Here is a 57,671-nt window from a genome sequence, read left to right as displayed (position 1 = left end):
TTCAACTTTGAGTCACTTGGCCGCCGCCACAAGAAGACCCGCGATTACAGCGACTATCACACCGCAAGCAGTCAGAAGGACGATCATCAGTAGGCGCTCGCGCAGTATGTTTTTCCGGAATCGAATACACTTGCCCCATGCCGCGCGGCTTTTTTATTACCTTTGAGGGCCTGGACGGCTCCGGAAAAACAACGCAGCTCAGGCTGTTACATAAATGGATGGCCGAGCAGGACCGTACTGTCACAACCCTGCGCCAGCCTGGGGGGACGAAACTCGGCGAAGGCATCCGCGAGCTGATCGTCAGTTCAAAGGGAGAGGCCGCAGTAGGCCCCATCGCCCCCTTCACCGAGCTCGCACTGATGTTTGCGGATCGCGCACAGTCCATCGCTGAGATTATCCGCCCGGCTCTTGACCGCGGCGAAATTGTGCTCTGCGACCGTTACACCGATTCCTCCGAGGCGTACCAGGGTGGCGGACGCGGCCTTGGCAGCGAGACCATCCTCGGTCTGCACCGTCTGCTCTGCGGCAACCTGCAGCCGGATCTTACGGTTCTGCTGTTACCGGATTTCAACGCTTCCCTTGCCCGGGCTCGACGCCGCGACGGCGATGAGTCCCGCTTCGAGCAGGAGCACAACGACTTCTTCCAGCGTGTCTGGGATGCCTATAAGGTCATCGCCGCCCGAGAGCCCGGGCGTGTCGTCCTGATCGAAGAGAATGCCTCCATCGATGAGGTACATGCGACCATCCTTGAGGAAGTCACGACCCGGCTCTTTTCCTGATCCAGATGAACGGTCCGGCCACATTCCCGATCGTCGAACGCGGAGCGTATCGCTTCCCTCCGGGCCTGCGTCATAATCTGCCCTTTTACATGGGCCGCAAGCCGTGGGCGAGGATTGGGCGCCCCATTCTGCTCTTCGAGCATCTGGCGAAGACCTACGGCCCTGCGACCCACTATCGCATGATGGGCACTGACATCCTCTTCCTCAATCATCCGGACTTCGTCCAGGAGGTGCTCGTCACCCAGAGCGGCAATTTCATCCGCGAGCGCACGCTGCGCCGCATGAAGATCCTGCTGGGTGAGGGCCTGCTTACGAGCAACGATCCGGTTCACATGCAACACCGCCGCATCGTCGCACCTGCTTTCCATCGCCAGCGGATTGCGGCCTATGCCGATGAGATCGTACGTTCGGCCGCTGCGATGGCTGAGCGATGGAAATCAGGTCAGGTGATCGATATCGGGGCAGCCATGATGGAGCTTTCGCTTTCAATCGTTGCCCGAACGCTGTTCGCCAGCGAGGTCACAGAAGATGTCCGAGCCATCAATCATGAGACCCATGCCATCATGCGTCTCTACAACCTGCTGGTAATTCTGCCCAGGCTCGAAAGCTACCTGCATTGGCCTCTTCCCGGCGTGACCCGGTTCCGCAAGGCGCGGGCGCACCTTGATTCGGTTGCTTATCGCATCATCCGTGAACGCCGTGAAGATCCCGAAGATCGTCACGATCTTCTTTCCATGCTGCTGCTTTCACGGGATGAGGATGGCAATTCCCTCTCCGATGAACAGGTGCGCGATGAGATGCTGACGATCTTCCTCGCCGGCTACGAGACCACAGCGAACGCACTCACGTGGACCTGGTATCTGCTCTCACAGAATCCGGATGCTCGCGAGCAGATGCATGCTGAACTGGACCGAGTTCTGGCAGGCCGCACGCCAACCCTGGCTGATTACGCGAATCTCACCTACACGCAGCAGGTCTTCTCCGAATCCATGCGCCTCTATCCGCCGGCCTGGGCTATGGGACGCGAAGCCTCTATCGATGTCGAACTCGGGCCTTATCGTATTCCCGCGGGATCACATGTCTTCTTCTCCCAGTGGATCATCCACCGCAGCCCGGAGTTCTTTCCCGATCCATTGCGGTTTGATCCGTCGCGACACACGGACGCAGCCAAAGCAGCACGTCCCCGGTTTGCCTACTTCCCGTTCGGAGGAGGCTCCCGTCAGTGCATCGGTGAAAGTTTCGCGTGGATGGAAGGAATCCTTGCCCTGGCGACCATCGCACAACAATGGAAGCTAAATCTCGTGCCGAATCAGCGGATCGACGTGCAGGAGAAGATCACACTGCGGCCGCGGTATCCCATTCTGATGACTCCGCAGAGGTAAAACTTTTCCGTCGCTAAGGACGGTAAAATCTGACAGTGGACTTCTCCAGCTTTATTGGAAACGCACCCGCTGTCGACCAGCTTCGCTCTGCTATCGCCGCAGGCCGCCTTCCACATTCCATGATCCTCGCCGGGCCGAAAGGCGCCGGGAAGTATACGCTTGCCATGCTGTTGACGCAGGCATTGCTCTGCCGGAACCAGCCCCGCGAAACTCTTGCCAACGGTCGGGAGGCGGCGCTCGCTTGCGGAACCTGTGCCAACTGCACCCGCATCGCGGCAGCAATGCCGCTCGATACTCTGGTCGACGAAGCCGTAGCGGCCCGGGAAGAGCTGCGCGAGACAGATAAGAAAGAGACGCGCGTTCTGATTCAGACGCATCCCGACGTGCTGATCATTCCTCCGGACCCTCCTCAGTTACTGATTAAGGTCGGTCAGATCCGCACACTGATCCACTCCGCCTATCGCGCTCCCTCGGAAGCCAAACGTAAGGTCTTTATCCTCACGGCCTCCAGTTTTATGAAAGAGGCGGCGAATTCCCTTCTGAAGGTTCTGGAGGAGCCGCCCGCCTACGCGCATTTGATCCTGCTGGCCGATAACCCGGGCGAACTTCTGCCTACGATCCGGTCTCGCTGCGCCATGGTGCGCCTCGGAGCCCTGCCTCCCCACGAGATCGAAGGTCTGCTGGCCGCGGAGCATCCGGATTGGAAGCCTGCGCAGCGTCAGCTTGTCGCTCGTCTGGCACAGGGAGCCGCCGGCCGTGCCCTCAACTTTGATCTTGGCGCCTTCACTGCCGCACGCCAGGATGCGCTCGTCATTCTACGGAACGCCGTAAACGATCCCGACCATACGGCTCTGTTCAAAATGACGGAAACCTATCGCGCCGGTGCAGAGGGTCAGCAAAAGACACAGGATCTGCTCGGCGCCCTATCTTCGCTGCTGGAAGACTTGTTGTTGCTCCAGGCAGGAACGCCGGAGATGATTCGCAATATCGATCTGATCGCCGAGTTGGAACGAACTGCCGCAGCCGTTCCCTTCGAATGGATCGAAGCAGCCTCCCGCGCGCTTGATCAGGTGCAGTCAGGCATGCGGCGCAACCTGCTGCGTTCTCTCTCCCTCGACTCTTTTGCGACACAACTTGTGGTACGGTAACGTACAAAAAAATCGCCAAGCCATGCGACCTTCGTTAGACTGGACGCATCCCTATCTTTAAGAGCTCCAGTTAGTCGTTTCTTCTTGTACGCGGACGCGCTGAGCCGTGGGGTTCGCTTTGCTGTATTGGAATCTGCTGCTTTATGAGTGATCAAACCACCATCCCGACCGTCGATCAGACCTTCAATGGCAATCGCAAGCTAATACGCCCTTCCCTGGTAGGCCGTATGCTGCGTCGCGGCAACGTGCGTCATGAAGAACCGCTCTCGAATGCGGCACTGCAGGAGAATCATCATCCCGGCGAAAGCAGTCACGCCGAAGCCTTCTACTTCCAGAAGCAGATTCAGCAGAAGACCGAGATGGTCGTCGTACTCGAAGACGGCGAACGGCTGGATGGGCAGATTGAGTGGTACGACCGTGGCGTCATCAAGCTCTGCACCACATCGCGGCAGCGGGTGCTGATCTACAAGTCATCGGTCAAGTACATCTATAAAGCCAGCGAAGTTCCTACGTCGACCCTTCTTTAACTCACTCGGGCTGCCTTCCGCAGTCTGTCCAGAAGAGCTGCTCCGACTCCCTGTTCCGGCGGCAGTGGACAGACGATGGAGGTCACTCCGCGGGCATCCAGGTCGCGCAGGCCGGCAAAGAGCCGGTGCGCCATCTCCTCCGGTGTGCTTCCCCAATCAAATGTCTGTCCCCCGGATGTCCACCCTGTGGGTAACAACACACCGGTCTGCTCTGGTTTCAGCGAGGCCACTATCTCCTGCAGTTCCGCTTGATCCCTGACCAGCACGACCCGGGCCCGAGGAGCATAGTGACGGATTCCCACTCCCGGGGAGGGTAGACTCTCCGGGCTTTGCGTCATCGCCGGCGGCTCATACCGTACGGCAGGCCCCGCAGTCTCCTCAAGCATCTGCAGCGTCACAGCGCCTGGCCTGTAGACCACCATCGGAGTCTGGCACGGGTCGACGACCGTCGACTCCACCCCAACTTCGGTTGCGCCACCGTCGAGAACGGCGTCGATACGGCCTTCCAGGTCCTCCAGGACGTGCGCGGCGCTCGTCGGGCTGGTTCTTCCGAAGCGATTGGCGCTGGGAGCGGCTACGGGGACGCCTGCCTCTCGAATCACCTGCAACATCACGGGATGACGCGGCATCCGGACCCCCACCAGAGACCGACCGGCTGTCACCAGGTCCGGAACGGCATCGGACTTCGGCAGCAGCAGCGTTAGCGGGCCTGGCCAGAAAGCCTTCATCAACCGAAGGGCCGCGGGAGGAATCTCCCGAACGACAAGCCGCAGCATCGCCTCATCGGCCACATGGACGATCAGGGGATCCCATCCCGGACGTTCCTTGGCCGTAAAAATCTTAGCGACCGCCTTTGGATCGAGAGCGTTCGCACCCAGCCCGTAGACCGTCTCAGTCGGTAAAGCAACCGTCCCGCCTCGTCGCAGGATCTCCGCTGCCCGGGAGATACCGCCGGCGGTTTCCTGAAGCCGTTCTGTTGTTCCCACAAAATCCACCTCCTCATCGTAGCTTCCAGCGGACAAACAGGCCTATACTTCCACCATGTCCTCAGCCGAGATCGAGCTGAAGTTCGCTGTCCGTTCTTCGGATAAGCTCCGTGCCCAACTTCCTTCTCTCGGCCTTACGCTGCTTACTCCTCGCACGTTCGAGCAGAACACGCTTTACGACACGCCAGGTCGTTCCCTGCGTGAGCAAAAGCAGATTCTCCGTATTCGCAGCTATGACGGCCGATGGACGCTGACCTACAAACGCCCTCCAACCGACGACAACCTGCTCGACCTGCGCTTCAAACTGCGCTATGAGACGGAAACCGAGGTGGCCAATGGCCCCGCTCTCGGTGAAGTCTTTGAGCATCTGGGATATCTGCCCGCCTTCCGGTACGAGAAATACCGAGAAGAATGGCTGCATGCGGAGAGCGGAAGCCATGTGGTGATTGATGAGACTCCGATCGGCACATGGGCGGAGCTCGAGGGCTCTCCCGCTTGGATCGATGCCATGCTCGCCGGCCTGGGGATTCCCTCAGAGGACTCGACTACTGAGAGCTACGGCAGGCTGTTTCTCTCATGGAAAGAACAGACCGGGCATCCAGCGGAAAACCTCACCTTTGAAGAGATTGCCCTCGATACAGTCCCGGGCCGCTAACCTCCTCGTCCACAGCATCGAACTTTGGCAGCTAAAATAGGCATTGTGTCAGGTAACAGGGGCCATTCGCCGAAAACGCCGTTTCTACAGCAGCAGAGCGTTGCATTCCAACTGGCGGTGGCGTGTTGTGCCTGGCCGCTTGATATGCCGCGTGTAGAGCGGCTTGCGGACGCTCAGGCGGAGTGGTCTGAATTCCTTGCTCTGGTTAAACGCCATCGCATCCCTGGTTTAGCGCACCGCGCGCTGAAGCCGGTGACCAGAATACCGGAACAGGTGCATCAGACACTTTCTGCCCGGGCCCGCGCCAGCATCCTCGGAAACCTTAGCTGCATTGCCCTTCTGTCGCAGTTGGACAAGCAGTTCAGTAATAGCGATATACGGTATGCCGTCCTCAAAGGAATCCCGCTGAGCCAGCAGCTTTACGGCGACAACTCAGTTCGCCAGACTCGCGATATTGACCTTCTGGTCGCTCCTGATGATTTCGAAACCGCGGAGAGCATCTTGCTGCAAGCGGGCCTGAAACGCGTGGAGCCGGATAGAGAGCTAACGCCACAGTTACGGAAGGCGTGGTTTAACCTGCGACATCACTTCTCTTACGTCTACCCCAAACATGGAATTACGGTAGAGCTTCACTGGCGTTTGTTTGACAATTCCGACATCGACCCGGGCCCTCGCGTCCTTCAAGAACTGGAGCAGGTGGAAATTTCGCCAGGTATCTCTTTCCCGGTATTGCGTCGCGAATCGCTTCTGCCACATCTGATGATGCATGGCGCCAGCCATGCGTGGTGCCGGCTCAAATGGCTCTCCGATGTTGCGGCCCTGCTCGCCGATTTTTCCATAGATGATCGCAAGCACCTTCTTCAGCAGGCCAGTGACCAGGGAGTAGAACCGGCTTTCCGCCAGGCGATAGGGGTATGTGAAGCCCTGGAGCTACTACCGTCCTACGATACGGCCCCAGCAAGCGCCACTGAACGATGGTTAACCTCGGTCGCTCTTCACGGCCTGCTACAGGATGAACCTTCTCGTGGCAATTTCCAGGTCCGCCATCTGATGCTTTCAAGATATCTATTAAGTCCGCGTCGATCGTATCGTCTGCAGGAACTTAGAGTGCACGCATTTTCCGCCGATGACTGGATGATGTTTCCTTTGCCCCAGTGGCTTACCTTTGCTTATCCCCTATTTCGGGCACCATTCTGGCTCATCCGCCGTTCTCTTTACGCACTCCGATAACGGCAAGAGGCTGCACCTCGTACGCGTTGTCTTATCGCGCAAATCATGAGTGAGACCAAGCGCACCGCCCCGGCTACGTTTGCGTCCGATATGATGAACGCATCGCACCATAGACATTTTTTTCAAGAGGTACCGCCGCCCGCATGCGAGCTGCGCTCGAACGCTACTTTCAGTTTCATGAGCTGGGGACCGACTGGCGCACGGAGATTCTGGCCGGTGTGACGACCTTCGTCACCATGGCCTATATCATCTTCGTGAACCCGTCCATTCTGTCGCAGACCGGCATGCCTATCGCGGCGGTCACTATCGCCACCTGCCTTTGCGCGTCCTTTGGTTCCATCCTGATGGGGGCACTGGCCCGCTATCCGCTGGCGCTGGCGCCCGGTATGGGGTTGAATGCCTATTTCACCTATACCGTCTGCCTGAAGATGCATGTGCCATGGCAGACGGCCCTTGGCGCTGTCTTTCTTTCCGGCATCATCTTCCTTCTGCTCACCCTTGGCGGCATTCGCCAGTTGCTCATCACCGCGATTCCCCGCGAGCTGCACGCAGCTGTCGCTGGAGGGATCGGGCTGTTTATCGCTTTTATCGGGCTGCGTAATGCCGGCATTATCGTGAGCGATCCTGCAACGGCAGTCACGCTCGGCAATCTGCGCTCTCCGCAAACAGCACTCTCGCTCTTCGGTCTGATTCTGATTGCGGTGCTGCAGGTACTGCGCGTACGTGCATCGATCCTCATCGGCATCGCCGGAACCATGCTCACCGGCTTCATCTTCCACCAGGTGCACTGGCAACCCGGTCACGCAAGCCTTTCCGCTATTCGTCAGACGGCCCTTCATCTCGATATTGCTGGAGCATTGAAGCTCAGCGGCGTCGAGATCGTCTTTGTATTTCTCTTCGTCGATCTCTTTGACAACATCGGCACCCTGCTTGCCGTTACGCAGAAGACAGGCCTGATTCCTGCTTCCGGTGTAATTCCGCGGGTGCAGCGTATCTTCTTCGCCGATGCCATTTCCACAGTGGCGGGTTCACTGGCTGGAACCTCCACCGTCTGTTCCTACATCGAATCCAGCGCGGGTGTCGCCGCCGGGGGGCGTACCGGCATCACTGCGATTACGACCGGCCTGCTGTTTTTCGCATCCATCTTCGTCGCTCCACTAGTCGGGGCAATCCCGGTTTCCGCCACCTCTCCGGCGCTCATCATCGTCGGGGCGCTTATGCTCGGCAGCATCGGGGAGCTCGACTGGCATGATCCGCTAGTTGCAATTCCAGCATTTCTCACGCTCATTACCATCCCGCTGACCTATTCCATCGCCACCGGACTTGGATTCGGCGTGATTGCTTTTGCCGCACTACGATTGTTTAGCGGCCGCGCGAAGAAGTCGGATTGGTTACTTTACCTGCTGGCGACCGTCTTTCTGGTCAGGTTTATTTATCTCGCCGCGGGTTGAGATGTTGACAAGCGGTCTATACTGACCATAATCATGCGCTTAACTTCTCATCGAGCAGCGTCGAACGCCGGGAAACCTGCATTACGGGTTTCATGGGCCTTCGCATTGCTTTGCCTCGTTGTGATCGTGGCGGTATTTGCATGGGGAACGGCTTATAAGATTTCGCTCTACCGCAGCCTTGACGGTCCCACATTTCCGCATGTGAAGATGGGCACCACCTCCGACGGCCCGATGAAACGGGCTATTGGCACGGCTGTTCTTGCCCTTGCTCTTCTTCCCTGGCTGGCAGCGTTGAAACCTCCCAGACAGATGCAGCGCGTGGCCCGTAGTTGGATTACTCCACCGCGTCCAGCTACCATCGCGGAACAGCCTCAGCTTTTCCTTCGACCTCCTCCTCGCATCCGCTAGCTCATCCTCGCTCATGCCTTATGAGCGCTTCCATGGCTGCGATGCCCTCGGCGTCGCCTTCACTGGAGAAGCTAGATGGATCAGCATCATACTCCCTGTCCAACGGGGCGCATCGTCGCACTCACGGAACTGTTTCTCAACCGCCGCTCGCTTTTAAAGGGCATCGCCCACTCGATTCTGAGGAACGAAGCAGACGCTGAAGACGCGCTGCAGGAGGCCTACTACAAGGCCATGAACCGCATCGAGCAGTTGGCAGATGAGCACGCACTGCTCGGCTGGCTCTGCATGATCGTCCGTAACCACTCCCTGCAGATGCTCCGTAGCCGCCGGGTTCGCCAGGCCGGCTCGATCGACACCGAACCGGAGATGCGTTTTGCCGTCGAATCGCTTACCACCACCGAGGATGAATCTCCGGAACACATCTGCATTGAACGCGAGATGTTCCAGCGCACCATGGCCCGGCTCGACCTTCTGCCAGCCAATATGAAGGCAACGGTTACGATGCACTATCTCTCGGAGATGAGTCTGAGCGAAATCGCCGAGCGCCAGGGACATACCATCCCGGCACTCAAAAGCTATCTCTACCGGGGCCGGAAAATACTTCGGGGAGGGCCACTGCCCTCCCCGCGTGAAGGAACCGTCTGCGCCTAGAGCATTTTCCCTGTAGGTGTCGTGTAGGGCTTCCGCATTTATGGGCGTTTTCCGCGATGAAAACGCCGCTGCACGCTCTTTCGAGAAACCCAGCAACAGGGAAAATACTATAAGGCTTACTTGGACGGTGTTCCTGCCGGAACGCCGTCCTGCAGCGCCTGAAATGCGACGATCTGCTTCAGGACCTCATACGGGACGTTCCCGAGGGGAATCAGATGTCCATTAACCGAGATCATCGGTGTCTGGTCGACCCCGGAATCTTCCGCCAGTTTGATCTGTGCATCCACCTTCGCCTTCGTCGCCGGCGTTGACGCACAGGCAGCGATCGCCGCAGGATCCTGCCCGGCGGCGGTTGCCGCGGCAGCCAGGGTCTGGTCACCGGCCTCGGGGGTCAGAGCCTCCTGCTTTGCGAAGACCTCATGCAGGAAGGTAAAGAAGGCGTCATTGCTTTTCTGCGCCACGCAGACCCCGTAGGACGCTGCTTTATAGGCGTACGGATGAATTTCCGTCAGAGGATAGTTCTGAAACACGACTCGCGCATTCGGGAAGTCTGTCACCAGTTGATCGAAGATCTTCTCGGACTCTTTGCAGTGTGGGCACTGCATGTCGGCGAACTCGACCAGCAAAAGATCTTTCCCTGCCACACCCTTAGCCGGCCCATCGGCCCTCTGCTGCAGCGTTGACCGCAGCGCCGCGAACGGCTTCTCGCCGAAGGGCATCACCTGGTCACCAGCCAGAGCAAACTTGCCATCAGGCGTCGTCAGGAACTGCAGGGACTGCGGCTGCTGATTTGTTGCCTGCCCCTTCTGCGCAATAAAGACGACCACGCGGCTTATGCCCGGCGCCATGGTCTTCTGGATTGCCATGACACGCCAGATACGATTCACGTCATAACCCCACTGCGCCTTCAAAAACGCATTCACAGTCGCAACCGTTGGCGTCTCAGCGGTAAAGAACCTCGGATTAGGCTGCGGCAACGGATCAGCCTGTGCCGCGGAAGGAGCGTCCGCAGTCTGCGCCATGGCGGCTGCGCCGCCAGTAAGCGCCGCCGCAAGAACGAAACCAAGCATTTTCTTATTCAATGAGTGACCTTTCTAAACTTGAACCTTTACTGCAATGGGGAACCTGCGTCCGTTGCCGAAAGATTTGCGCGTCACCTTCAGCACCGGCGCGGCCTGTTGCCGCTTGTATTCACTGCGCTCGACTAATCGTAAAACCTGTTCCACCAAAGAACGGTCAACGCCCTGTGTCTTTGCTATCTGCTCAGCACTTTCGTATCGCTCCACATAGGCTTCAAGGATCGGATCGAGAATATCGTACGGCGGCAGCGAGTCCGTATCCAGTTGTCCCGGCCGCAACTCCGCTGAGGGTGGTTTCTCAATCGTTGCCACAGGAATGATCTCGCGCTCGCGATTGACGTAGCGGCTCAACGCATAGACGCTTGTCTTGGCCACATCCCCTATCACCGCCAGACCGCCGACCATATCGCCGTACAGCGTGCAGTAGCCGACCGCCATCTCGCTCTTATTGCCGGTTGTGAGCACCAGCGCGCCGAACTTATTCGAAAGCGCCATCAGCAGCGTTCCACGGATGCGTGGCTGAATGTTCTCCTCGGCAAGTCCGAACGATGTTCCCTGGAAGAGCGGATGCAGCACCTGGGTGAACTGGTCGTAGATCTCGCGGATGGCCAGGAGCTCGAAGCGAATCCCCAGGTTCTGAGCCAGAGCTCGTGCATCCTCCACCGAGTGAGATGACGAGAATTCGCTGGGCATGCCAATGCCGATCACATTGTCCGCGCCAAATGCTTCCCTAGCAATTGCTGCAACCAGCGCTGAATCGATCCCTCCGCTCAAGCCAACCAGGACCTTTGAAAATCCGCATTTACGCACGTAGTCGCGCGTGCCCATCACCAGTGCCTGCCAGGCTCCAGCCACCTCATCGTCCTGCACGACGGGGACGCAGGGAGTACTGCGATCGGCGGTATCGAAGATCACCAGATCTTCTTCGAACGATTTTGCCCGGGCGATCACACAGCCTTCCGGGTCGAAGGCGATCGAAGTTCCGTCGAACAGAAGGCTGTCATTCCCGCCGACCTGATTGCACATGGCAACCACCGCATGGTGACGGCGTGCCAGTGCAGCCAGCATCTCGCTACGCACCTGCCGCTTCTCTTTCCAATAGGGAGATGCTGAGATGTTCAGAATGATGGGTGGTGCATCGCTCTGCTGCGGCCATTTCTTCATCAGCTCTTCGACCGGGTCTACCGGATAAAACCGGCGCGGCCAGTACAGCTTGTCATTCCACGCATCCTCGCAGATGGTGATAGCGATGGGCTGCCCCTTCAACGTGACGATGGTCTGCTGCTGCGCCGGCTCGAAGTAGCGCTGTTCGTCGAAGACGTCGTAGAACGGCAGCAGCATCTTCTGCTGTAGAAAGCTCACACGTCCTTCGGTTAACAACGCAGCAACATTGCGTACATGCTTGCCCGTAATCACTCCGGACGGCAGCACTGCGCCACACAGAACAGAGGTATAGGCGGTCTGTTCCGCGATCTTTGCCAGGGTCTCGCTCGCGCGGGCGATAAAGACGTCTTTTTCCAGGAAGTCAGCGGGCAGGTAGCCGCAGACTGCGAGCTCCGGAAAGACGGTCAGGTCAGCCCCGGCGTCGACAGCTTGCCGGGTGAAGTCCAGAATTTTCTTGAGGTTGCCGGAGAAGTCCCCGATCGTAGGGTTGATCTGCGCCAGAGCAATCTTCACATATCCAGTGTACCGCCGACCGGAGCTGAAGGGCGTGTCCCAGGGCGTGTCCTAAGTCCCGGTGCCGGTGAAGACCACGCTGATGGTGCGGATCAGAATCTTAAGATCCAGACCAAAGGTCCAATTCTCCACGTATGCCGTATCGAGGGAGATGTAGTTGTCGAACGATGGATCCTGGCGCGCTTCCACCTGCCAAAGCCCCGTAATTCCCGGCAATACATCAAGACGGCGGAGATGGGAGATATCGTAACGCTCGACCTCGGCAGCAAGCGGTGGCCGCGGGCCAACCAGGCTCATATCGCCTCGAAGTACGTTCCACAACTGCGGCAGCTCATCCAGGGAGTACTTCCGCAGGATGCGGCCCACACGCGTGATACGGGGATCCTGCTTGATCTTGAAGAGAATGCCATCACGCTCATTCATATGAGCCAGCTTCTTCTTCAGCTCGTCGGCGTTCGGCACCATCGTGCGGAACTTGAAGCACCCAAACTTACGCCCCTTGCGACCGATACGTTCCGCGCGATAGAAGATAGGCCCCTTCGAGTCCAGCCGCACCATGATGGCAATCAGGAGCATCAGTGGCGACAGCAAGGTCAGAGCCAGCGACGAAATAGCCAGATCCAGGATTCTCTTCGCCATAAAAGCCCCGACCGGGAACTCACGACGATGCAGGGGGATGGTTGGGAACTGACCGATATACTCTACCGGCGCATTCCAGGCCAGGCCGTCATACAGGTCGGGCACGACACGCACATCGATGCCCGCAGATCGCGCTTCTTCTACGACGCCGATGACAATACTCCGTTCTGCCGGTACCGAAAAGAAAACCTCGTCGACAAACAAGCTGCGCGCCAGCGGAACAATATTGCGGAGATCGCCCACGACCTCCTGGTTCGAATTCAGCGCATCCTGCGGTGTCAACGAGACAAAGCCTTTGAAACGGAATCCGAAATGTTGCAGCGTCTCCAGGTGGTTACGTAGTGCCTGGGCCACACGGCCTGTTCCGATAATGAGAATGTTGCGGACCTCAAGCCCCTCGCGAAAACGCGAATACACCATCCTGCGCCACGCCGCACGGCGAATGGAAAGCGCTACCTGGGTAAAGGCTACGGTCAAAAGCACCACAACCCGCGAGATGCTCTCGCCGTGCGTCAGGTACAGGAATCCGCAAAACAGAAGCCCGGCTGTCAGCACAGACTCGAATGTCACTCGCTGTTCATGCAGACCGCTATGATGCTGGATCGGAGCATACAGCCCGTGAAGCCGCGAAAAGAAGACCACGCAAAATGCGAATGAGAACAGGTACCAGAGAAACTGCTGCTGCATCGCCTGGACCAACATCTCGCGATAGAGAGTGGTGCTGGGAATGCCGGTTCCCTGGAATCGCATCCGGAATGCGATCACGCCGCACAAAACAGCGGTCAAACAATCAACAGATGCCCACATCAGCGCAGGCGCGGAACTACTCAGCACAGCGCCCCGGCCGGTCCGGCGCGCAGCAGAACGCCCGCGCTTACCAGCCACTACCGCCTGTTGCAGATATTCAGGTGCTGCCATCGAAAACTCGCCTAATCCCTGGCTAAACAAAAAGTTTTGTGAGCCTTCAGTGCATCGATACCATCTGCACAATATCGCCCTATGAAGGTGAAGTGACTACTACATCTGGATCTTGGTCCGTTGTTGACAGAATAACCTTGCGGCATCTCTGAGAACAACCCCTAAGATGCTTCCACGTACCATTACTAAGTCCAGTTTTCTCCGTTAGATAACACAAATCAGCGACGGAAGTTGCCTTAGACGGGCAAAACTAGTTCGTCGAGCGCCAGGAACTCCCGCAGGACTGGATCGTTGGTTCGCTCCATCTCCTCAATCGTTCCAAAGAACTGCGCTTTTCCTTCGTGCAGGAATACCACGCGATCTGCCAGTTTTTTGGCAAACCTCATGTCGTGTGTCACAACGATACTGGTTAAGTGAAGTTGACGCTTTAGGCGTTCGATCAGGTTGCCCAACAGTTGTCCCATCAATGGGTCCACCATGGTTGTGGGCTCATCATACAAAATTGCCTCCGGCTGCGATGCCAATGCCCGGGCAATCGCCACGGATCGCTTCATCCCGGTAGACAGGTCCGACGGAAGAAGGTCTTCCATCCCTGCTACTCCAACCATCTCAAGCAATCCTTTGACCACTTGGCTGATCTGTTCTTCTCCAAGATCACCGCGCTCACGTAACGGAAAGGCAACATTCTCGCCCACGGTAATCGAATCAAACAGAGCCCCATTCTGAAAGACCATCGTGACCTTACGCCGGATCCCCTGCATCTCGCGCTCCGTGAACCCACAGATGTCCTCCCCGGCCACGCGTACCATGCCGGAGTCAGGCTTCAGAAATCCCATCAAAATCTGCAGGGAAACCGACTTCCCGACGCCACTTCGGCCAAGAATACAAAGGGTCTCGCCTGGCAGCACGCAGAAGCTGACCTGCTGCAGAACATGAGCATCTCCAAATGACTTTGAGACCTTCTCAAATGAGATATAGGGCAAGGGCTTGCCCGGAACAACAGCCGATTCCTTTGCCGCCTCGTTCTGCTCAGCGGCTTCCGTCATGAACTCTTCCACGACATCGGCCACTTCCCGGGACACATCCGCCGTCAAAGGCGAGTCTTCTCCAGGAATCTGCTCAGGTACGGCTGGTTCCCTTTCATGCATCATCTCTCCGCCTCCCACGAGATGTCGAAGCCTAGCCGGAGAAGGTCAGAAAGTTCCTGAGGAGTATTCAAATTGCGAAACTGCCCGGAAAATTCTTCCCCAGCTTCGACCCACTGCACCGGCGACACAAGCGCAGCCATCACCTTGTATTGTGCCATCTCGAGCGCACGCCGCAACTCAGGCAGCACGCTTCGACGATATGCCGCAACTAACGGCTGTGGGCGTTCCACGGTCCTGGTCACGATCGCTATTGCATTGGACGTGACCGTCATCTGAGCCAGGTTACGCATCCATGCCTCCGGGACCAGCGGCATATCCACCGGAAGAAACAACATCCACTCCGCTTCGGATGCTTCGAGAGCCGTCACGATGCCACCCACCGGGCCACATGAATACGGATCCTTCAATACGATAGAGCGCCGTTCTTCCGGATCGACATGTTCCCCGGAGGTGTACAGCAGGGTTGTACATGCCGCCAGCTTATCCAACGCGAGAGCATGCAGCGTTCTGCCATTGATTCGAAGTAGGGCCTTGTCGCGCCCCATCCGCGTGCTGCGGCCGCCGGCCAGCACACATCCTGCAAGCCCTTCCACGCGCTATGCTCCGCAGCTCTCCAGAAACAGAATGATGGAATCGATTCCTCGATAGAAGTTCGCGATATGGAACTTCTCATTTGGCGCATGCAGATTGTCATCTGGCAGACCGAAGCCCATCAGGATCACCGGCACCTTCAAGTAGCGTTCGAACTCCCCGACAATCGGAATCGAACCGCCGCCGCGAATAAAGACAGTGTCCTTCTTCCAGATCTCGTGCATCGCATTGACGGCTTTCTGCACGAAGGGATTCTCCGTACCGATCACCACCGGCTCCCCCGAGTGGATCAGGCGCGTCTCCACCGTTACGCCTCTGGGAGCAATCTTCTGGACATAAGCGGCGTACTTCTCATACGCGCCGGCCGACGTCATATTCGGCACGAGCCGCATACTGACCTTGGCCAAGGCCTTGGCCGGAATGACGGTCTTCGCTCCGGCTCCTGTAAATCCTCCCGGCATTCCGTGCACATCTAACGTCGGTCTGGCTGAGACGCGTTCAATGACGGAATACCCTTTCTCCCCGATCAACGCCGGAGACCCTACCTCGGTCTGACGGTAATGTTCTTCGTCAAACGGAAGACGCTTCCATGCGGCGAGCTCATCCTCTGTAGGCGGCTGGATATCGTCATAAAAGCCGGGAATGCGAATATGGTCATCGGCATCCTTCAAGCCGGCAATGATCTGCGCCAGCGCCACAAATGGATTCGGCGCCGCGCCGCCATAGATTCCCGAATGCAGGTCTGTTTTGGCTCCGCGGACTTCGATCTCGGTATAGATCATGCCGCGCAGGCCAACGCAGAGAGTGGGCAGTTCCGGCTCGAACATTTCGGTGTCGCACACCAGGGCCACATCCGCCTTCAACGCCTCAGGATGCTGCTGTACGTACTCGGCAATTCCCTCGCCTCCGACCTCTTCTTCCCCTTCGCAGAGAACCCTTACATTCACCGGCAGCTTGCCGCTGTACTCCTGGAAGAGAGCCTCCAGGGCCTTTACCTGCATCCAGAGCTGTCCTTTGTCATCCACGGCTCCGCGCGCATAGAGGTTGCCATTACGCTCTACCGGTTCAAAGGGAGGCGATAGCCACTCATCCAGAGGATCTGGCGGCTGAACATCATAGTGCCCATAGCACAGGACTGTGGGTTTTCCTGGAGCTCCCAGCCAGTCACCGTAGACCAGCGGATGGCCCGAGGTCTCAATCAGACGCACATTCTCCAACCCGATGCGCTTCAACTCCTCTGCAAGAAATGCGGCGGCCTTGCGTACATCCCCGGCATGGTCCGGCAAGGTAGAGATGGAAGGAATGCGCAGGAACTCCTTGAGTTCCGCCAATGCTTTCCCTTGGTTTTTCGCTGCAAACTCTAACGCTTTCTTCGACATACGCGTGACCGTCCTGATTCTTCCCGATCCTGGGGGCTCACTTGGGGTCTTCCCGAAAGGTCAATCATATACACGGCCGAAGGTTGGCGTTGACATAAGTGAACTAAACCGTTCAGTATTACAAAATCGAAGGGAGTGACCTGCATGATCAGTGTCCGTAACCTCGTCCGGCGATTTGGAGATTTCACTGCAGTCAAAGAGATCTCCTTCGATGTCGCTCAGGGCGAGATTTTTGCCTTCCTTGGCCCGAATGGGGCAGGTAAATCCACCACCATCAAAATGCTGACTACGCTGCTGCGGCCAACCAGCGGCTCCATTCAGCTCGACGGCATGGACCCCAATGTCCATCAGAAGGAAGCTCGACAGCGCTTTGGCATCGTTTTCCAGGACCCCAGCCTCGACCAGGAGCAGACCGCCTGGGAAAACATGGAGCTCCACGGCATCCTTTACCACGTGCCTCGCAAGGTACGGGCAACGCGCATTGAGTTTCTGCTGAAGACCTTTGAACTCTGGGACCGTAAGGACTCACTGGTTAAGACCTTTTCCGGCGGCATGAAGCGGCGGCTTGAGATCGCACGCGGACTGCTGCATACGCCAAAGATTCTCTTCCTGGATGAACCCACACTCGGCCTTGACCCACAGAGCCGCAACCAGCTCTGGACACACGTGAAGGCGTTGAACGAAACCGAAAAGACAACTGTCTTCCTGACGACACACTACATGGACGAGGCCGAAAAAATAGCCCATCGCATCGCCATCATGGATCACGGCGCCATCATCGCGCAGGGCACCTCGGCTGAACTGAAACAGCAGACATCCACGGACTCACTTGAAGCCGCATTCCTCGCGCTGACGGGCTCGTCTCTGCGTGACGAAAGCGCCGATGCAAAAGCAGGGCTGCGCCAGATGGCGCAGATGTGGAGGCGATAGCATGGGAGCAATCTACATTCTCTGGCTACGCGAACTGAAGCGGTATGTCCGCTCCCGGGTACAGATTGCCGCTTCGCTGGCGCAACCATGTCTGTACCTGTTCGCGTTCGGCTTTGGTTTTGGCGCTGTTTTCCGGCAGGCAGGCCACGGCAGTTACCTGCAATTCATGGCTCCGGGCGTCGTCGCCATGACAGTGCTTTTCTCTGCAGTCTTTTCAGGAATCGCCATGTTGTGGGACCGGCAGTTTGGCTTCCTGAAAGAGACGCTCGTGGCTCCTGTCTCACGGCTACAGATCATGATCGGCCGCACGCTTGGAGGTGCGACCGTGGCGATCATTCAGGGCACCATCGTTCTTGGCGTCTGCCTTCTGGCCGGCTTCCGCCCGCAAAGCTGGCTGGCACTGCCAGGTGCATTTCTCTTCCTCTTTCTCATCGCCCTGGTCTTTGCCGCGCTGGGCACAGCGCTCGGCTCGGCGATCAAAGATATGCAGGGGTTCCAGATCGTAATGAACTTTCTAGTCATGCCTATCTACTTTCTGTCGGGAGCATTGTTTCCACTCGACAATCAGAAGATCGGCATGAGGATAGCCAATCAGATCGATCCCTTGTCATACGGAGTGGACGGGCTGAGAGGAACGCTCACCAATGTGTGGCACTTCACGCCATCGACGAATCTCACGGTTCTGACGGTGGTCGCGGGGGCCTTCCTGTTACTGGGCGCCTACTTGTTTTCTAAGATCGAGGTCTAAAGCAATTCTCCTAATGCTGCAGCTCTGGACAAATCTGCAAATGCCGTTTTCTTCGAAGGAAAACGGCGCAAACAGCCAACTCTCCGCTTTACACCTTTAGGAGAATTGCTCAAGTGGCGCGCACACGAAGTCAAGTAGCTCACCAAAAGGTCATCGAGGCCGCAATCGCGCTCTTTGCCGAGCGCGGCCTCGATGCCACCAGCATGGACACCATCGCCGAGGTCTCCGGCGTCAGCAAAGCAACCATCTACAAGCACTGGTCGAACAAAGATGCGCTCTGCCTGGAAGCCCTGAGCTATCTCGTTGGGAACGATATCAGGGTTCCTGTGCCGGATACCGGCGATCTGCGCGCTGACCTCATTGCACGCCTGAGCTATCAACCCGCTCCGGATCGCGCCTATCTGCGCGAGCGCATTATGCCCCATGTCCTTGCTTATGCTTCCAGGAACCTGGAATTCGGGAAAGCCTGGCGAGCGCGTGCCATGTCTCCTGTCATCACCGTGTTGAAGGAGTGGATACAACGCGAACAGCAGCGTGGAATGCTGGTCCAAACGATTGATGTCGAGTCGGCGATTTCTCTGCTTATGGGACCACTGCTCTATCGCAATATCTTCCACAAGCGAGAACCGGGCAGCCAGGCCACATTCGCACCTCACCTGGAGCGGCATATCGCTGAGGCGTTTCTCGCCCTGTATGCGGTCCCCAAACGCTAAGACGTCTTCTAGAGCGTTTTCCCTGTTGCTGGGTATCGGGAAGGGGCGTGCATCGGCGTTTTCATTGCGGAAAACGCCCATAGATGCGGAAGCGTTACACTACACCTACAGGAAAAATGCTCTAATACCGCGGGATAGCAGGATCAACTTCGCGCGACCATGCGTCGATTCCGCCCGCAATCGACTGCACGCTCTCGAATCCCTCACGGCGAAGCCAGGCTGTTACTGAAAGCGAGCGTGCTCCGTGATGGCAAAGCACCACGATATGCGCGTCCGGGTCCAGTTCCTGGTGCGCGCGAGCCTTTACTTCGCCCATCGGCATCAAGACCGCACCTTCGATGCTGGCAAGCTGTACTTCAAGCGGCTCACGCACGTCTACCAGAACAGGAGCTGCCGACTGCTGTTTTAACCTGGCGTACTCGCTGACGGAAATCTCCCAGTCCATACCAAAAGGATACCCTGCGCGTGCATTTCCTGCTGTGCCGCACCTGCAATAGTGAACATTTTGCATCTAAACGCTCGTACACTTTTAGCTAGGATAGTTTTTTTGTGAATAAGGTTCTTATTGTTGAAGACGAGCCGAACGCTCGCACAGGACTCGCGGAATTGGTAGCCAGCTGGGGTTACCGTACTGACGTAGCCGGGGATGGTCTGGAAGGTCTGGAGAAGATCCAGCAGTGGGCTCCTTCCATCGTCATCACCGATCTGCGTATGCCGCGCATGGATGGTCTGGAATTACTGGATCGCATTTCGGAACTACAAACGAAGGTCGCCGTCATCATGGTGACGGCGCAGGGATCGATCGAGTCCGCTGTTGAAGCCATGCGCATCGGCGCCTATGACTTCATCCAAAAGCCCATTGACCCTGTTCGCTTGCGTACCATTCTGCAGAATGCAAGCCGACAGGTGGGTGCGGATATCGAGCTGGAAATCACGCGCCGCCGGCTGAAAGAGACCGGCGTGCTTGGCCCGCTCATCGGTTCTTCGACCAGCATGAAGGATATCTTCGAGCTGATCGAGCGCATCGCCCCCTCCAATGTCTCTGTCCTCGTCACGGGCGAGAGCGGGACGGGCAAGGAGTTGGCTGCCCGGGCGTTGCACGACCTCAGCCCCCGCAGGACTAAACCTTTTGTGGCGGTCAACTGCGCCGCCATCCCGGAGACACTGATCGAGAGCGAGATCTTCGGCCACGAAAAAGGCGCCTTCACCGGCGCGCAGGAACGCCGTGCGGGGTGCTTTGAGCTGGCAGAAGAAGGCACGCTGCTGCTGGATGAGATCGGTGAGATGCCTGCGGCAACCCAGGCCAAGCTGTTGCGCGTCCTGGAGGACCGCAAACTCCGCCGCCTGGGCGCAAAGGCTGAGACACCCGTCGACGTCCGTGTTATCGCCGCAACCAACAAAGACCCGCAGGCCGCAGTTGCTGCCGGCGAGCTCCGAGGCGATCTCTACTATCGTCTGAATGTCTTCAACATCCACATGCCTCCTCTGCGCGACCACCTCGGTGATGTTCCAGCGATCGCACAGTCGATGATTGAAGACATGAACCATCGTCATCACTGCACTGTCTCCGGCCTGACGGATACGCTCATGGCCAGATTGATGCACTATCCCTGGCCCGGCAACGTCCGCGAACTCCGCAATACGATTGAACGTGCGGTGATTCTTGCCGGTAACGGAGCTCTGGACATGAAACATCTGCCGGCGAACTTCGGAGAACACGGCTTCATTCCTCCAAGTCATACGGCATTCCAGAGGCCTGTACCGCAGGTCCCGGCGGCATTCCGGGAATCCGCCTCCTGGGCAGGAAACGATATCGTAGAACTAGAGGTAGGCACGACGGTTGATGAGGCCGAGCGCCAACTTATCCTGAAGACACTGGAGTCAACGAACAACAATAAGACCCGCGCCGCCGAGATTCTTGGTATCAGCTCAAAAACATTGCAGAACAAGCTGAAGGAATACGCCAGCGCGGGCGATGAGGCGTAACCCTCTCCCCCGATCGACATGCGCCTGAAGACAAAGCTCGTTCTCGCATTTACCGCGCTTACTTTCGCCGTCGTGCTGGTGTTATGCCTGGTTTTTCTGGGCGAACTGCTGCGCCAGCGCATCTCGCAGACCGGCGACAGCAATGACGTGTTGGTACGCGAGGTTACCCTTAGCACCCGCCAGGCGCTTGTGAGCGGCCTCCGGGAGCATCCCCCTGCTGATAACTCCGACGAAGCGTTTCAGAGCGCGGTGGCCAATGCCATTCGCGGATACCAACCGCTCGCCGACGAGATGAACGCCATTGTGCGTTACTCTCCCCCGGTACAGGACGTCACCATCACCGGAGTCCATGGCATTGTTCTCTCGTCGACGGATCCGACGCTGCTGGATCAGCAATTTCCTTATCGCTCGCCTTTCAACCTCATCAGTGGGGGGGGCGTTCTGCAACAGGCACGGGCCGTCTTTGGCCATCCCCAGGTGCTGGATGTCACTCTTCCTCTGGATCGCAACGGTCAGCCGTTCCTCACGATCCGCCTGGGGGTTCGTTCGACCTTTCTGCGCAGCAGCTACGCACCATGGTTGAAGGCCGCTGTTCTCTTTGCACTGGTGGCGCTTGCCGCCTGCGTCCTGATCGCAGCCCTGCTCTCCAGTCTTGCCCTTCACCCCATCGAGCGCATCAATCAGCAGCTTGAGCAGCTTATGCTGGCAAACTCGTCGACACCCCTGATCGAAGCTCCGCTCGATCAACCGGACGCGGTCGTCCGTGCCTCGCAAAGCATCGCTAAACTCGGAGAAAAGATCCGCACGACGGAGCAGATCTATTCTGCTTTACAGACCAATCTGAACCAGATGCTGGAGACCCTGCGCGACGGAGTCATCCTCTTCACCGCCGACCGGCGTGCCGTCATGGTCTCCGATGCAGTTGAAGGATTTCTCGGGCGCGACCGTGACGCCATTCTGGGCAATACCGCCGAAGACATCTTCAATCGTGGGACGGTGCTGGGACAGGCCGTCCGCGACTGCTTCGCCATGCATACCAACCTGATTGAAGAGCCGGTCGTACTGGAAGATGGCCGTGAAGCAAACGTCTCTCTTCAGTTCATTCACGACGAGCAGACCGGCAGCGGAGAACGCCTGGGAGCCCTGCTCACCCTGCATGACGCTCACTCCGCCAAGCAACTGGAGCAGGAGATCGAGGTCTCGCGCCGTTTGGCGGCAATCGGGCGTCTTACCGCCGGTGTCGGCCATGAGGTCAAAAACCCGATCAACGCCATGGTCGTCCACCTGGAGCTGCTGCGCAGCAAACTCGCGGAGGCGACCGATGCCAGCGCGCAGAAGCACGTCGACATCCTTGCCCAGGAGATGCAGCGCCTGGATCGTGTGGTACAGACCCTGGCGGACTTCTCCCGTCCGATCGACCTTCGTCTCTATGACTACGATCTGCGTGAGATCGTGCGTAAGGTAGGCGCACTCACCGTTGATTCGTTTTCGCACCAGAAGATCACCCTGGTTGAAGAGCTACCCCCCACTCCGCTGATGGTCCTGGTCGATGCGGAGCTGCTGCAACAAGCTGTGCTGAACATCGTCTTAAATGGTGCACAGGCCATGCCGAAAGGCGGCACGCTGCGCATTGTGCTTGACCGTAACGATGGAGACGCGCGACTGCGTATTATGGATGAGGGAGTTGGAATTCCCACTGAACTTCTGCCGAAGGTTTTCGATCTGTACTTTACTACCAAGCCCAAAGGAAGCGGCATTGGTCTGGCCATGACGTATCGCATGTTGCAATTGCACGGTGGCTCGATCGACGTTATGTCGAATACGAACCAGAATGCGCCGGACCACGGAAGCACCTTCACGATTCTGCTTCCCCTGAGTCATGGAGTACCAGGCGAAAGGAGCCGCGTATGACAAGCCGCTATCCAGTGCTGCTTACACTTGCGGCCGCCTGCATCGTGACCCAGGGCTGCAAGCATTCCCCCAAGGCCGTTCAGGCGGCCACTGCTCCCGTAATCACGGCCCCGCCGATCCAGGTGCCTCCGGCTGCTGTCCGGGAGGCAGAACGCCGCGTGGAAGCCGATATCCCTGCACCGCCGCCACCAGCGCCCCCGAAACAGGAAGAGCCGCAGCACCCCGCCCGGACACAGCGCCGGCCGCAACGGCCGCAGACGCAGCCCCCCACTACGCCGCCTCCTACCCAGAGCGCGAGTACAGGGACGCCTGTGCCAGATACCGCATCGGTGATTGGAGAGCTCTCTACCGGCGGCGACACCTCTTCCCAGGCCCGGCAACAGGCCGCAGAGCTCATCGCTGCAACGCAACGGCGCCTTGAGGGTCTCTCCGGCTCTGTGACGGGTTCGCACAAAACCGCTGTCGATCAGATTAAGGATTTTCTCTTGAAAGCGCGTGAAGCGCTGAAGGCCGGCGACGTGGACGGAGCCAATACGCTGACCACCAAAGCCAAATTGCTGCTTGACGATATCGCGCGCTAAGACTGGGTAGCCGGAAGGGGCGTCCAGTGGCGTTTCATTGCGGAAAACGCCCAAAGATGCGGAAGCCCTACATCACACCCAAAGGGAAAATGCTCCATCGCTCCGAATGACAAACCAATAAGGCCAATACGGCCTTAGGCTTCGGCGCCGTGACACTTCTTGTACTTCTTGCCGGAGCCGCAGGGGCACAGATCATTCCGTCCGACTTTCTCTCCTGTACGGCGCGGAGCAGCCGGCTCGGCAGCGGCGTCTCCGCCTGCTTGCCGGGCCGCATTCAGCTCGCGCTCCTTGCGCCGCTGGAACTCGCGCTCCAGCTCATCGATCGTCGTTTGCGGAGGGCGGGTCGGAATCGGGAGCTCGCGCATGGTCTGCGGAATCTGGGCGGCATTGTCAACGGAAGAGGCCGACGCAGCTTCCAGCTCCAGCGGAGCTGCAGGACGCAGCGCTGCCATTTGTTCCGGCGTCTCGATCGGCGTGCCATCCGGTCCGATGATCTGCATGCGGAAGAGCGTGCGCAACGTGTCTTCCTGGAAGCGCAGCATCATCGCCTCGAACATCTCGAACGATTCCTTCTTGTAGGCCACCAGAGGATCCTGCTGCGCATAGCCGCGCAGACCGATTCCCTCTTTCAGGTGGTCCATTGCCAGAAGGTGGTCCTTCCACAGACCGTCGAGCACGCTGAGCATGATGACGCGCTCGTGATAGCGCATACCCTGCGGCGACAGAATCTGCTCTTTGAACTCGTAACGGCCGCGCAGCTTCTCGTAGATCGCCTCGCCCAGCTCATGCCGGTTCAACTGCGAAGCGTCGATTTCCTTGTCCAGCCCCGGTCCAAAGACATCGCTCAGCGCGACGAAGAGCTCGGTCGTCTTCCACTGGTCCGGATGCACATCCGCGGGCGCATTCGCATCCAGAGCACTGCTGAGAGCCGTCGTCAGGTAGTCATCCAGAATCAATTCTTTCTGATCAACACCTTCCAGCAGGCCGCGGCGCAGACCGTAGACGGCTTCGCGCTGCTTGTTCATGACGTCGTCGTACTCGAGGACGTGCTTGCGGCTCTCGAAGTTCTGGGTTTCGACGGCCCTCTGCGCTGCCTCGATACGGCGTGTGATCATGTTGCTTTCGATCGGCACGCCCTCTTCCATACCCAGGCGCTGCAGCAGCGTGCTGACCCACTCACGCGCAAAGATGCGCATCAGGTCATCTTCGAGCGAGAGGTAGAACTTTGAAGCACCGGGATCGCCCTGGCGTCCGGCGCGTCCACGAAGCTGGTTGTCCACACGCCGAGATTCGTGCCGCTCGGTACCGATGATGAACAGACCACCAGCCTCGGTTACCTGGGCACGCTCTTCCGCTGCCCTGGCGGCGAACTCCGCAAAGACGGAATCCCACTGCTGCTGTGAGGTCTCGAACTCCTGCCCCTGGTAGTAGAACCGCGTCATGCCCGGTCCGGCAGTGGGTGAAATAGCGCCTTCAGCGGCGCTTACAGCACGCGCCAGCCCCTTCTTCACCAGATCCTGGCGCGTTATGAACTCCGCATTGCCACCCAGCAGAATGTCGGTACCGCGTCCGGCCATGTTGGTGGCGATGGTCACCATCCCCAGACGGCCGGCCTGTGCGACGATCTCAGCTTCGCGCTCGTGGAACTTAGCGTTCAGCACTACGTGACGGACGCCCTTCTTCTGCAGAATCTGCGAGAGGAGCTCCGACTTTTCAATCGAGGTGGTGCCTACCAGCACTGGCTGGTGACTGGCATGCAGGCGCTGAATCTCGTCTGCAACGGCAAAGTATTTTTCCTTTGCCGTGCGATAGACAACGTCCTGATGCTCTGAACGAAGCATCGGGCGGTTCGTTGGAATGACGACGATTTCGAGCTTGTAGATCTTGTCAAACTCAGCGGCTTCGGTCTCCGCGGTACCGGTCATGCCGGAGAGTTTTTTATACAAACGGAAGTAGTTCTGAAAGGTAATAGTCGCCAAGGTCTGGTCTTCCTTGCGGATAGCGACACCTTCCTTGGCCTCGATCGACTGGTGCAGACCGTCAGACCAGCGGCGGCCCGGCATCAGACGGCCCGTGAACTCGTCAACGATGATGACCTCGCCGTCCTTCACCACATACTCAACGTCGCGGCGATAGAGCGTATGCGCCTTAACCGCGGTCTCCACGTGATGCTTCAGATCCCAGTTTTCGGGATCCGCGATGTTTCCGATACCGAGCAGCTTTTCGATCTTCTCCCAGCCCTCGTCGGTCACGGTGATGGCTTTGTGCTTCTCGTCCACCACGTAGTCGCCGGTGTAGATCTTCTGTTCGATCGTCTCTGTCAGCTCGCCGCGCTCCAACTCCGGAATAATCACATTCACGCGAGCATACTTGTCCGTCGTCTGGTCGGTGGGGCCGCTGATGATGAGAGGCGTACGCGCTTCATCGATCAGGATGGAGTCCACCTCGTCGACGATGGAATAGTAGTGGCCGCGCTGCACCAGATCGGTCAGCTCGAACTTCATGTTGTCGCGGAGGTAGTCGAAGCCGAACTCGTTATTCGTTCCGTAGGTGATATCCGCGGCATAGGCCTCGCGCCGTTGGCGGTCATCGAGGTCGTGCACAATCACGCCGACCGTAAGACCCAGGAACTCGTAGATCTTTCCCATCCACTCGGCGTCGCGCTTGGCGAGGTAGTCGTTCACCGTAACCACGTGCACGCCCCTGCCGGCCAAAGCGTTCAGATAGCACGGCAAGGTGGCGACCAGCGTCTTACCTTCGCCGGTCTTCATTTCGGAGATCTTTCCGGAGTGCAGCACCATACCACCGATCAACTGCACGTCGAAGTGGCGCATGCCTACCGCACGCTTGCCCGCTTCGCGCACTACGGCAAAGGCCTCAGGCAGCAACTCATCCAGAGCCGCCTGCTCTGCCGCCCGCAAGGCGTCAGCATCTTCGATTCCATTCGTCTTAGCGGCGATCCGCTCACGGAATTCGACCGTTTTGGCGCGTAGCGCCTCATCTGACAGTGCCGCAACCGACGGCTCAAAAGCATTTATCTGCTCCACCACCGGGAGCAGCTTCTTCACGGCACGTTCATTACTGGTGCCGAAGACTTTCGCGAGAACGRTATTGATCAAAACGAGTTGTCCCTCGGGCACAATGCGCCCATCTATCAGTTTAGACGAAAGCTTCTGCCCTTGCTTGTAGGGCGTGTTATCCAATTCCTGCCGTCAGCGTTGCGAGCGCAAATTTGTTCAGACGAGGCGGAGGCTGAAGGCTGTGACGGGCGCACAGTCGAGGCCGACAACGAAGTATGGGCGAATTTGCGCCGCTACCCGAAGGGCCGGGGCAGATTTTCTTCACCCCAGCCAGCAAAGCTGACTGGGGACCCCGATTCCCGATCTCTTCGTCGCTCGTCGTTCCAGTAGGCCAGCTACAGTTCTCTCCTCGCTCCTCGATCTCGTAAAAATCTGCTCCCGGCGCTGACTGCAGCAATTGGATAACACGCCCTAATGCAGGTACGTAGTCAGCGGCGATTTTGCGTGCCGCAGAGCCTCTACGACAGCCCCTGCATTCAACTCAGCGCCCTCGGCGCTGGTGTGCGTGTGGTCAATGGGAAATAAAAGCTTTGTCTTTTCGGCACCCATCGCTTCCAACTTGTCGGCCTCGACCGTCGCCATATCGACAAACGCGACACGTTCCGCCTCAGCCGTCTGCCGGATAAAGCCGTCATACCCCATATCCCGTTCGATTTGTCCATCCGTCCAAATGTTGCGTACCGTCAGGGTCAGTAGAATCGGCGTTGCTCCTTTGGCGCGCGTATCTGCAATATATTTCCGCAGATACCAGCCGTAGGTGTGAACGACTTCCTTCGATCCATCCAGCAGCGTCACCTCTTTTTGTTCTTCGCCGATACCCTTCAGCGTGCCTCGCGGTTTTTCCCCATCCAGTTGGCCGCCGTCATTGTGTCCCATCTGGATCAGGACAAAATCGCCCTTCTTGAGCTGCGAAAGCACTGCGTCCCAGGCGCCTTCGTGGATGAAGGTCCGGCTGCTGCGCCCCGCACGGGCTCGATTCGCCACATTGACGCGCGAGGTATCGAAGTAGTGAGCGAAATGGTCACCCCAACCCAGATCTGCCTTGTTCTGCGCCGTCGAGTCACCCACGATGAAAATAGTCGGGAGTGACGAATTCGGGGGTGCGGCAGCGTTGTCGTACGTTGTGACCGGCCGGGCGACGGCATCGTCCGGATTTGATTGGGGCACCTGCCCCAGCGCAGCGCCAGAGCATGCAAGGAGCAGAAAGACAGGCAATGTACGCATACGCGCCACTTTACTACTATCTTGCCCGGGGATGCGTCTCGTCGTAGACGCGCTGCACCTGATTCACCGTAAGTTGCGTATATCGCTGGGTCGTCGAGAGCCGTTCGTGGCCAAGAATCTCCTGGATCGCACGTAGATCGGCGCCCTCCTCCAGCATGTGTGCTCCAAAGGCGTGCCGCAGCGTATGCGGATGCACATCCGCCGGCAAGCCTTTGCTGACCGCAATCGCCTTCACAATGCGGCCGATGCTACGCGTGGTCAACCGCGCCGCACCCCGAATCCGCGCATTCACCAGGAGTGGCCCCTCTTCCACCAGGGCTCCCTTACCGGCAGATGCCAGGCGCTGCTCCCTCTCCGGAAGATAGGCACGAATCGCCTCTGCGGCAGCGTCACCGAGAGGAACGAACCGCTCCTTGCGCCCTTTACCGCGGATGAGAATCACTTCGTTCTTCCACTGAATATCCGTAAGGTCCATACCTACCAGCTCCGAGTTACGGATGCCGCAGCCATAGAGCAACTCCCAGATCATGCGCTCACGCGCCGGCCAGGTCGCAGCCTCCTCATTGCTATCCATCGAGTCCAGAACGCGATTGACCTCTTCCACGCTGGGAACACGCGGCAGATGCTTCGGCAACTTCGGCGTGGAGACCAGGAGAGCCGGATTTTGCTGCACGTGGCCCGCCTTTGCCAGCCACTTGAACCACGATCGAATGGCTGCGAGAGCTCGCGCGGCTGACGGCTTTCCCAGGCCCCGATCGAACAAGACCGCCAGGTAGTTCCGGATGTGTGTGTGCTCGACCTTGAGGATGCTTCCCTGCTCGCCGAATGTCTCCGCCAGATACGTTGCGAAGTCTTTCAACTCGCGGCGGTATGCGCGCAGGGTATGCGGAGAAGCCCCGCGTTCGCCTTCAATCACTCGTAGAAACTCTTCCGCCAGATCCGCAAAACTCATGACGCAGCTCCTTCACGGCGCTTCGCGCGCGGATGATGCAGTCGGTGCACCTGCTTCAATCGGCCGAGAGCCACATGCGTATAGACCTGGGTCGTGGCGATATCGGCATGGCCCAACAGGGTCTGCACGCTGCGAAGGTCGGCTCCGTGCTCCACCATGTGAGTTGCGCAGCTATGCCGCAGCATATGCGGGCTGGCGCGTTTGTCCCACTTTTTCACCATCGTCCATACCCAGTCGCGTGTCAGCGGCTTGCCCCGCACACTCAGAAACAGCGTGCGCTCAAACTGTTTGCCGCAGAGCGCCGGGCGGCCTTCTTTCAGATAGCGCTCCAGGGCTTTGATCGATGGGACACCGAGAGGCACGATGCGCTCTTTATCACCTTTGCCGCGTACCTGAACACGCGCCTGGTCCAGATGCAGATCGGCTTCGCGTAATGTCGTAATCTCACTGACCCGCAATCCGCCTGCATATAGTAGCTCCAGAATGGCGTAGTCGCGCAGCATCTGCGGCTCCGCCTGGGGATGGGCCGCCATCTGCGCAGCGCGCATCAGTACGTCGCCCACTTCTGCCTCGGCCAATGATTTCGGCAGAACCTTCCATGAGGCCGGTGTCTCCAGGTTGACGGTCGGGTCGTGCTGGAGACGCTTGTCTTTTAGCAGCCAGCGGTAGAAGCCACGCCAGCAACTCAACTTTCGCGCAATGGAGCGCGACTCGACATGCCGCGACCGCATGTCTTCCATGAATGCACTCACCTGTGCCTGTGTCGCTGAAAGCAGCGAGGTGTTCGTCGTCTCCAGAAACTCCGCCAACTGCTCCAGATCCCGCAGGTAGCTCTCGCGGGAGAGCGGACGCAGCCCCTTCTCTACGCTGAGGTACGTCATGTACTCGCGTAGCAGTGCCGAATTGCGGGCAGCGTCGCTCATCCTTGTCATTATCCGGCGACGTGTACTCCGGCCTGCCATGGAGGAACCAAGGTGGATAGCAGGACGATCATGCAGAATAGAGAGATGCCCGTATCGTTCAGCACGGACCAGTTTCTCGCCTCCATCCGCACACTCGCGCCCAAAGTTGCCGTCTTCGACTGCGACGGCACGCTGTGGCATCCGGACTCAGGTTCGGGATTCATGCGCTGGAGCACCGAGACCGGCCTCTTCTCTCCGGAGCAGAGCGCCTGGATTGAAGGCCGTCATGCTGCCTATCGCAACGGCGATGTCGACGAGATCACAATCTGCGGCGAGATGGTGCAGGTCTACGAGGGACTGACCGATGAGGCCATCCGCTCCTCCGCGGCCGAGTTTTTCCGTACCGAGATCGAACCCTTTATCTTCCCCGAGATGTTCGACCTGGTTGCGGAGCTGCAGAAGAACGGAACCGAGATCTGGGCTGTCTCCTCCACGTGCGACTGGGTTGTAGAAGAGGGTGTCAGCCGCTTTCATATTCCTCCCGAGCGCGTTCTGGCGGCCTGCGTCGAGGTCAAAGCCGGTATCGCCACACGTACGCTGCGGGATGTCCCATCGGACGAGAATAAGGCCATCTCACTGCGCCGTGTCGGCCTTCCCCAGCCTGATGCCGTCTTTGGGAACTCCGTCCATGACGCGGCCATGCTTGAGCTCGCAAAGAAGCCCTATCCCGTAAATCCCAGCGCTGCCCTGGCCGAGATAAGCCATACGAACGGCTGGGCCGTTTACTATCCGGCTGCCGTCAGAACTCTCTGAGGCTCAGAGGCCCTGTCGGGCGTCTAACCTGTGTGTACGTGAGCCGAGCCGCGAAAAAAAGCCGACGCCGTCCTGGAGCCAAGGAAGCCGCGAAACAGATTCGTCTTGTTGTCGCCGCGCTGATCCTGCGCGAGACGGAGACTGGCCGCGAAGTCCTTGTCTGTCAGCGACGTCCGGAACAGGCGATGGCCCTCAAGTGGGAGTTCCCAGGCGGCAAGATCGAGGCCGGCGAATCCCCAGAGGCTGCCCTGCGCCGCGAGCTGAATGAAGAGCTTGGGATCGAGGCGGTCATCGGTCCACGCATTACCCGCCTGCGCCATAATTACCGCAACGGCGGGGCCGTCGACCTTCAGTTCTTCACCGTACACGAGTTCAAAGGGGCGCTGGAAAATCGTATTTTCAACGACATGCAGTGGACCCTGCTGCCTCGGCTGCCCGAGTTTGACTTTCTCGCCGCGGACCTGACCCTGATCCAGGATCTTGCCTCGGGTAAGTTGCTTTAGTACAAACCCTTGATCGTATTCCACAGCATCACGGCGGTCAGCCCGATCACAACGACCGCAGTTGTCCACGCGACCAGGTTCAGCCACAGATTGTTCGTCCAGGTGCCCATCAGCTCCTTCCGGTTGATGAGCTTGAGCATGAAGATCAGGACGATTGGCAGCAGTACGCCATTTAGCACCTGCGACAGAATCGTCATCGGCACGAGCGGGAAGTTGGGGATCAACACCACCGCAGCTCCCGCCACAATCAGGATCGTGTAGAGCCAGTAGAAGAACGGCGCTTGGCCAAACCGCTTATCAACACCACTCTCGAACCCCAGTCCCTCGCACACCGTGTATGCCGTGGAGAGAGGCAGAATCGACGCCGCGAAGAGACTGGCATTGAATAACCCGGCAGCAAACAGGATGAACGCGTAGTCGCCGGCCACCGGTTTCATTGCTTCCGCGGCGTCGGCTGGAACTTGAATATCGCGCATACCGTGCGTGTAGAGCGTCACGGCGCACACCACTACGATGAACCAGGCCACGATGTCGGTAAAGATGGAGCCGACGATGACATCCAGACGCGATGCACGATACTGCCTGACGGAGACACCCTTCTCGACGATCGACGACTGCAGATAGAACTGCATCCAGGGCGTGATGGTGGTGCCGATCACACCGATCGTCATGTAGATATACTTGCGGTCGCTCCAGACCTCGCGTCCGGGGAGTTTTACTGTCTCGACCAGCGCCGTATGCCAGTCTGGACGTCCCAGCACACCCGCAATGATGTAGGCGATATAGAAGACACTGGCCACAAGAAAAATCTTCTCGACGTTCTTGTAATCGCCAAGTACCACCAACGCCCATACCAGCAAGGCACAGATGGGCACACTGATGTACTTGCTGACGTGGAAGAGCTGCAGACTGCCGGCGATGCCGGAGAATTCGGCGATCACATTGCCGAAGTTGACGATGACCAGCAGCACCATCATGGCGAAGGTTATCCGCAACCCGAATTCTTCGCGGATTAGATCGCTCAGCCCTTTGCCAGTCACCGCTCCCATGCGGGCGCACATTTCCTGCACCACAATCAGCGCCAGCGTGATGGGGATCATGGTCCACAGCAGCTTGTAGCCATACTGTGCCCCTGCCAGGGAGTAGGTAAAAATACCACCAGCGTCGTTGTCGACGTTCGCCGTGATAAATCCTGGCCCCAGCACCGCCAAGAGCATCATGATGCTGGCGCGCCAGCGTTTCAAACGGCTTGTCGTCACCCGATCTTCTCCTGCCTCCGACTACTTTCTGGCCCCACGAATCGCTGCAACACGGTCCGTAATCAGGCGCATCTGCGAATCATTGTCGTACCCGCTCTCTTTTGCCCTGCGGCAACCGGCAGCAGCGATTCTTTCGCGGGCCGGCTCATTATTCAGGTAGCGAAGGATCTGCTGCTTCATCTCTTCGATATCGTCAAAGAAAACGGCCTCTTCCCCTTCGACAAAGCGGTCTGTATGTCCTTTGGATCGCTCTGCCAGCAGAAACCCTCCGCAGCCGGCAATCTCAAAGCTCTTCTGTGTAAATTCATCCTGGTTGGATTTGGTGAGAAAGCTGATGTTGATCCTTGAACGCCAAACGCCCTCGCGGTAGGCGTCGTCCTTGAGTTCCCCTTCGCGGTACACCTTCTCAAAGATCTCCGGCGCCAGTGCCCGCTTCCACGACCGTTCCGAACCTGAGATCACAAGCGGAATACCGGCCTTTGCAAGCTCTGTCAGCACTTCGGCACGCTGGTCGTAAGGAGTGCCGATAAATGACACCTCGCGGTTGCGATTCTTATCGCTCCAGCCGGCAGGCGGCGGAAAGTGAATCGTCTGCTCGTAGGCTGTCTGAATTTTGACCACATCCCCGGCTCCACGCTTTTTGTACTCGGGAATACTGACGTCGCGCTGTGTGCAATGCAGATCGAAGTAAGGAATGTCCTTCATGTACAGACGCCAGCCAGGATCCTTACGCGGACCGAATGGGTTATCGATCATGTAGCTCACCGTGGTGATCCCCATCGCACGCAGTTTCTTCAGCGTGGAGGGTTGCAGCGCCATGACCTTGTCGGCCCAGAAACAGTCAGGCTTGACCTCACGGGCAACTCGCAGAATCTCCTGGTTCAGGCGGCGAATATGAGGTCCTACGAGGATGCGAAAGACGATCTTGAACAGAAGGGAATTTTTAGGCCAGAAGGGTTTGGCGTCCATGCGCACCACCTCATGTCCGGCTCGCTCCAGCGCTCGCATACGCATGGGGGCTGTACTGCCCGGCGAAAATTCGCTGATGTACAAGATCTTCACGCTCTGGCTTTCCTCTCTTTTACTGTTTATGAATCCGACAGATGTGCACTACTCTTCCCGAAGCTGATTGATGACCTGCTCAGCATGAATCACGCCAGCGATCTTGCCTTCGTCATCCAGCACGGGCAACGACCGCAGATTGTATTTATCGAACAACTCGGCGACGGCCTTGTCCCGCGCGTGCAGACCGGAGCTGACAATGTAGGTTTCGGCTAACTCCTGTAGCAGAGTCTCACGGCGTGCAAGCAAGAGCCGCGGCAGGGTCACCACTCCCTTCAATTTATCGTCATCGTCCACCAGATACACCTCGGTGACCGTATCGGCATCCCCTTCAAAACCACGTAGCGCCTCAACGGCCTGCTCCACCGTAGCGTTCAGATGCACGCTCACGAAATCTGTGGTCATGCTGCCGGCAGCGGAGCGGTCAGAGAACTCCAAAAGGCCTTCGACCTCTTCGCGCTCGTCCGGCTCCATCTCCTCGAGAATCGCTTCGGAACGCTCTTCCGGGAGCTCCGCCAGCAGATCGGCCGCGGCTCCGGGATCCATCTCTTCTACAATCTCGGCAACGCGCTCCGAGTCCAGGCCCTCCAGCAGAGCCTTCTGCAGCTTCGGATCGACCTCTTCCAGTGCCTCGGCGGCGACCTCTTCATCCAGGCTGGCAAAGATAGCTTCGCGCTCTGCCGGGGCAAGCTCTTCGAGGATGTCCGCGATATCGGCCGGGTGCATCTTTGCAAGCCGGTTCTGCTCGATCTTCAGGCGAACGCGACGAGCAGGATCGCGCTCGATCAGATCCACAAACTCCCACGGAATAATCCGCGCCGCCGCTTGCTCACTTAACGAGACCAGAGGCCGTGGCAGTCCCTTCATCAGCCGGCGCAGGGCACCGCGAAGGCCAACCTCAACCTCGGCGATGCGCAGCCGCAATGGAGCATGCCCGTTCTCCCCCTCCCAGGCGAGGTCTACATCGTTCACGCGGACGACTTTGTGGCCGTGCACGTCAATGATCTGCTGGTCCAACAGATCGCGGTCCAGGAGCAGATATTCGTGATCGGTAGCAACGGGCCCTACCTCCGCACCGGGACGCAACCGCAGATCTCCCGCCTGGGTCCTCTCCAAAGATTCAATGGAGACCCAGCCCGGCGCCCGTTCTCTCCCGGCGCGGCGCAGAACGAAACCCGCAACATGATTGGTGTCTTTCGCCGGATCTATGGCCAGGTCCCGCACCCTTCCCAGAACGCCCCCATGGGCATTCTTCACTGACATGCCAATCATGGCAGCAGCGCTGGTCCGGAGATGGAGGGAAGCGTGCATCCTGTTCGCAGTCTACTCAAGCATTTCGATGCGCACCACCGCCGCTATGTAATAGAACCAAAAAGAGAAAGCCGGCCCTCAAAAAGAGGGCCGGCTTCCGGTGCTTCAGGCGTGCGTTAGAGCGTTTTTCCTGTTGCTGGGTATTCCGGGAGGAACATACAGGGGCGTTCTCATTGAGGAAAACGTCGATAGATGCACAAACCCTGCTCTATAATCTACAGGAAAAATGCTCTACCACACCTTGCAGACCGCCTCCTTCACCATCGGCTGACCCTTTTTGCATCCGAAGGCCGTGGCAAATTCGGGCATATTCGTCACGATACCGTTGATACGTGCATAGCCCGGGGAATGGGGATTGGTGATCGCGCTCACCCGCAGGTTCTCCGGCCGCTCGTTCTCGCATGCCCACTGGGCAAACCCAATAAAGAACCGCTGGTCGGGGGTGAATCCTTCCACTGGCGCGAGCCGCTGATTCTCCGTCGCCTTTTTCCAGGCGATATACGCGATCAGCGTTCCGCCCAGGTCGGCTACGTCTTCGCCGCTCGTCAGCTTTGAGTTGATCTTGATGTCGTCCACGATGGTGTAGGTAGCAAACTGGTCGCGCAGGCAGTTGATTTGCTTCTCAAAGCCTTCCGCATCTTCCTTGGTCCACCAATCCTTCAAGTTCCCTGCTCCGTCGAACTGCCTGCCTTCATCATCAAAGGCGTGGGTCAGTTCGTGGCCGATGGTTGATCCTGTATTGCCATAGTTCGGAGCGTCATCGAGCTTGGCGTCGTACAACGGCGGCTGCAGCACGCCGGCCGGGAAGTTGATGTCGTTCATCTGGGGGTTGTAATAGGCATTGACAGTCGGCGGCGTCATGTCCCACTCGTTCTTGTCGACCGGTTTACCCACCTTGGCCCACTGGCGCTGGTCTTCGAAAAGAGAGGCTCGCAGCATGTTGCCGAAGTAGTCATCAGACTTGACCTCCAGCTTTGAGTAGTCGCGCCACGTGTCGGGATACCCGATCTTGTTCCGGACCAAGTGCAGTTTTTCGACGGCGCGCTGCTTGGTGGCGTCGCTCATCCAGGTCAGGCCTTTGATCTCCCCGGCCATCGCCTGCTCGATTTCGTCAGTCATCTTCACGGTCTTGGCCTTGGTATCCGGACCGAACGTGCGGCGGACAAACTCCTGTCCAAGGGCTTCGCCCAGCATGTTGTCCACCTGGCGCGTGCAGCGCTTCCACCGGGGCTGCTGTTGCTGCACACCACGCAGATACTTCGAATAGAAGTTGAACTGTGCCTCGTCAAAGTCTTTCGACAACGATGGAGCCGCGGCCGTAATCGCATGGAAACGCAGGTACGCCTTCAACGCCGGTAACGGCTCCGCAGTCAGTTCCGTCTGGAGCGTTTTCTGGAAGTCAGGCTGGTTCACATTCAGCGACTTCACTCCGGGGACATTCTGCGCCACAAAATAGCGGTTCCAGTCGATCGACGGCGTCAGCTTGCCCAGATCCTCGACCGACATCTTGTGGTATTCCTTGTACGGATCGCGGCGTTCGACGCGGGTTAGCGAGGCCTTTGCGAGAGCGGTCTCGATCTTCATAATCGCGGCAGCGTCGGCCTCAGCCGTTGCCTTCGGTTCTCCGGCGAGCGCCAACTGCTGTGCAATGTAGGCCACATACTTCGTCCGGGTGTCTTCGCTTTTTGAATCGGTCTTGGTGTAGTAGTCTCGGTCGGGCAATCCCAGGCCTCCCGCGGCGATAAATGCGATCACCCGCGAGGAGTCACCAAGATCCTGCCCCGAACCGGATCCGAAGAAGAAGTTTCCCACTTGTTCGTGGTGTAGCACTGGAAGATAGGCGACCAGTTCTTCCCGCGTCTTCAAGCCGTCGATCCGGGCGAGCAGAGGCTTCAGAGGGGCCAGGCCACGCTTGTTAATCGAATCTTCATCCATGCAGGCCCCGAAATAATCGCCGACCTTCTGCTCGCTTGGCGTGCGATTTGCGGCCTTCGAGGCATCCACCAGGATGCCCCACAGAAACTGGAGATTGTCCTGCGCCAGCTTGCCATAGACACTCCATCCGGCCTGGTCCGGAGGAATGGGATTGTTCTTCATCCATCCGCCGCAGGAGTACTGGTAGAAGTCCACGCACGGATCGACCGACTTATCCATATCGGCCACGTTCAGGCTGGGGGAGTACGGCATCGCCTGCAACGGCTGCAGGGATGTCGATTGCGCGGCTGTCGATTGCGCAAAGACAGCACCTGCCAGGCCACACCACAACGCCACCACCAAACCAAAGCGCAAACGCATATCGTTCTTTCTCCTTTTTAGACACTTCATCCTAAGCATTTTTCCTGTTGCTGGGTATCCGGGAAGAGGAATTCAGCGGCGTTTTCATTGCGGAAAACGCCCATAAATGCGGAGACCCTACACTACACCTACAGGAAAAATGCTCTATCGCGGTGACAGGGCATACGCTTCCCCGGCAAAGAAGGTTCCCTCCGCCCGCGCCGGAGGGCATCCAATTCCATTTTCTTGACTTTTGCTTCCCAGGGAAGCAAACTGCCCTTGTAAGCACCTTGGACGAAACTCCGGCTCCTCTGGCGTCGGCGGCTCCAAAATCAGCACCTCGCCTGCAGGAGTAATTTGGCCGACTCGACCACAAGCCGCGCCAGTTTCACCCTCGACTCGACGCTCGACACCGTTAACCGGCTCGAGCTGGAAGCTGAGCAATTCGCCCAGCGCGCAGGATTTTCCGAGGACGACATCCCCAACATCGCAATGGCCGTGCGCGAAGCCGCAGTCAATGCCGTGCTTCATGGCAATAACTACAGCACGGAGAAGCATGTAAGCGCGTCCTTTGAAACCACGTCGTCGGATCTGGTCATCAAGATTACTGACCAGGGGCCGGGACTCGACCCTGACACCATTCCCGACCCGCTCGCGCCAGAAAACATCCTGCGCGGCTCAGGACGAGGCATCTTCCTTATCCGCGCTTTTATGGATGAGGTACACTTCCGCCAGACCCATCCTGGGACGGAACTGACCCTGATCAAACATCGCACTCCCGCACCAACGGGCAATTAACTAGGAGGAATCACCACGTGAGCATGAAAGTCAGCACCCGCCAGGTAGACGGCGTCACTATCCTGGATCTGAGCGGCCGCATCACACTCGGAGAAGGCAGCGTCGTATTGCGCGACGCCATCCGCGACCAGCTCGCAAAGGGCAATAAGAGCGTCCTGCTGAACCTGGGCGACGTCAGCTACATCGACTCCTCGGGCATCGGCGAGCTCGTCAGCTCCTTTACCACCGTCAAGAACTCCGGTGGCGAGCTGAAACTGCTGAACCTGACCAAGAAAGTCCACGACCTGCTCCAGATCACGAAGCTCTACACCGTCTTCGACGTCAAGGATGATGAAGCTTCGGCCGTCGCTTCGTTCACGAAGTAAGCCGGTTAAGCTGATCTGCACTGAGACTCTGACGCAATAAAGAAGGCCGCCCTTGTGGGCGGCCTTTCTGTTTTGCTTCGATTCCTTTACTTGCCGAAGTCAACCTTCGGCGCGGTCTTCGAGCCCGGGTCAGCGGCATAGTAGCCCGTCTTCGGCGTGAACCCGGCCATACCCGCCCAGATGGAGTGCGGGAACTGCTGGATGTACACGTTGTAGTCCTTGATGGAATCGTTGTAGCGGCGGCGCGCCACAGCAATGCGGTTTTCCGTTCCGCTCAGCTCATCTTCCAGGCGCTGAAACTGCTCATTGCTCTTCAGCTCCGGATAGGTCTCCTGCAGGCGGGTCAATGGCAGCAAGGCGACACTCAGGCGGTCGTTCGCAGCCAGCTTCTCATCCGGAGTCCTCGCCGTCAGAAGGCCGGCGCGCGCATTGGAGATCGCCGTCAACACATCCAGCTCCTGCTTGGCGTAGCCCTTCACGGTTGCCACCAGGTTCGGGATCAGATCAGCACGGCGCTGCAGGTTCACATCGATCTCAGAGAAGGCAGCTGTCACCTCCTCATTCTTCTGCACCATCGTGTTTTTGGAGCCTGTGTAGCTTCCGAATGCGAACACAACAATCAGTACAACGGCTACCAGCCCAATCAGAAAACCTTTCATTTGCCTCGTCTCCTGTTTCTCCGGAGGCTTGCCTCCGGCCAACTCTAAAATCTTTACCAGTCTCCGCTGGAACCACCGCCACCGGAGTCACCACCACCAAAACCGCCAAAGCCACCGCTGGAGTCGCCTCCGTCGCCACCACCGCCGCCGCGTCCATCCCAATCACGGCGTCCACCGCCACTACCCAGGATATTGCCGAGAATCAGCCAAGGCAGCCAACCACCGCCACCCCCACCGCCGAAACCGCCAGGGCCACCGCCGCCGAAGATACGGCGCAGAATACTCACAACGATCAGGAAGAGGATAAAACCAACGACGAGAACACCGATCCCGATGCCGCCACCGGAGTGTACCGTCTCACGATGATAGGTATGCGTTGTCTGCGGAGGATTGAGTGTGACGCCAGCGTCGTCGGCGATCGTCTGTCCGATCTCGGTTACACCAAGACGAATAGCGTCGTCCCACTCATTCTGCTGTAGCAGCGGCCGCATCGCTCGCCCGATGTCGCCGGTCTTGGCATCGGGCAGAATCCCTTCAAGACCGAAGCCAACTTCGATACGCCGTTTACGATCCTGCGTGGCAAACAACAACAGGATGCCGCGATCTTTGTATTTCGCGTCCTTGGGCCCAATACCCCAGGTATGGAAGAGATTGTTCGCGTAGTCTTCGATTGGCTGGTCGTCGAGTGACTTAATGATGACCACGGCAATCTGGGCGTGCGCTTGCCGCTCCACCTCGCCTGCATATTGATTGATCTGCGCTTTGGCGGGATCGGACAACACGTTCGCCAGATCGGTTACGTAAGCTGTCGGCTTGGGGAGGTCGCTTACCTTCTCACCCACCGCCGCCAAAGGCGCCAGCACGATCAGCAGCGCCCACATCCACGATCTGGCCCATCGGCCCATATCTGTCATCATTCTACGCTTTCGCCCCGCAAAAGGTTCCGCAGGCAAAACAAAGGCGGGCGTGACGCCCGCCTTTGTTCTTCCAGTATCTACCTTACTGCATGGCGAGATAACCGTTACTGCATAGCTAGATACCCATTCTTGCGCGCAACAGAATCCGCCTGCATGATGTGGTCCTGGATCACGGGGATCGTGCGGTCGAGAGCGTCTTTGAGTGAGTTATTCGAGGTGGCCACCATGGTGTCGCGGAAGAGCTTCAGGTCTTCCCGATGGCTCTCGGCCATGGCCATCATGTACTCCTTGTCGAACGGCTCTCCTGAAAGACCGCTCAACCGGTCATACAGCTTCTGGTCCTTCCTGGAAAGCTCCCGAGCCGGAGGACCTCCGAGTTCCTGTGCCAGCGGCTTCCAGGTGCGCGCGAGCGCGGCATGGTCCGTCATGATCTTCTGCGCGAATGCCTTTACATCGTCGTTGCTGGACTTCGCGAGAGCAAGCTGACTCATTCGTACGGCTCCCCTGCTGTTCTGAGCGGCTGTCTTCAGGAAAAACCGGTCACGCATACGCTCACCGGTATCCCCCAGCGGCGCCGAGGTATCCTCCGGCCGCGCATTGGAAACACCCACACCCGCCGGCTTCTCCTGCCGCTGCTGCTGCGGTGTTGGATTGGTGTTGTAGACGCTGCCGCTCGTATCCTGCTGTGCTGCTAAAGTTGCCGCACCAAATCCCAACATCACAACAAAGGCTGAAACGCCTGATACTCGCATCCTTCGAGTCCTCCTGTAGCTCTACGATCTCTACGACGAGGCACAATACTCCTCTCTTTCTTAGGGTGGCAACATCCATCTTCGGTTGCCTGTATCCTCTACCTTTGGAGCCGAATCAAGACATGCACCCCCCTGTCGCCCGCCGCGAGCCGCATCCCATCAACATCCACGGACAAACACTCGAAGACGATTACTTCTGGCTCCGGAACAAGGACTCAGAAGAGGTGATCGACTACCTGAAGGCCGAAAACGCCTACACTCACGCCTTCATGGAGCCCACCAAGGAGCTGCAGGACAGGCTCTATCGCGAGATGCTGTCGCACATCAAGGAGACCGATGTCTCGGTTCCCTACCTCGCGAACGGATACTTCTACTACACCCGCACGGTCGAAGGCCTGCAGTACCCCATCTACTGCCGCAAGCCATCGCCAGTTCCAGGCGACCCAAACGCCGTCTATAACGACAATGCCGCAGAGCAGGTCATTCTCGACGTCAATGAACTGGCAAAGGATCAGCCGTTCATGGCCATTGGAGGCCTTGCGGTCTCGCCGGATAACACGCTGCTTGCCTATTCGACCGATAACACCGGCTTCCGCCAGTACACGCTGCATATCCGCTCGCTCGTCACCGGAGAAGATCTTCCGGATACCGCGCCGCGCACCGGCTCGCTGGTGTGGGCTGACGACTCAAAGACGCTCTTCTACACCGTTGAAGACGAACAGACCAAGCGTCACTATCGTCTTTATCGTCATACGCTCGGTGAAGACACAGCCAAGGACGCCGTGATCTTTGAGGAGACAGACGAACGTTTCAATCTCGGCGCCGGACGCAGCCGTGATCGCAAATACATCTTCATCGAATCCGGCAGCCACACGACAACCGAGATGCGGTTTGCACCTGCCTCCGACCCGGCGACGTTCACGCTGCTGGCTCCGCGCATCAACGACCAGGAATACTACGCCGATCATCGCAACGGACGCTTCTATATCCGGGTGAACGACACCGGCAAGAATTTCCGTCTGGTTTCGGCAGATGTGAATGCTCCTGGGCGCGAGCACTGGATCGAAGAGCTCCCAGAGGATGCAGAATATCCGCTCGAGGACTTCGATCTCTTCCGCGACTTCGCGGTCGCCTCCGACCGTGTCCTCGGCCTGCCCCGTCTTCGCGTCTTCGGCTGGAGCGGCGAGAAGCTGACATCCACTTCCGAAGAGGTGACCTTCCCTGAGCCAACCTACTCTGCGGGACTGCACGTCAATGCGGTGTTTGCTGCGGCTACCTTCCGCTACAGCTATCAGTCGCTGGTCTCACCGTCGTCGGTCTACAGCTATGACGTCCACACACATTCCTCCACGCTGCTGAAGCAGCAGGAGGTCCCTGGCGGTTTCGATCGTTCCCGTTATGCCTCCGAGCGCATCTGGGCGACAACATCCGACGGCACAAAGATCCCTGTCTCGCTTGTCTATCGTCGCGATGAGTTTATCCGCAATGGTGAGAATCCGCTGTATGTCTACGGCTACGGTTCCTATGGTTACGCACTGCCGGTTGGCTTCAACCCGAACCGTCTTTCGCTGCTCGATCGCGGCCTGGTACTGGCCTATGCACATATCCGTGGCGGCGGTGATCTTGGCGACAAGTGGCACGACGCCGGCAAGATGCAGGCGAAGATGAACACCTTTACCGACTTCATCGCCGCGACCGAGCACCTTGTCGCCGAAGGCTATGGTGATCCAAAACGAGTCGCCATCGAAGGCGGCTCCGCGGGCGGCCTGCTGATGGGCGCGGTCACCAATCTTCGCCCTGATCTCTTCAGCGTTGTGCTGTCACATGTGCCCTTCGTCGATGTGATGAACACCATGCTGGATGACTCGCTTCCGCTCACCGTCGCCGAGTATGAGGAGTGGGGCAATCCTAACGAGCCGGAAGCGTTCGCCACCATGCGCGCCTATTCGCCATACGACAATCTGAAGCCAGGCGATTACCCGACGATGCTGGTGAAAACCAGCCTGAACGATTCGCAGGTGATGTACTGGGAGCCGGCCAAATATATCGCCAAGCTGCGCACTCTGAAAAAGAACGACACTCCGCTACTGCTTGAGACCAACATGGACGCGGGTCACGGCGGAGCTTCCGGCCGTTATGACTACCTCAAGGAAATCGCTTTCGACTACGCCTTCCTGCTGACCCAGTTGGGGGTTGAGAAACGATGACAAGAAAGAGAGCATTTTTTGCGGTGGCTGCGGCTGCCATGATCTCCATGACCACACCAGGCCAAACACCACAGACACCTCACAAATGGGCCATCGTCATTCACGGAGGCGCCGGCGTCATCGAACGAAAGAATATGACACCCGAGGCCGAAAAGGCCTACCGCGCGGCTCTCGACAAAGTGCTGCAGACGGGCGCGGACGTGCTGGCCAAAGGCGGATCTTCCCTTGATGCCATCGAAGCCTCAATCGAACTGATGGAAGACGATCCGCTGTTCAACGCCGGACGCGGCGCCGTCTTTACCGCTGCCGGACGCAATGAACTGGACGCTGCCATCATGGACGGCAAGACCCTGAACGCAGGGGCGGTCGCCGAAGTCACCCGCACCAGGCACCCTATCTCGCTGGCACGCGCGGTCATGGAGAAGTCGCCGCACGTCATGCTGATCGGTAGCGGAGCCGATGAGTTCGGTGCCGACCACGGCCTGGAGCAGGTTGACCCAAGCTACTTCTTCACCGAGCGCCGCTGGCAGCAGCTTGTAAAGGCGCTCAAGGCCAAGGGCAAACCGATTCCTCCGCGCCCGGCAGGCGCTCCTCCCGAGCCAAAGGAACCGATCTCTTTCCTGCAACCCGATGAGTTGCCTGCTGCGGCGTGGCCCGATGAAAGCCAGACGCACAAGTACGGTACCGTTGGAGTCGTCGCTCTCGACCGGGACGGCAATGTGGCCGCCGGCACTTCCACAGGAGGCACAACGGCGAAGCTCTATGGTCGCGTCGGCGATTCACCCATTATCGGCGCGGGTACGTATGCGTCCAATGAGAGCTGCGCTGTTTCCGCTACGGGCACCGGCGAGTACTTCATCCGCCTGACTGTCGCCCGCGAGATCTGCGCGCTTGTTCAGTACAAGGGAATGAAGCTGCAGGCCGCAGCCGACGAGGTGATTCAGAAGCGTCTTACCGCGCTCAAGGGGGATGGAGGCATCATCGCCGTCACACCCGATGGACAACTTGCATGGAGCTTCAATACGCCGGGGATGTACCGCGCAAAACTTGCGGAAGGTGGCAAGCCGCAGGTCAGCATCTATCACGATGAACCGTAAGGTTCGAATATTTTCGAGAAACGGAAGAGGGGGCAAAATGCCCCCTCTTCCGTTGTTGTACCGTTTTTGGCTTTCGTCTACGCCTTAGCTTCTTCTTCCAGCTTGTCCCCTTCGCCGGGCGCCAGGAACATATTCATCTCTACGCCGTGCTGCCGTGTGTAGAGCTCGTAGTAGCGTCCGCCCATCGCCAGCAGTTCCTCATGGCGTCCACGCTCCCGGATGCGGCCTTGTTCCACAACCAGGATCTGATCTGCCCTGCGAATGGTTGAGAGCCGGTGAGCGATGACGAAGGTCGTGCGTCCCCGCATCAGGTAGTTCAGGCCTTCCTGGATCAGGGCCTCGCTCTCCGAATCAAGCGAACTGGTCGCTTCATCCAGAATCAGGATGCGAGGATCGGCAAGGATGGCGCGCGCGATCGAGAGCCGCTGCCTCTGGCCTCCGCTCAGTTTCACGCCGCGCTCACCGACGATGGTCTCATAGCCTTCCGGGAAGCGCTCCACAAACTCATCCACGCGCGCGATGCGGCAGGCCTCTCTCCACTGCTCCTCTGTCGCCTCCGGGCGCGAAAATAGCACGTTCTCGCGCACCGTACCATCGAAAAGGAAGGTCTCCTGCAGCACGACACCGAGCTGCGAACGATAGCTGCTCAGCTTCACATCAGCCAGATCCACGCCGTCCACGACGACCCGGCCCTGCTGTGCAGTGTGGAAGGCACATATCAGACTGATGATGGTTGACTTGCCGGAGCCGGACGAACCCACCAGCGCCGTCGAGGTCCCGGGCCTGGCTACGAAGTCGATATCATGCAGCACCGGTTTACCTTCTTCGTACTCGAAGCTGACGTGTTCGAACCGAACGTCACCCTGCAGCAGTCCCAGTTCTACCTTGCGCTTCGAGCCCGAGTCCTCCGTCAGCTCCGCCAGCACCTCATTGGTTCGATCCAGGCCGGCCGCGGCTTCCGTCAACTGCGTTCCGATCGAGACCAGTTGCACCATGGGAGCGATCATGAAGGTCAGGAACATGGTGTATTCCACGTATCCACCGACGGTCAAACGCCCTGCGGTATGCTCCCTGCCGCCGAGGTACATCACCAGGCCACCGACCACACCCAGCACCATGGTGCTCGACAGCGTCATCAGTGACTGCGCCCGCAGCGAACTCAACACGTTCTTCAGCAGCCGCTGGACGCCGCCGGCAAAGACGTTCGCTTCGCTCTCCTCCGCGTGATATCCCTTCACCACCCGAACGCCACCGAGAGACTCGGTCAGACGTCCCGTCACCTCGGCGGCGATGGCTCCCCGCTGGCGGAAGATGGGACGGATCGTCCTGAAGGCCCGCATGAGGATCACCGCAAAGACCAGCAGGATAGAGAAGGTCAGAAGCGTCATCCGCGTGCTCAGTCCGATCAGGACGACAAATGCAATCAGCGCAGTCAGAAGGCCGCCGACAAATTCTACGAGCCCCGTGCCGATGATGTTGCGCACGCCTTCCACGTCCGACATGATGCGCGAGACCAATACGCCCGTACGATTACGGTCGTAGAACTCCACGGGAAGCCGGCCGATATGCTCCTGCACCTTCCGCCGCAACTCGGCGATGAGCTTCTGGCCTTCGGTAGAGAGCAACTGCGACAGAACGTAGGTCGTGACTCCCTGGATCATCGTCGCCGCAGCGACAATACCGACGATCTTCGGCAACAAGGAAGACTGTCCGTGGTACATCACGTTGTCAATCAGGAAGCGCGAAGAAGCAGGGAGCACAAGACCGCAAGCACGGTTGACGATCATCAGCAGGAAGCTGCCGACCACCAGACCGAGCCGCGGGCGAAACAGCGCCCAGATCTGCGGCAGTACTTTCTTCAGAGGAGGCTTGGGCCTCTTCTCTCCTCCGTTATGATTGCGGATCGGCCGGTCGCCGGCGCGCATCCGCGGTGCTCCTAATGACGATGACATACCGCCCATATTTCGCTCCACTCCGCTATTGCCGCAGTAGTCCACACCTGCCACGGCCGCACCTCAAACAAATCGACGTTACGCTACCCGTGCGCGGCGTGCCTCGATGAACGACCGCACACACAGCAGCGTGTAAATCAAGCAGATCACTGCCATCAGAACCTCTTCGCGGACTGCCAACGGGCGAAGGATGGGACCGGACAGATAGGCCTTCAGGGCGCGGATTGCCGGAAACAGGAAGCCCAGCAGGCCGATAGTGACCGCGATATGCATGATGATCATCCGCATCTTGCTATCTTCCGTACGGGCGGCCATCCCCAGGATCGCCAGCGCGATTCCAAAGAATGCCGGAATCAGCGCCGTAACCGCGGTATGCCCCGTAATCCAGAAGAAGATTACTCCAAGCAGAATCAGCAATACACCAAACCGAATCGTTACATTTGCCATCAATGTTTCCTCTCAGGCCGCACGGGCCAGCTCTTTCATCCGCGCCGCGACCTGCGCAGCCGTCCAGTCATTCCCCGGATACCACTCGGCCACACGTCCGCTTTTATCCACGACTACCGTAGATAACGAATGAGTGAGCGATTTATTGTCGTCCGAGGTCACACCCAGGTCGAAAAACTCTTCCATGGGCTGCAGATTGCTCTGCGAAGGCACTGCAAACTCCCAGTGACGGAAGTCTGTTTTCCCCGCATAGATTTCGCCGTAGCTCTTCAGCACCTTCGGCGAATCGAAGGCCGGATCGAAGCTAATGCTCAGCAGGTGCGTTCCTGCCGCAGCGTCCTTATCCGTTGCGAGCGTCTTTTCGATCTCCGCGAAGTTGCGGCTCATCTTCGGGCAGTAGTCATCCAGCGGGCAACGGGTATAGACAAAGGTGATCAACAAAACCCGGCCCTGGAACTCTTTCAGGTGAATTGCCTTACCGTTCTGATTGGTCAGTTTGAAGTCCGGGACGACGTCGCCTTTCGCCGGGGCGTGAAACTGCATCGTCGGTTTGTAGTCCGGTTTCCCCTGGGCGATTACGACAATCTGATCGAGCTTGGCGTTCTTGTAGACTTCTCCGTCGTACTCGACAAAGAGCTTTGCCGTAATCCGGTCCCCCGGATGAAGCTCCTTCAGCACCGCAGAATCTTTCACCTTGTACGGCATGATCATGGCTTCCATAAAGCCTGGAATCGCCTCATGATCCAGGGTCACCTCGCTCCGGGCAGGATTCGTCTCGATCACCTTACCGCGAACATCAAACGTCTTCGTCGTGGTCGGAGGTTGAGGGGGCTTTTTGCACCCGGCCATGCAGACCACGACAGCCAGCAGGATCGCAAAAGAAATCTTTCTCACACCTTCATGATAGTCCTCGGAGCCTGCCATCCTGCGTGACACACTGGAGAGGTGCGCACTAGAGCATTTTCCCTATTGCTGGGTATCCCGGAAGAGGAGCGAAGCGGCGTTTTCATTGCGGAAAACGCCCATGGATCCGGAAGCCCTGCACGACACCTACAGGGAAAACGCGCTACAGCCCACGCACCGTCACTTCCGCTGCTCGCCTATGGATTTCTGCTGACCGGCCTGGGTACGGCTCTATTGGGTCCCATCCTTCCCCTGCTTGCAGCCAGTCATCATCTCTCGGACGCCTCAGTCGGCCTGCTACCGCTGGCACAGTTTCTAGGCGCCACTGTCGGCGGCATGACGGTCTTTCGCCGGCCGCAATACAGCTTCGGAGTTGGCGCCTTCGCCGCCGCGGCCGGGCTTGCTCTCTTTGCGATGTCACCTGCTCTACCGATGCTCATGGCCGTGCTCTTTGGCGGAGCCTGGGGTATCGGCCAGATGATCGCTTCCTCCAATGTGATTGCAGGCTCACGCTATACGCAGAATCGCGCCTCCGCTCTCACATTGCTCAATGCCCTGTTCAGCGTCGGTGCGTTGCTGTCGCCGCTGTTCGCCTTCTGGCTTACACCTCACATGGCGCTACGATCGATGCTGTTGGGTTTCGCAGCTCTTTTCGCGATTGCAGCACTGTTCTTTGCTTTCGAACGTAGCCGGAGCGCCATCGCGCTTCCAGACGGCACCTCCTCAGGTGCCTCAGGCGCTCCATCTGTCGGCCTTCCCCTCTTCCTTTTCTTTACCCTTCTGCTTGCCCTGTACGGAGCGTATGAGAGCAGTTTCAACGTCTGGCTTACCACCTACATGCTCCGCTATGGAGGGCGTTCTCTTTCTGAAAGCCAGGCCGTGACCTCAGCGTTCTGGATCGCCCTCGCCTGCGCCCGTCCCCTCTCTTCAGCCGTTCTTCTGCGTCTGAAGGACACGTTGCTGCTACGTCTTGCGCTGGTAGTGCTGGTGATCAGTACACTGGCGCTGCTCTTCGCTCATACTGCCGTCGAAATCACCGCCGTGGCCGTCATTCTGGGGCTCTCCCTCGGTCCGGTCTTTCCGGTGACCTTCGCCCTGATCCTCGGCCGCAAACCGTCTCCACGGCAGGCGGGTGTCATCATCGCAGCCTCCGGCCTGGGAGCCGCCCTTCTGCCATGGTTTATGGGAGTTGTTTCGCGGCAGGCGAGCTCGCTGCGTACGGCATTTCTGCTTCCGCTCGCCGTTGCTGTGGGCCTGCTGCTGTTCTCCTTCAGGCTAACCCGTTCTAGCGAATAGAGCGCTACCTGCTACCAGCCGAGAGTTCGCCTAGAATTTCGGCCTCGCGCGTAGCCTCTACGTCCTCGATACGGAAGACATGTGTTTCCTTCGGAGGCTCGAACCGTCCCGACCCTAGATACGCGGCAACAATGCCTGCAGTTAACTCCGGATGCAGGACTGCCAGCGGAACCAGATATTTCTTCGACTTCACCAGCGATTCGGCAACTCCGTTCACGCGGGTACTGCGAGGGATGTCACCGGGCAGCTGCGGAATGACGAAGGTAGTCAGCTCCAGCTCATCGTGTTTGCGGGCATACTTCACGAAGGATTTTGCAATCTGCTTCGGGGTGGTGATGCCGCCATCGGCCAGGATATTGCGGTGAACCGCCTTGGGGAAGTACAGGTTCAGCAACTTGCGCGAGAAGTCAGCACAGTTCTGAAACAGCAGGTTGAAGTGGCTGCGATTGTGGCCTTCGTTATAAGCCGTAATCAGCTCCGCATCCTGCGCAGCCGTCGTCCTTACCTGGAAGCCGTAGATCTTGCGGTCGTACGAAGATCCGACCATCTGGATCCAGTCGCCTTCCGGGGTGCTTCCATCCGCCGCATCCGGCACAATCTCACGCAGGTGGCGACGGCGGTATGCATCCCGAAGATCCGTCTCTAGCTGTACTGTCGCAGCCAACGGGATGTCGTTTCTGTCTTCCACGGCATACAGGTACGGGATCAGAGGAATGGCTACCCAGTCGTAGTGATTCACCTTGTAATAGCGGCTGATCACCGCCCCCAGCTCGCCAGGCCTGCACGTCCGCAGGCTGACCGAAGTCTCGGCGCAAACATGGTCAAGATATACAGCAGCATGGCCTGTCGGATTCATCTCTCCGAACCGGCCGAAAGGTTCCTCCACGAGCAGTGCGACACTGCCCTGCGCGGCAAACGAGGCAAAAAAAAGTACCGCATATATGCCCCAACGGAAAAATCTCCCCAACCCAAATAAGCTCATCAGTCCCGTATCTATTTCGATGCAACTTACAACAAACTGTTTACGGCTTCGTAGGCTTCGACCTCCACAACAGAAAAAAGTCGCGACGGGATTGGTTGCTCACCTTGTCTGCGATAGAGCATTTTTCCTGTAGATGTCGCGCGGACTCCCGCATCTATGGGCGTTTTCCGCAATGAAAACGCCACAGCACACCCTTCCGGACTACCCAGCAACAGGGAAAATGCTCTAATGATTGCTGTGAGCGAAGTTATTGTGCAAGAACGGGTTATCACGCTTGCGATTACCGGAGCCAGCGGTGCGATCTTCGCACGTCTTGCTCTTCAGATGCTCGATACCGACCCTCGCGTTCGCCGTATCCATCTGGTTGCATCGGATGCAGCTCTCCGTGTCTTTGCCGAAGAGCTGCAACTAGCCGGCCGCACCCAACTGGTGGAACGTCTTCTTGGCCGAAGCTCAGACAAGATCGTGCATCACGGACAGGACGACATAGGAGCAGCGATTGCCAGTGGGAGTCATCTTAGCCACGGCATGATTGTGCTTCCCTGCTCCATGGGTACTCTGGCGGGCATCGCCAACGGCCTTGCCTCTAACCTCATCGAACGCGCCGCGGATGTCACGCTGAAAGAGCGCCGGCCACTGGTACTGTGCGTGCGCGAGACGCCGTTCAATCGCATTCATCTACGCAATATGCAGCTTGCAGCGGAGGCCGGTGCGACCATCTATCCGGTTATTCCGACCTTCTATAACCATCCTCAAAGCGTCGAGGATATCGCTCGCAACTTTGTTCATCGCGTTCTGGCGCATATCGGCCTTCCGCAGGCTGGGGCGTATGAATGGAAGCCGGAAGATTAAATAGCATTCTCGCTTCGTACAGTCATACTTCCATTACCCGAACGACAATTCAAAAGAGATCGGCACCAGTGCTTGGGACAGTAAAGGCCGGGCCCATGTCCCCGCGGGACATGGGGCACCCCGTGTATGGGTTGTTCGAGATTGGTTGATCCCCGTCCAGCAACCAGGAACTAGCAACCAGCAACTCGCTTTACTTCGGCCATTCTCTGCGGCCGCCGGCGGTTGCGGGCTCTGACGTGAGAAATTCCTTCGTAGCCGCGAAGACGGGCACGGGGCACTCGCGTGGAGCCAAATGTCCGCAGCCATCCACGATCTCCAGCCGCGCTTGCGGCACCAGTTGCTGTAACCGCTCGCCGGTCACGGGAGGAATCAGACGATCCATCTTTCCCCACACGATCAGCACGGGCAGCTTCAAGCCGCTCAAGCGGAAGTCCATCAGCTCTCGCCCGATGGTCATCGCGTGAATACTCCGCTGCGTCACCCATCCATTCTCGGAGGCACGCCGTACAACATCGCGGGATACGAAGTCCGGCAGACGTGTCGGCACCGGCTCCAGAACGCGCAGCAGCTCAGTTACCTCGTCGATGCTCTTCGGCGTGAAGTTGTCGAACGAGAAGTCCACCTGGAAGTAGAGTCCGGCGGTGTCATACAGCACCAGACGCCGAACGCGCTGCGGATAATCGACCGCCAGCCGCATGCTTACCCAGCCACCCATCGACCAGCCGATCACGTCTGGCTGTGCCAGGCGCATGGCGTCCATGAACTGCACCACCATCTTCTCTTCTTCAACGATGGAGTAGTCGGAACCCTGGGGCTTTGCAGACCGGCCGTAGCCTAACAGGTCCGGTGCGTAAACGTGATATCCCTCACCGGCGAAACGAGGCATCAACTCAGCCCAGTCCTCGACACGGCTTCCCAGTCCGTGAACCAGCAATAGCTGCTTCCCGTTCACAGGCCCGGCTTCAACGTAGTGAATCCGGTGACCGTCCAGCTCGATGTAATGGCTGCTTACACCCTGCCGCCACATCTTGTAGCGCAGCAATTGATCGCTCACCCACAGGGGCCGTAGGTAAAACACTGCACCAGCGACGAGAACCACCACCAGAAGACTTCCAAGAATGCGTAAGAACCAGCGCTTCATCAGATCAGTTGAACCCCAGCTTGCGGCAGAGACTGTCGACCCGAGCCTTTATCTCTGACGGCATCTCCAGCATGTCCGGCCATTCGCGGGTGAAGCCTTCTGCGGCCCACTTCCGCGTTGCGTCGATCCCCATCTTGCTGCCGTAGTTCGGCAGACGCGATGCGTGATCCAGAGAGTCCAGAGGACCCAGTGTGAACTGGATATCGCGCTCCGGATCGATATTGTTGGTTACCCGTAGCGTGACCTCGGCCAGATCCTGCACATCGCAGTCCTCATCCACCACGATCACGATCTTGGTGAACATTGCCTGCCCCATGGACCAAATGGCGTTCATCACCTTGCGCGCCTGTCCGGCGTAGCTCTTCTTGATGGAGACGATCATCAGGTTATGGAAGACACCCTCCGGCGGCAGATTCACATCCACAATCTCCGGACAGGTCAGCTTCATCAAAGGCAGGAAGATACGCTCCACCGCCTTCCCCATCCATGCATCTTCCATCGGAGGCCTGCCCACTATCGTGGCAGCATACACGGGGTCTCTGCGATGCGTGATGCACGTAATGTGAAAAACGGGATATTCGTCCTTCATGGTGTAGAAGCCCGTGTGATCGCCGAAGGGGCCTTCGGTACGCAACTCTGTCAGGTCGACGTAGCCTTCCAGCACGATCTCCGCATGCGCCGGCACCTCCAGATCGACCGTCTCGCACTTCACCAGTTCCAACGGCTGCTGCCGCAGGAAGCCAGAGATCAGGTACTCCTCTACTTCGGGCGGAGCAGGCACAATCGCCGCGAAGGTCGTCGCCGGGTCGGAGCCAATCGCTACCGCGACCTCCATCCGGCTGCCACGAATCTTCGTCAGCACCTGCTGCGGCACGCTGCTTACATCGGCAGCGGCTGCCGTTCCCCCCTGCGTCAGGGCCATCACGTTCACCGCATCGGTGCTGTTACCGGCTGCCTCACGCAGGACCTCGCGCAGGTGCTCTGCGGCGTTCTTCTGCCGCTGCCAGTGCATACCGGTTGTCTGACCGTCATAGACCTGCATGCGATACATGCCCAGGTTGCGCTTACCGCTCTTCGGATCTTTCGTCGTTACCAGCGGCAGCGTAATAAAACGGCCACCGTCCTGCGGCCAGGTCTTCAACACCGGAAACTCAAGGACGTCGAAGTTCTCGCGGCGGATGACCTCTTTGCAAGAAGCGTCTTTATTGCTGACGACCCTCGGGAAAAACCGGCCGACCTCTGCAAGCTTGGGCAGCATCTTCAGCTTGTCCATCAGGCCGCCGGGCATCGGCGGATGCAGCAGCTCCTCAATGCGTCCTGCGACTTCATCGAGCGAGTTCACCCCCAGCGCCATCATCATGCGGCGTTCTGAACCGAACTGGTTCATCAGGACGCGGCTTCCGGGATATCCCTTCACGTTCTCGAAGAGGAGCGCCGGACCATCGCTCTTGACCGCACGGTCGGCGATCTCGGCCATCTCGAGGATAGGATCGACCTGCTCGCGGATCCGCACCAGTTCCCCAGCCTGCTCCAACGCCTTGATCCATTCCCGCAAATCCCGAAATGCCACTCGACTCTCCTTACCACCCCTTATCCTACCCTGCGCTACGCTGAAGGCATGCCCCTTCAACCAGCTACACGTGACGATATTCCGGCCATCTGCGCGATCGAGTCACTCTATCCCGCATACATCACCGTGCAGCCGTCGGAACAACATCTTGCCGCCCTCGATGACTCGAATCTCGCTTACCTCGTTGCGCGTCACGCGGACGACAGCGTTGCCGGGTACGTCATTATGGCCGGGCGTCGTTCACCGCACCACATCATTGAACTGCGCCGTATCGCAGTACGCAATCCCAGCCAGCGCCTGGGCCGTCCGATGCTGCTTGAAGCGATGCGGCTCGCCTTCCGCGAGTATGGTGCGCATCGGCTATGGCTGGATGTAGCCGAAGAGAACGAGCGCGCCCAGGCGCTCTACCGTTCTGCCGGCTTCCAGCAGGAAGGAATTCTGCGAGAAGCCCACTATCACGACGGGAACTATACCTCGCTGGTACTGATGTCGATGCTGGAACAGGAATACAGGGAACAAGAAGGTAAGGAACAAACTTAGGGCCGCCAGTGTCTATGGCAGCGTACGCATTCCTCGCTGGATGCGCACTCACATGAAGGAGAGTGCCACCATGCTTGAGTCTGCCCTGATCGAATCCACAGGACGCATTCACACCGCCCGCCGTTACACAGCTATCGCCTCGATTGGTCTCCAGCTAGTTATTGGAGCAGCCTGCATTACCTATCCGCTGCTCTACCCCGAAGCACTTCCCAAGTCGGCGATCACACCGCTACCGCTTCAGCCGCCGATGCCTGCTAAAGCGCCTCAGGTCATCGCGCAGACCGTAGCGAGGACAGTGTTACCGACGACACCGATGGTGGACAACGCATTTACCGCTCCCCAGCATATCCCGCATCTGCCCGATGCGACGCCGGACCCAGGTCTCGCAGAGAATGGCATCCCAAATATCGGCCTCGGCACAGGGAATAGTACGAACAACGTCATCGGCTCAGTGCTTTCGAATCTTGGGCCGACTCCTCCCGTTGTCAGCGTCGTCCCCAAGCCGAAGCCCGCGGTTCAGCGTGTCTCGGAAGGCATTACACGCGGCCTTCTGTTGAAGCCCATCACCCCGGTCTATCCGGCCATAGCCCGAGCCGCTGGAGTCCGCGGCACAGTTATCGTCACGGCGATGATCTCGAAGTCAGGAACGATCGAGAGCCTGCAGGTGGTTAGCGGCCCTGGAATGCTGCGCGGCGCAGCCCTCGACGCTATCCGCGCTGCACGCTACCAGCCTTATCTTCTGAACGGAGAACCCACAGAGGTGCAAACCACTATCACCATCAACTTCACCATGGGCAGCTAAAAAAACGGGCCCATGTCCCCGGGACATGGGGCACCCGGTGTATGGGTTATCTCGAATTTGTCGATACGCCCTAGGAACCAGAAAGTGGCAACCAGAATCAGGCGCTCACCGCAAGCTTTGACCCGGTGGAAGCCGGCTCGACATACTCTTCCAGGGGATATCCGGCCTGCTTCCACCCGTCAAAGCCGCCTTTCAATGGCCTTACGCGGTAGATGCCCAGCTTGTGCAGGCGTAGCGCCACCTTCGCACTGGTCTCCTCGCTCGGACAGGTGCAGTACAGTACCACGTCCCGGTCGCGCGGAATCTGGTCATGCTGCTTCTCCAGCTCCGTCGGTTGAATGCGGACGGCGCCTGGCAACACTCGAGGATCCGGGAGGTAGTCCAACGGATGCCGCAGATCCACGATGAACGGCGCTACCGTTCCGTCTTCCAACGCGGTGTCGATCATCTTTTTCAGCTCAGAAGCGTCCAGACGGAGTTCGCGCACGCTCAAAAGGAACTTGCGCTGCCGCCAGACCTTCTGCACGAGGAAGCCGATGACGAGCAGAACGAACAGAACCCCTGCGAACCGTCCCATCCAGTGGAAGAACGCTGCGTTCCTCTTGGCGATATCGCCGAAGAACCTGCCGGCAAAGATATAGGCGCTTCCCCAGATCAGTGCTCCCAGCCCATCCATCGCCAGGAACTTCGGATAGGACATACCCGTCTGTCCGGCAACGGGCGGAGCCAAGGTGTTCAGGCCCGGCACAAATTTGGCGAACAGCAGGGTCACACCGCCGCGGCGGCCGAAGTACCCCTCCGTCTTCTTGACGCAGGCACTCGCCTCCAGGCTCAGCCGGCAGACCAGCTTCACGACCCGACCGCCGAACCGGCGTCCCAACCACCACCAGACGGAGTCCGCTAGAAGACACGCGATTACGACTGCAGCCAGAGCAATGGAGGCATGCAGCTTGTGGGCAGCCGAAAGGGTTCCCACCGTGAGCAGCGCGGGCGTCGTCGGAATTGGTATGCCGAGCTGCTCCAGCAGGACCCACGTGAACAAAATCACGTAGGCGTACTGCACAAAGAACTCGATGGCGATAGGCATGAGAGTGGCCCCGGAGGAGGTTACATCCTAACTCACTAGATGTATGGATGGGTAAAGAAGGTGCAAAGCAGCAAAAAGAGCCTGCCCCGCCAGGGACAGGCTCTCCTATTTTAGGGCTTCCGAAGTAGATTTACTCCGCAAAGGTCAGCGGCATCTCCACCAGGTGTTGGCTGAGGAACCAGCTCTGCAGCTCATTCGGGCGGAGCACGTCGCTGACCGCCAGATCGTTGGTGCCGTCGTCGCCCGCCTTATCGGCATCCTCGGCGAGCTTACGGCACTCCTCGATGATGACCCGGTGGGCATCCAGCAGGCGTGAGATCTGCACTGGAACCTCTTCCCGACCGCGGGGCGGACGCTGAATCTGCGATACCTCAGCCACATCCGCTCCCATCGCGATCGTGACACCACCCAGCAACTGGATCCGCTCGGCGATCACGTCGACGATCTCCACCTGCTCTTCGAAGTGCTTATCAAACAGAAGGTGAAGCTGGTAGAAGGTAGGTCCCGCCACCTGCCAATGGTGCTTTTTATACATGTCACGGAGGGTGATCGAGTCCGCCAAAAGCTGGTTCAGCTTAGCGCACATCGCTTCACGAACATCGGACTCCAGAGCGTTCGGGAGATCCTTCACCACCGAACCGTACTTCTGGATCTCCTTCGCCTTCTCATGCCAGTGGGGCGTGATCAGGTCTTTGTTCTCAACCTTCTTCATAGCGACAGCCATTGTTATTTCTCCTTGGGGAATCCCACATCGTGCTTAGGATGCAGGCTTCCCCAATTCGGATTGCCGCTACTTGATCCGTACCTCCGGCACGACCGAATAGCCGGGCCGCAAGGAAAGATCCTTGTTTTCTTCCTTCAGGTTGGTGAAGTCAATACGTACCGGAATACGCTGCACAACCTTCACGTAGTTACCCGTGGCGTTCTCCGGCGGGAAGAGGCTCAGCCGCGAGCCAGTGGCTCCGCCAATCTGGGTTACCTTGCCCTTGTACTCACGTCCCCCCAGAGCGTCAACCTTGATCACGACTTCCTGGCCGGGATGCATCTTATCGAGCTGGGTCTCCTTGAAGTTTGCCGTCACCCAAAGGTTCTCCAGCGGCACGATGGTCAACAGATTCTGTCCGATGGACAGGTTCGCCCCCACCTGGACATTCTTCTTGTTCACAATGCCCGTCACCGGGGCCGTGATTTTGGTGTAGCTCAGGTTCAGCTTGGCCTGGTCGATCCGTGTCTGTGCCTGCCTGACCTCGGCAGCGGCGGCAGCGGCGCGAGCCTCCTGCACTTTGACCTGTTGAGGACCATTCTTGGCAGCCTGAGCAGCACTGGCCTGAGACTGAATCAGCTTCTGTTGCGATTGGCGGACCGCTTCCTGCTGAGCCACCAGAGACGACTGGGCTTCAAGGTACTGCGCCTTCTGTGCGGCAGCCGTCGCCACGGCGGCGTCGAACTGCTGCTTCGAGATCACGTCCTTGGCTACAAGAGGCGTATACCGTTGTACGTCGAGGTCGGCTTTGGTCAAGTTTGCCTTCGCCTGCTCCACCCGGGCATCGGCAGCAGCGACCTGCTTCTGCGCCTGCGCCACGGCGGCGATAGCTCCCTGGACATCAGAACTCGTCGTCGAGGTTTCTGTACGAGTGCTCAGGCTCGTGATCGGCACATTCACCGTTGCCTGCTCGTAGGAGGCCTGGGCATTCGCCAGCTGCGCCTCGGCCTGCTGCAGCGCTACCTCGTAGTCCTTCGGATCGATCTCCGCCAGCACTTTGCCGGCCTCGACCGTCTGGTTGTCTTCCACGTAGACCTTGATGACCTGGCCGGTCACACGCGAGCTCACCTGGTACAGATCGCCGTCTACCTGGGCATCATCGGTGTCTTCGGTGAAGGTACTGCGCCAATAGAACAAACTGCCCGCCAGTGCCAGCAGCACCAGCACCGCAATCACGATGACGCGCCGCTTGGCCTTCTTCTCCGGCTGCTCGGGCGCCGTGTCATCGCTGCGCTCCTGCACAGCCTGCGGCTGAATCCTCTGCTGTTCCTGATTCTGTTGTCCGTCCGCCACGGTCACTTTCCTCCCACGTAATCTTTGTAGTTCGTCTGCGCTACACCCAAAGCACGCGCCAGCTCCAGCTTGGCGAGATTGTGTTGATACAGCGCACTGATGTACTGATCGTTTGCCTGCGCGGACTGCGCCTGCGCTTGAGACACAGCAAGGTTATCGCTCACTCCCGACTTGAACCGCTCCTGAGCTTCACTCAAAGCCTCATTCGCCGTAAGCACATTGGTATGCGTTGCCTCTATCAGCTTCGCCGCGGACTGAATATCCAGAATCGCCGTGCGAATATCCTGATTGACCTGCTGCACCTTATCGGCAAGCTGAGCCCGAGCCGTCTGGTAACTCGCGTCCGCTACT

54 protein-coding genes (2 of these 54 running past the window's edge) are annotated in these 57,671 nt (G+C 58.4%); 25 read left to right on the top strand and 29 right to left on the bottom strand.

Annotation, left to right across the window (positions count from 1 at the left end; translation table 11 throughout):
- The 5 genes from AB4Y89_RS12690 to AB4Y89_RS12670 all read left to right on the top strand — a co-directional run.
- Positions 1-93, top strand: partial view of a hypothetical protein gene (locus AB4Y89_RS12690; protein ID WP_442301298.1) — the 3' portion only. It extends 543 nt beyond the left edge of the window; only the last 93 of its 636 coding nucleotides appear in the window; its start codon lies beyond the left edge, outside the window; it ends in the stop codon at positions 91-93.
- Positions 94-137: 44 nt separating this feature from the next.
- Positions 138-779, top strand: a complete 642-nt coding sequence (tmk, locus tag AB4Y89_RS12685) for a dTMP kinase (RefSeq protein WP_442301297.1) — start codon at positions 138-140, stop codon at positions 777-779.
- A gap of 5 nt (positions 780-784) precedes the next feature.
- Positions 785-2,161, top strand: a complete 1,377-nt coding sequence (locus AB4Y89_RS12680) for a cytochrome P450 (protein WP_442301296.1) — start codon at positions 785-787, stop codon at positions 2,159-2,161.
- A gap of 35 nt (positions 2,162-2,196) precedes the next feature.
- Positions 2,197-3,309 carry a DNA polymerase III subunit gene (locus tag AB4Y89_RS12675; RefSeq protein WP_442301295.1) on the top strand — a complete coding sequence of 371 codons (1,113 nt, stop codon included), beginning with the start codon at positions 2,197-2,199 and terminating at the stop codon, positions 3,307-3,309.
- Positions 3,310-3,452: 143 nt separating this feature from the next.
- On the top strand, positions 3,453-3,836 hold the full coding sequence (locus AB4Y89_RS12670; RefSeq protein ID WP_442301294.1) for an Hfq-like protein: 384 nt from the start codon (positions 3,453-3,455) through the stop codon (positions 3,834-3,836).
- Here AB4Y89_RS12670 and AB4Y89_RS12665 read toward each other — a convergent pair.
- Positions 3,833-4,822, bottom strand: a complete 990-nt coding sequence (locus AB4Y89_RS12665) for an L-threonylcarbamoyladenylate synthase (protein WP_442301293.1) — start codon at positions 4,820-4,822, stop codon at positions 3,833-3,835. The two genes, AB4Y89_RS12670 and AB4Y89_RS12665, sit on opposite strands and share 4 nt — an antisense overlap.
- Positions 4,823-4,877: 55 nt before the next feature.
- On the opposite strand from AB4Y89_RS12665, the gene AB4Y89_RS12660 reads away from it, so the two are divergent.
- The 4 genes from AB4Y89_RS12660 to AB4Y89_RS12645 all read left to right on the top strand — a co-directional run bounded on the left by AB4Y89_RS12660 (position 4,878) and on the right by AB4Y89_RS12645 (position 9,217).
- Entirely contained in the window at positions 4,878-5,477 is a 600-nt protein-coding gene (locus AB4Y89_RS12660; RefSeq protein ID WP_442301292.1) for a class IV adenylate cyclase, read from the top strand.
- Between the two features lie 24 nt (positions 5,478-5,501).
- Positions 5,502-6,707: a nucleotidyltransferase domain-containing protein gene (locus AB4Y89_RS12655; protein ID WP_442301291.1), complete on the top strand. Its 1,206-nt coding sequence runs from the start codon at positions 5,502-5,504 to the stop codon at positions 6,705-6,707.
- Positions 6,708-6,850: 143 nt separating this feature from the next.
- Positions 6,851-8,158, top strand: a complete 1,308-nt coding sequence (locus AB4Y89_RS12650; RefSeq protein WP_442301290.1) for an NCS2 family permease — start codon at positions 6,851-6,853, stop codon at positions 8,156-8,158.
- A 483-nt stretch (positions 8,159-8,641) separates the two neighbouring features.
- The gene (locus AB4Y89_RS12645; protein ID WP_442301289.1) at positions 8,642-9,217 is read left to right on the top strand and encodes an RNA polymerase sigma factor; all 576 of its coding nucleotides are present in this window, start codon (positions 8,642-8,644) and stop codon (positions 9,215-9,217) included.
- A 116-nt stretch (positions 9,218-9,333) separates the two neighbouring features.
- Here AB4Y89_RS12645 and AB4Y89_RS12640 read toward each other — a convergent pair whose 3' ends face one another.
- The 6 genes from AB4Y89_RS12640 to AB4Y89_RS12615 form a co-directional block, all read right to left on the bottom strand.
- Complete coding sequence (locus tag AB4Y89_RS12640; RefSeq protein ID WP_442301288.1) at positions 9,334-10,299, bottom strand: DsbA family protein; 966 nt, start codon at positions 10,297-10,299, stop codon at positions 9,334-9,336.
- A gap of 12 nt (positions 10,300-10,311) precedes the next feature.
- Complete coding sequence (locus AB4Y89_RS12635; protein ID WP_442301287.1) at positions 10,312-11,973, bottom strand: NAD+ synthase; 1,662 nt, start codon at positions 11,971-11,973, stop codon at positions 10,312-10,314.
- Between the two features lie 51 nt (positions 11,974-12,024).
- Positions 12,025-13,530, bottom strand: coding sequence for a sugar transferase (locus AB4Y89_RS12630; protein ID WP_442301286.1), 1,506 nt, complete (start codon positions 13,528-13,530; stop codon positions 12,025-12,027).
- Between the two features lie 236 nt (positions 13,531-13,766).
- Positions 13,767-14,681 carry an ABC transporter ATP-binding protein gene (locus AB4Y89_RS12625; protein WP_442301285.1) on the bottom strand — a complete coding sequence of 305 codons (915 nt, stop codon included), beginning with the start codon at positions 14,679-14,681 and terminating at the stop codon, positions 13,767-13,769.
- Positions 14,678-15,271 carry a molybdenum cofactor guanylyltransferase gene (locus AB4Y89_RS12620; RefSeq protein ID WP_442301284.1) on the bottom strand — a complete coding sequence of 198 codons (594 nt, stop codon included), beginning with the start codon at positions 15,269-15,271 and terminating at the stop codon, positions 14,678-14,680. The genes AB4Y89_RS12625 and AB4Y89_RS12620 overlap by 4 nt, the downstream gene beginning before the upstream one ends.
- 3 nt (positions 15,272-15,274) lie before the next feature.
- The gene (locus AB4Y89_RS12615; protein ID WP_442301283.1) at positions 15,275-16,648 is read right to left on the bottom strand and encodes a dipeptidase; all 1,374 of its coding nucleotides are present in this window, start codon (positions 16,646-16,648) and stop codon (positions 15,275-15,277) included.
- 144 nt (positions 16,649-16,792) lie between these two features.
- Here AB4Y89_RS12615 and AB4Y89_RS12610 point away from each other — a divergent pair, with 144 nt between their 5' ends.
- From AB4Y89_RS12610 to AB4Y89_RS12600, 3 genes are all read left to right on the top strand, one after another.
- Positions 16,793-17,578 (top strand): ABC transporter ATP-binding protein, encoded by a 786-nt coding sequence (locus AB4Y89_RS12610; RefSeq protein ID WP_442301282.1) that lies wholly within the window; start codon positions 16,793-16,795, stop codon positions 17,576-17,578.
- 1 nt (position 17,579) lies between these two features.
- The gene (locus AB4Y89_RS12605; RefSeq protein WP_442301281.1) at positions 17,580-18,326 is read left to right on the top strand and encodes an ABC transporter permease; all 747 of its coding nucleotides are present in this window, start codon (positions 17,580-17,582) and stop codon (positions 18,324-18,326) included.
- Between the two features lie 113 nt (positions 18,327-18,439).
- On the top strand, positions 18,440-19,039 hold the full coding sequence (locus AB4Y89_RS12600) for a TetR/AcrR family transcriptional regulator (protein ID WP_442301280.1): 600 nt from the start codon (positions 18,440-18,442) through the stop codon (positions 19,037-19,039).
- 121 nt (positions 19,040-19,160) lie between these two features.
- Here AB4Y89_RS12600 and AB4Y89_RS12595 read toward each other — a convergent pair whose 3' ends face one another.
- A complete protein-coding gene (locus tag AB4Y89_RS12595) occupies positions 19,161-19,484 on the bottom strand; it encodes a rhodanese-like domain-containing protein (RefSeq protein ID WP_442301279.1) in 324 nt (107 codons plus the stop codon).
- A 104-nt stretch (positions 19,485-19,588) separates the two neighbouring features.
- On the opposite strand from AB4Y89_RS12595, the gene AB4Y89_RS12590 reads away from it, so the two are divergent.
- Genes AB4Y89_RS12590 through AB4Y89_RS12580 form a run of 3 tightly spaced genes read left to right on the top strand, consistent with a single transcriptional unit; the run spans position 19,589 to position 23,517 of the window.
- Positions 19,589-21,025, top strand: a complete 1,437-nt coding sequence (locus AB4Y89_RS12590; protein WP_442301278.1) for a sigma-54-dependent transcriptional regulator — start codon at positions 19,589-19,591, stop codon at positions 21,023-21,025.
- An 18-nt stretch (positions 21,026-21,043) separates the two neighbouring features.
- Positions 21,044-22,936: a sensor histidine kinase gene (locus tag AB4Y89_RS12585; protein WP_442301277.1), complete on the top strand. Its 1,893-nt coding sequence runs from the start codon at positions 21,044-21,046 to the stop codon at positions 22,934-22,936.
- Positions 22,933-23,517 (top strand): hypothetical protein, encoded by a 585-nt coding sequence (locus tag AB4Y89_RS12580; protein ID WP_442301276.1) that lies wholly within the window; start codon positions 22,933-22,935, stop codon positions 23,515-23,517. Before AB4Y89_RS12585 ends, AB4Y89_RS12580 begins: the two co-directional genes overlap by 4 nt.
- A 134-nt stretch (positions 23,518-23,651) precedes the next feature.
- On the opposite strand, the gene secA is transcribed toward AB4Y89_RS12580, so the two are convergent.
- From secA to AB4Y89_RS12560, 4 genes are all read right to left on the bottom strand, one after another.
- On the bottom strand, positions 23,652-26,636 hold the full coding sequence (gene secA / locus AB4Y89_RS12575) for a preprotein translocase subunit SecA (RefSeq protein WP_442301275.1): 2,985 nt from the start codon (positions 26,634-26,636) through the stop codon (positions 23,652-23,654).
- A 372-nt stretch (positions 26,637-27,008) separates the two neighbouring features.
- Positions 27,009-27,821, bottom strand: coding sequence for a rhamnogalacturonan acetylesterase (locus AB4Y89_RS12570; protein WP_442301274.1), 813 nt, complete (start codon positions 27,819-27,821; stop codon positions 27,009-27,011).
- A gap of 16 nt (positions 27,822-27,837) precedes the next feature.
- Positions 27,838-28,773, bottom strand: coding sequence for a tyrosine-type recombinase/integrase (locus AB4Y89_RS12565; RefSeq protein WP_442301273.1), 936 nt, complete (start codon positions 28,771-28,773; stop codon positions 27,838-27,840).
- Positions 28,770-29,696, bottom strand: a complete 927-nt coding sequence (locus tag AB4Y89_RS12560) for a tyrosine recombinase (protein ID WP_442301272.1) — start codon at positions 29,694-29,696, stop codon at positions 28,770-28,772. The genes AB4Y89_RS12565 and AB4Y89_RS12560 overlap by 4 nt, the downstream gene beginning before the upstream one ends.
- 69 nt (positions 29,697-29,765) lie before the next feature.
- On the opposite strand from AB4Y89_RS12560, the gene AB4Y89_RS12555 reads away from it, so the two are divergent.
- Both AB4Y89_RS12555 and AB4Y89_RS12550 read left to right on the top strand, forming a co-directional pair.
- Positions 29,766-30,488, top strand: a complete 723-nt coding sequence (locus AB4Y89_RS12555; RefSeq protein ID WP_442301271.1) for an HAD family hydrolase — start codon at positions 29,766-29,768, stop codon at positions 30,486-30,488.
- 38 nt (positions 30,489-30,526) lie between these two features.
- Entirely contained in the window at positions 30,527-30,991 is a 465-nt protein-coding gene (locus tag AB4Y89_RS12550; protein WP_442301270.1) for a (deoxy)nucleoside triphosphate pyrophosphohydrolase, read from the top strand.
- Here the strand turns inward: AB4Y89_RS12550 and AB4Y89_RS12545 are convergent.
- The 4 genes from AB4Y89_RS12545 to AB4Y89_RS12530 form a co-directional block, all read right to left on the bottom strand.
- Complete coding sequence (locus tag AB4Y89_RS12545; RefSeq protein WP_442301370.1) at positions 30,988-32,211, bottom strand: Nramp family divalent metal transporter; 1,224 nt, start codon at positions 32,209-32,211, stop codon at positions 30,988-30,990. The genes AB4Y89_RS12550 and AB4Y89_RS12545 overlap by 4 nt on opposite strands.
- 60 nt (positions 32,212-32,271) lie before the next feature.
- The gene (locus AB4Y89_RS12540) at positions 32,272-33,312 is read right to left on the bottom strand and encodes a CgeB family protein (protein ID WP_442301269.1); all 1,041 of its coding nucleotides are present in this window, start codon (positions 33,310-33,312) and stop codon (positions 32,272-32,274) included.
- A 48-nt stretch (positions 33,313-33,360) separates the two neighbouring features.
- A complete protein-coding gene (locus AB4Y89_RS12535) occupies positions 33,361-34,623 on the bottom strand; it encodes a magnesium transporter MgtE N-terminal domain-containing protein (RefSeq protein WP_442301268.1) in 1,263 nt (420 codons plus the stop codon).
- A gap of 231 nt (positions 34,624-34,854) precedes the next feature.
- Positions 34,855-36,918 (bottom strand): M13 family metallopeptidase, encoded by a 2,064-nt coding sequence (locus tag AB4Y89_RS12530; protein ID WP_442301267.1) that lies wholly within the window; start codon positions 36,916-36,918, stop codon positions 34,855-34,857.
- 336 nt (positions 36,919-37,254) lie between these two features.
- On the opposite strand from AB4Y89_RS12530, the gene AB4Y89_RS12525 reads away from it, so the two are divergent.
- Positions 37,255-37,695, top strand: coding sequence for an ATP-binding protein (locus AB4Y89_RS12525; protein WP_442301266.1), 441 nt, complete (start codon positions 37,255-37,257; stop codon positions 37,693-37,695).
- A gap of 17 nt (positions 37,696-37,712) precedes the next feature.
- Entirely contained in the window at positions 37,713-38,060 is a 348-nt protein-coding gene (locus AB4Y89_RS12520) for an STAS domain-containing protein (RefSeq protein WP_147648700.1), read from the top strand.
- 86 nt (positions 38,061-38,146) lie between these two features.
- On the opposite strand, the gene AB4Y89_RS12515 is transcribed toward AB4Y89_RS12520, so the two are convergent.
- From AB4Y89_RS12515 to AB4Y89_RS12505, 3 genes are all read right to left on the bottom strand, one after another.
- The gene (locus AB4Y89_RS12515) at positions 38,147-38,719 is read right to left on the bottom strand and encodes a LemA family protein (protein ID WP_442301265.1); all 573 of its coding nucleotides are present in this window, start codon (positions 38,717-38,719) and stop codon (positions 38,147-38,149) included.
- Between the two features lie 53 nt (positions 38,720-38,772).
- Entirely contained in the window at positions 38,773-39,636 is an 864-nt protein-coding gene (locus AB4Y89_RS12510; RefSeq protein ID WP_442301264.1) for a TPM domain-containing protein, read from the bottom strand.
- A 104-nt stretch (positions 39,637-39,740) separates the two neighbouring features.
- Positions 39,741-40,388 (bottom strand): DUF4142 domain-containing protein, encoded by a 648-nt coding sequence (locus AB4Y89_RS12505; RefSeq protein ID WP_442301263.1) that lies wholly within the window; start codon positions 40,386-40,388, stop codon positions 39,741-39,743.
- A gap of 122 nt (positions 40,389-40,510) precedes the next feature.
- Here AB4Y89_RS12505 and AB4Y89_RS12500 point away from each other — a divergent pair, with 122 nt between their 5' ends.
- Positions 40,511-42,595, top strand: coding sequence for a S9 family peptidase (locus AB4Y89_RS12500; RefSeq protein WP_442301262.1), 2,085 nt, complete (start codon positions 40,511-40,513; stop codon positions 42,593-42,595).
- Positions 42,592-43,692: an isoaspartyl peptidase/L-asparaginase family protein gene (locus AB4Y89_RS12495; RefSeq protein ID WP_442301261.1), complete on the top strand. Its 1,101-nt coding sequence runs from the start codon at positions 42,592-42,594 to the stop codon at positions 43,690-43,692. Before AB4Y89_RS12500 ends, AB4Y89_RS12495 begins: the two co-directional genes overlap by 4 nt.
- A gap of 77 nt (positions 43,693-43,769) precedes the next feature.
- Here AB4Y89_RS12495 and AB4Y89_RS12490 read toward each other — a convergent pair whose 3' ends face one another.
- The 3 genes from AB4Y89_RS12490 to AB4Y89_RS12480 all read right to left on the bottom strand — a co-directional run bounded on the left by AB4Y89_RS12490 (position 43,770) and on the right by AB4Y89_RS12480 (position 46,985).
- Positions 43,770-45,644, bottom strand: a complete 1,875-nt coding sequence (locus AB4Y89_RS12490; RefSeq protein ID WP_442301368.1) for an ABC transporter ATP-binding protein — start codon at positions 45,642-45,644, stop codon at positions 43,770-43,772.
- A 78-nt stretch (positions 45,645-45,722) separates the two neighbouring features.
- Positions 45,723-46,091 (bottom strand): hypothetical protein, encoded by a 369-nt coding sequence (locus AB4Y89_RS12485; protein ID WP_442301260.1) that lies wholly within the window; start codon positions 46,089-46,091, stop codon positions 45,723-45,725.
- Between the two features lie 12 nt (positions 46,092-46,103).
- A complete protein-coding gene (locus tag AB4Y89_RS12480) occupies positions 46,104-46,985 on the bottom strand; it encodes an SCO family protein (protein WP_442301259.1) in 882 nt (293 codons plus the stop codon).
- Positions 46,986-47,036: 51 nt separating this feature from the next.
- Here AB4Y89_RS12480 and AB4Y89_RS12475 point away from each other — a divergent pair, with 51 nt between their 5' ends.
- Positions 47,037-48,290, top strand: a complete 1,254-nt coding sequence (locus tag AB4Y89_RS12475) for an MFS transporter (RefSeq protein ID WP_442301258.1) — start codon at positions 47,037-47,039, stop codon at positions 48,288-48,290.
- A 4-nt stretch (positions 48,291-48,294) separates the two neighbouring features.
- On the opposite strand, the gene AB4Y89_RS12470 is transcribed toward AB4Y89_RS12475, so the two are convergent.
- Positions 48,295-49,146, bottom strand: a complete 852-nt coding sequence (locus AB4Y89_RS12470; RefSeq protein WP_442301257.1) for a hypothetical protein — start codon at positions 49,144-49,146, stop codon at positions 48,295-48,297.
- A gap of 354 nt (positions 49,147-49,500) precedes the next feature.
- Between AB4Y89_RS12470 and AB4Y89_RS12465 the strand changes: the two genes are divergently transcribed.
- Entirely contained in the window at positions 49,501-50,124 is a 624-nt protein-coding gene (locus AB4Y89_RS12465) for a UbiX family flavin prenyltransferase (RefSeq protein WP_442301256.1), read from the top strand.
- Positions 50,125-50,314: 190 nt separating this feature from the next.
- On the opposite strand, the gene AB4Y89_RS12460 is transcribed toward AB4Y89_RS12465, so the two are convergent.
- Complete coding sequence (locus tag AB4Y89_RS12460) at positions 50,315-51,265, bottom strand: alpha/beta fold hydrolase (protein ID WP_442301255.1); 951 nt, start codon at positions 51,263-51,265, stop codon at positions 50,315-50,317.
- Between the two features lie 4 nt (positions 51,266-51,269).
- Positions 51,270-52,835 carry a UbiD family decarboxylase gene (locus AB4Y89_RS12455; protein ID WP_442301254.1) on the bottom strand — a complete coding sequence of 522 codons (1,566 nt, stop codon included), beginning with the start codon at positions 52,833-52,835 and terminating at the stop codon, positions 51,270-51,272.
- 48 nt (positions 52,836-52,883) lie between these two features.
- Here AB4Y89_RS12455 and AB4Y89_RS12450 point away from each other — a divergent pair, with 48 nt between their 5' ends.
- Complete coding sequence (locus AB4Y89_RS12450) at positions 52,884-53,375, top strand: GNAT family N-acetyltransferase (RefSeq protein ID WP_442301253.1); 492 nt, start codon at positions 52,884-52,886, stop codon at positions 53,373-53,375.
- A 70-nt stretch (positions 53,376-53,445) separates the two neighbouring features.
- A complete protein-coding gene (locus AB4Y89_RS12445) occupies positions 53,446-54,177 on the top strand; it encodes a TonB family protein (protein ID WP_442301252.1) in 732 nt (243 codons plus the stop codon).
- A 97-nt stretch (positions 54,178-54,274) separates the two neighbouring features.
- Here the strand turns inward: AB4Y89_RS12445 and AB4Y89_RS12440 are convergent, their stop codons facing one another.
- The 4 genes from AB4Y89_RS12440 to AB4Y89_RS12425 all read right to left on the bottom strand — a co-directional run.
- The gene (locus AB4Y89_RS12440; protein WP_442301251.1) at positions 54,275-55,264 is read right to left on the bottom strand and encodes a VTT domain-containing protein; all 990 of its coding nucleotides are present in this window, start codon (positions 55,262-55,264) and stop codon (positions 54,275-54,277) included.
- 130 nt (positions 55,265-55,394) lie between these two features.
- Positions 55,395-55,988: a Dps family protein gene (locus AB4Y89_RS12435; protein WP_442301250.1), complete on the bottom strand. Its 594-nt coding sequence runs from the start codon at positions 55,986-55,988 to the stop codon at positions 55,395-55,397.
- A 66-nt stretch (positions 55,989-56,054) separates the two neighbouring features.
- Positions 56,055-57,320, bottom strand: coding sequence for an HlyD family secretion protein (locus AB4Y89_RS12430; RefSeq protein WP_442301249.1), 1,266 nt, complete (start codon positions 57,318-57,320; stop codon positions 56,055-56,057).
- 2 nt (positions 57,321-57,322) lie between these two features.
- Positions 57,323-57,671, bottom strand: the final stretch of a protein-coding gene (locus AB4Y89_RS12425) for a TolC family protein (protein WP_442301248.1). Its footprint extends 1,148 nt past the window's final position; the window shows 349 of its 1,497 coding nt (coding positions 1,149-1,497); the start codon falls outside the window, past its right edge; it ends in the stop codon at positions 57,323-57,325.

The organism is Terriglobus sp. 2YAB30_2 (genome assembly GCF_052114765.1).
Classification (GTDB): domain Bacteria; phylum Acidobacteriota; class Terriglobia; order Terriglobales; family Acidobacteriaceae; genus Terriglobus.
Note: the sequence above shows the minus strand (reverse complement) of the source record. Positions and strands in the feature narration are given on the sequence as shown.

Excerpts from the sequence above, each read along its gene's own strand:
- tmk (WP_442301297.1), top strand. The coding sequence starts at position 138 with ATGCCGCGCGGCTTTTTTATTACCTTTGAGGGCCTGGACGGCTCCGGA.
- AB4Y89_RS12680 (WP_442301296.1), top strand. The coding sequence starts at position 785 with ATGAACGGTCCGGCCACATTCCCGATCGTCGAACGCGGAGCGTATCGC.
- AB4Y89_RS12670 (WP_442301294.1), top strand. The coding sequence starts at position 3,453 with ATGAGTGATCAAACCACCATCCCGACCGTCGATCAGACCTTCAATGGC.
- AB4Y89_RS12660 (WP_442301292.1), top strand. The coding sequence starts at position 4,878 with ATGTCCTCAGCCGAGATCGAGCTGAAGTTCGCTGTCCGTTCTTCGGAT.
- AB4Y89_RS12650 (WP_442301290.1), top strand. The coding sequence starts at position 6,851 with ATGCGAGCTGCGCTCGAACGCTACTTTCAGTTTCATGAGCTGGGGACC.
- AB4Y89_RS12645 (WP_442301289.1), top strand. The coding sequence starts at position 8,642 with ATGGATCAGCATCATACTCCCTGTCCAACGGGGCGCATCGTCGCACTC.
- AB4Y89_RS12630 (WP_442301286.1), bottom strand. The coding sequence starts at position 13,530 with ATGGCAGCACCTGAATATCTGCAACAGGCGGTAGTGGCTGGTAAGCGC.
- AB4Y89_RS12625 (WP_442301285.1), bottom strand. The coding sequence starts at position 14,681 with ATGATGCATGAAAGGGAACCAGCCGTACCTGAGCAGATTCCTGGAGAA.
- AB4Y89_RS12615 (WP_442301283.1), bottom strand. The coding sequence starts at position 16,648 with ATGTCGAAGAAAGCGTTAGAGTTTGCAGCGAAAAACCAAGGGAAAGCA.
- AB4Y89_RS12610 (WP_442301282.1), top strand. The coding sequence starts at position 16,793 with ATGATCAGTGTCCGTAACCTCGTCCGGCGATTTGGAGATTTCACTGCA.
- AB4Y89_RS12605 (WP_442301281.1), top strand. The coding sequence starts at position 17,580 with ATGGGAGCAATCTACATTCTCTGGCTACGCGAACTGAAGCGGTATGTC.
- AB4Y89_RS12595 (WP_442301279.1), bottom strand. The coding sequence starts at position 19,484 with ATGGACTGGGAGATTTCCGTCAGCGAGTACGCCAGGTTAAAACAGCAG.
- AB4Y89_RS12585 (WP_442301277.1), top strand. The coding sequence starts at position 21,044 with ATGCGCCTGAAGACAAAGCTCGTTCTCGCATTTACCGCGCTTACTTTC.
- AB4Y89_RS12580 (WP_442301276.1), top strand. The coding sequence starts at position 22,933 with ATGACAAGCCGCTATCCAGTGCTGCTTACACTTGCGGCCGCCTGCATC.
- AB4Y89_RS12570 (WP_442301274.1), bottom strand. The coding sequence starts at position 27,821 with ATGCGTACATTGCCTGTCTTTCTGCTCCTTGCATGCTCTGGCGCTGCG.
- AB4Y89_RS12565 (WP_442301273.1), bottom strand. The coding sequence starts at position 28,773 with ATGAGTTTTGCGGATCTGGCGGAAGAGTTTCTACGAGTGATTGAAGGC.
- AB4Y89_RS12560 (WP_442301272.1), bottom strand. The coding sequence starts at position 29,696 with ATGAGCGACGCTGCCCGCAATTCGGCACTGCTACGCGAGTACATGACG.
- AB4Y89_RS12555 (WP_442301271.1), top strand. The coding sequence starts at position 29,766 with ATGCAGAATAGAGAGATGCCCGTATCGTTCAGCACGGACCAGTTTCTC.
- AB4Y89_RS12545 (WP_442301370.1), bottom strand. The coding sequence starts at position 32,211 with ATGATGCTCTTGGCGGTGCTGGGGCCAGGATTTATCACGGCGAACGTC.
- AB4Y89_RS12535 (WP_442301268.1), bottom strand. The coding sequence starts at position 34,623 with ATGCACGCTTCCCTCCATCTCCGGACCAGCGCTGCTGCCATGATTGGC.
- AB4Y89_RS12530 (WP_442301267.1), bottom strand. The coding sequence starts at position 36,918 with ATGCGTTTGCGCTTTGGTTTGGTGGTGGCGTTGTGGTGTGGCCTGGCA.
- AB4Y89_RS12515 (WP_442301265.1), bottom strand. The coding sequence starts at position 38,719 with ATGAAAGGTTTTCTGATTGGGCTGGTAGCCGTTGTACTGATTGTTGTG.
- AB4Y89_RS12510 (WP_442301264.1), bottom strand. The coding sequence starts at position 39,636 with ATGATGACAGATATGGGCCGATGGGCCAGATCGTGGATGTGGGCGCTG.
- AB4Y89_RS12505 (WP_442301263.1), bottom strand. The coding sequence starts at position 40,388 with ATGCGAGTATCAGGCGTTTCAGCCTTTGTTGTGATGTTGGGATTTGGT.
- AB4Y89_RS12500 (WP_442301262.1), top strand. The coding sequence starts at position 40,511 with ATGCACCCCCCTGTCGCCCGCCGCGAGCCGCATCCCATCAACATCCAC.
- AB4Y89_RS12495 (WP_442301261.1), top strand. The coding sequence starts at position 42,592 with ATGACAAGAAAGAGAGCATTTTTTGCGGTGGCTGCGGCTGCCATGATC.
- AB4Y89_RS12490 (WP_442301368.1), bottom strand. The coding sequence starts at position 45,644 with ATGTCATCGTCATTAGGAGCACCGCGGATGCGCGCCGGCGACCGGCCG.
- AB4Y89_RS12485 (WP_442301260.1), bottom strand. The coding sequence starts at position 46,091 with ATGGCAAATGTAACGATTCGGTTTGGTGTATTGCTGATTCTGCTTGGA.
- AB4Y89_RS12470 (WP_442301257.1), bottom strand. The coding sequence starts at position 49,146 with ATGAATCCGACAGGCCATGCTGCTGTATATCTTGACCATGTTTGCGCC.
- AB4Y89_RS12465 (WP_442301256.1), top strand. The coding sequence starts at position 49,501 with ATGATTGCTGTGAGCGAAGTTATTGTGCAAGAACGGGTTATCACGCTT.
- AB4Y89_RS12460 (WP_442301255.1), bottom strand. The coding sequence starts at position 51,265 with ATGAAGCGCTGGTTCTTACGCATTCTTGGAAGTCTTCTGGTGGTGGTT.
- AB4Y89_RS12450 (WP_442301253.1), top strand. The coding sequence starts at position 52,884 with ATGCCCCTTCAACCAGCTACACGTGACGATATTCCGGCCATCTGCGCG.
- AB4Y89_RS12445 (WP_442301252.1), top strand. The coding sequence starts at position 53,446 with ATGCTTGAGTCTGCCCTGATCGAATCCACAGGACGCATTCACACCGCC.
- AB4Y89_RS12440 (WP_442301251.1), bottom strand. The coding sequence starts at position 55,264 with ATGCCTATCGCCATCGAGTTCTTTGTGCAGTACGCCTACGTGATTTTG.
- AB4Y89_RS12435 (WP_442301250.1), bottom strand. The coding sequence starts at position 55,988 with ATGGCTGTCGCTATGAAGAAGGTTGAGAACAAAGACCTGATCACGCCC.